55 protein-coding genes, 1 tRNA gene and 2 pseudogenes (1 of these 58 cut by a window edge) are annotated in these 55,888 nt (G+C 68.2%); 14 read left to right on the top strand and 44 right to left on the bottom strand.

The window, feature by feature from the left end:
• Positions 1-120, bottom strand: partial view of an ATP/GTP-binding protein gene (locus ABZT06_RS36740; protein ID WP_355751309.1) — the beginning only. It extends 222 nt beyond the left edge of the window; only the first 120 of its 342 coding nucleotides appear in the window; its start codon is at positions 118-120; its stop codon lies beyond the left edge, outside the window.
• 222 nt (positions 121-342) lie between these two features.
• Here ABZT06_RS36740 and ABZT06_RS36735 point away from each other — a divergent pair, with 222 nt between their 5' ends.
• Positions 343-1,371 carry an LLM class flavin-dependent oxidoreductase gene (locus ABZT06_RS36735; RefSeq protein WP_355751307.1) on the top strand — a complete coding sequence of 343 codons (1,029 nt, stop codon included), beginning with the start codon at positions 343-345 and terminating at the stop codon, positions 1,369-1,371.
• An 86-nt stretch (positions 1,372-1,457) separates the two neighbouring features.
• On the opposite strand, the gene ABZT06_RS36730 is transcribed toward ABZT06_RS36735, so the two are convergent.
• Entirely contained in the window at positions 1,458-1,850 is a 393-nt protein-coding gene (locus tag ABZT06_RS36730; protein ID WP_355751304.1) for an SCO5389 family protein, read from the bottom strand.
• Between the two features lie 255 nt (positions 1,851-2,105).
• Here ABZT06_RS36730 and nucS point away from each other — a divergent pair, with 255 nt between their 5' ends.
• Positions 2,106-2,777, top strand: coding sequence for an endonuclease NucS (gene nucS / locus ABZT06_RS36725; protein ID WP_355751302.1), 672 nt, complete (start codon positions 2,106-2,108; stop codon positions 2,775-2,777).
• A gap of 83 nt (positions 2,778-2,860) precedes the next feature.
• On the opposite strand, the gene ABZT06_RS36720 is transcribed toward nucS, so the two are convergent.
• The 4 genes from ABZT06_RS36720 to ABZT06_RS36705 all read right to left on the bottom strand — a co-directional run bounded on the left by ABZT06_RS36720 (position 2,861) and on the right by ABZT06_RS36705 (position 7,720).
• Positions 2,861-5,368: an ATP-binding protein gene (locus tag ABZT06_RS36720; protein WP_355751299.1), complete on the bottom strand. Its 2,508-nt coding sequence runs from the start codon at positions 5,366-5,368 to the stop codon at positions 2,861-2,863.
• Positions 5,369-5,599: 231 nt separating this feature from the next.
• Positions 5,600-5,923, bottom strand: a complete 324-nt coding sequence (locus ABZT06_RS36715) for an STAS domain-containing protein (RefSeq protein ID WP_020136551.1) — start codon at positions 5,921-5,923, stop codon at positions 5,600-5,602.
• Between the two features lie 169 nt (positions 5,924-6,092).
• Positions 6,093-6,941, bottom strand: a complete 849-nt coding sequence (locus ABZT06_RS36710) for a 3-hydroxyacyl-CoA dehydrogenase family protein (protein ID WP_355751296.1) — start codon at positions 6,939-6,941, stop codon at positions 6,093-6,095.
• Positions 6,942-7,081: 140 nt separating this feature from the next.
• The gene (locus ABZT06_RS36705) at positions 7,082-7,720 is read right to left on the bottom strand and encodes a TetR/AcrR family transcriptional regulator (RefSeq protein WP_355751294.1); all 639 of its coding nucleotides are present in this window, start codon (positions 7,718-7,720) and stop codon (positions 7,082-7,084) included.
• Positions 7,721-7,801: 81 nt separating this feature from the next.
• Between ABZT06_RS36705 and ABZT06_RS36700 the strand changes: the two genes are divergently transcribed.
• The 3 genes from ABZT06_RS36700 to ABZT06_RS36690 are packed head-to-tail and all read left to right on the top strand — an operon-like array spanning position 7,802 to position 9,930.
• A complete protein-coding gene (locus ABZT06_RS36700; protein ID WP_355751291.1) occupies positions 7,802-8,587 on the top strand; it encodes an ATP-binding cassette domain-containing protein in 786 nt (261 codons plus the stop codon).
• Positions 8,588-8,594: 7 nt separating this feature from the next.
• The gene (locus ABZT06_RS36695; protein WP_355751288.1) at positions 8,595-9,344 is read left to right on the top strand and encodes an ABC transporter permease; all 750 of its coding nucleotides are present in this window, start codon (positions 8,595-8,597) and stop codon (positions 9,342-9,344) included.
• A gap of 13 nt (positions 9,345-9,357) precedes the next feature.
• A complete protein-coding gene (locus tag ABZT06_RS36690; RefSeq protein WP_355751285.1) occupies positions 9,358-9,930 on the top strand; it encodes a cob(I)yrinic acid a,c-diamide adenosyltransferase in 573 nt (190 codons plus the stop codon).
• On the opposite strand, the pseudogene ABZT06_RS36685 reads toward ABZT06_RS36690, so the two are convergent.
• A pseudogene (locus ABZT06_RS36685) lies at positions 9,834-10,315 on the bottom strand (hypothetical protein). The gene ABZT06_RS36690 and the pseudogene ABZT06_RS36685 sit on opposite strands and share 97 nt — an antisense overlap.
• A 21-nt stretch (positions 10,316-10,336) precedes the next feature.
• On the opposite strand from ABZT06_RS36685, the pseudogene ABZT06_RS36680 reads away from it, so the two are divergent.
• A pseudogene (locus ABZT06_RS36680) lies at positions 10,337-10,429 on the top strand (LuxR C-terminal-related transcriptional regulator); the annotation flags it as partial.
• A gap of 121 nt (positions 10,430-10,550) precedes the next feature.
• Complete coding sequence (locus ABZT06_RS36675) at positions 10,551-12,377, top strand: glycoside hydrolase family 18 chitinase (protein WP_355751282.1); 1,827 nt, start codon at positions 10,551-10,553, stop codon at positions 12,375-12,377.
• A gap of 309 nt (positions 12,378-12,686) precedes the next feature.
• Here ABZT06_RS36675 and ABZT06_RS36670 read toward each other — a convergent pair whose 3' ends face one another.
• The 26 genes from ABZT06_RS36670 to ABZT06_RS36545 all read right to left on the bottom strand — a co-directional run bounded on the left by ABZT06_RS36670 (position 12,687) and on the right by ABZT06_RS36545 (position 40,709).
• The gene (locus ABZT06_RS36670) at positions 12,687-13,133 is read right to left on the bottom strand and encodes a DUF2550 domain-containing protein (protein ID WP_355751279.1); all 447 of its coding nucleotides are present in this window, start codon (positions 13,131-13,133) and stop codon (positions 12,687-12,689) included.
• Between the two features lie 142 nt (positions 13,134-13,275).
• Positions 13,276-13,650 carry a F0F1 ATP synthase subunit epsilon gene (locus tag ABZT06_RS36665; RefSeq protein ID WP_007384727.1) on the bottom strand — a complete coding sequence of 125 codons (375 nt, stop codon included), beginning with the start codon at positions 13,648-13,650 and terminating at the stop codon, positions 13,276-13,278.
• A 133-nt stretch (positions 13,651-13,783) separates the two neighbouring features.
• Entirely contained in the window at positions 13,784-15,220 is a 1,437-nt protein-coding gene (gene atpD / locus ABZT06_RS36660) for a F0F1 ATP synthase subunit beta (protein ID WP_355751276.1), read from the bottom strand.
• Positions 15,220-16,137 carry a F0F1 ATP synthase subunit gamma gene (locus ABZT06_RS36655; RefSeq protein WP_355751273.1) on the bottom strand — a complete coding sequence of 306 codons (918 nt, stop codon included), beginning with the start codon at positions 16,135-16,137 and terminating at the stop codon, positions 15,220-15,222. Before ABZT06_RS36655 ends, atpD begins: the two co-directional genes overlap by 1 nt.
• 20 nt (positions 16,138-16,157) lie before the next feature.
• Positions 16,158-17,750, bottom strand: a complete 1,593-nt coding sequence (gene atpA / locus ABZT06_RS36650; protein ID WP_355751270.1) for a F0F1 ATP synthase subunit alpha — start codon at positions 17,748-17,750, stop codon at positions 16,158-16,160.
• Positions 17,751-17,875: 125 nt separating this feature from the next.
• On the bottom strand, positions 17,876-18,691 hold the full coding sequence (locus ABZT06_RS36645) for a F0F1 ATP synthase subunit delta (protein ID WP_355751267.1): 816 nt from the start codon (positions 18,689-18,691) through the stop codon (positions 17,876-17,878).
• The gene (locus ABZT06_RS36640) at positions 18,688-19,230 is read right to left on the bottom strand and encodes a F0F1 ATP synthase subunit B (RefSeq protein ID WP_355751264.1); all 543 of its coding nucleotides are present in this window, start codon (positions 19,228-19,230) and stop codon (positions 18,688-18,690) included. The genes ABZT06_RS36645 and ABZT06_RS36640 overlap by 4 nt, the downstream gene beginning before the upstream one ends.
• 41 nt (positions 19,231-19,271) lie before the next feature.
• Positions 19,272-19,508 (bottom strand): ATP synthase subunit C, encoded by a 237-nt coding sequence (locus tag ABZT06_RS36635; protein WP_043683105.1) that lies wholly within the window; start codon positions 19,506-19,508, stop codon positions 19,272-19,274.
• A gap of 74 nt (positions 19,509-19,582) precedes the next feature.
• Positions 19,583-20,419: a F0F1 ATP synthase subunit A gene (gene atpB / locus ABZT06_RS36630; RefSeq protein ID WP_355751461.1), complete on the bottom strand. Its 837-nt coding sequence runs from the start codon at positions 20,417-20,419 to the stop codon at positions 19,583-19,585.
• Positions 20,420-20,629: 210 nt separating this feature from the next.
• Positions 20,630-21,043: a hypothetical protein gene (locus tag ABZT06_RS36625; protein WP_355751259.1), complete on the bottom strand. Its 414-nt coding sequence runs from the start codon at positions 21,041-21,043 to the stop codon at positions 20,630-20,632.
• A 312-nt stretch (positions 21,044-21,355) separates the two neighbouring features.
• Entirely contained in the window at positions 21,356-22,663 is a 1,308-nt protein-coding gene (locus ABZT06_RS36620; protein ID WP_355751256.1) for an MraY family glycosyltransferase, read from the bottom strand.
• Positions 22,664-22,792: 129 nt separating this feature from the next.
• A complete protein-coding gene (gene glyA, locus ABZT06_RS36615) occupies positions 22,793-24,034 on the bottom strand; it encodes a serine hydroxymethyltransferase (protein WP_355751253.1) in 1,242 nt (413 codons plus the stop codon).
• Between the two features lie 231 nt (positions 24,035-24,265).
• A complete protein-coding gene (locus ABZT06_RS36610) occupies positions 24,266-24,937 on the bottom strand; it encodes a protein-tyrosine-phosphatase (protein ID WP_355751250.1) in 672 nt (223 codons plus the stop codon).
• A complete protein-coding gene (locus tag ABZT06_RS36605; protein ID WP_037721443.1) occupies positions 24,934-25,581 on the bottom strand; it encodes an L-threonylcarbamoyladenylate synthase in 648 nt (215 codons plus the stop codon). The genes ABZT06_RS36610 and ABZT06_RS36605 overlap by 4 nt, the downstream gene beginning before the upstream one ends.
• A gap of 52 nt (positions 25,582-25,633) precedes the next feature.
• Complete coding sequence (gene prmC / locus ABZT06_RS36600; protein WP_057612086.1) at positions 25,634-26,473, bottom strand: peptide chain release factor N(5)-glutamine methyltransferase; 840 nt, start codon at positions 26,471-26,473, stop codon at positions 25,634-25,636.
• A gap of 95 nt (positions 26,474-26,568) precedes the next feature.
• Positions 26,569-27,645 (bottom strand): peptide chain release factor 1, encoded by a 1,077-nt coding sequence (prfA, locus tag ABZT06_RS36595; protein ID WP_355751247.1) that lies wholly within the window; start codon positions 27,643-27,645, stop codon positions 26,569-26,571.
• Between the two features lie 103 nt (positions 27,646-27,748).
• Positions 27,749-27,967: a 50S ribosomal protein L31 gene (rpmE, locus tag ABZT06_RS36590; RefSeq protein WP_037721438.1), complete on the bottom strand. Its 219-nt coding sequence runs from the start codon at positions 27,965-27,967 to the stop codon at positions 27,749-27,751.
• 129 nt (positions 27,968-28,096) lie between these two features.
• Complete coding sequence (locus ABZT06_RS36585; protein ID WP_355751244.1) at positions 28,097-29,203, bottom strand: LCP family protein; 1,107 nt, start codon at positions 29,201-29,203, stop codon at positions 28,097-28,099.
• 206 nt (positions 29,204-29,409) lie between these two features.
• The gene (locus ABZT06_RS36580; protein ID WP_355751458.1) at positions 29,410-31,218 is read right to left on the bottom strand and encodes a trypsin-like serine protease; all 1,809 of its coding nucleotides are present in this window, start codon (positions 31,216-31,218) and stop codon (positions 29,410-29,412) included.
• A 133-nt stretch (positions 31,219-31,351) separates the two neighbouring features.
• Positions 31,352-33,379, bottom strand: a complete 2,028-nt coding sequence (gene rho, locus ABZT06_RS36575) for a transcription termination factor Rho (protein WP_355751241.1) — start codon at positions 33,377-33,379, stop codon at positions 31,352-31,354.
• A gap of 414 nt (positions 33,380-33,793) precedes the next feature.
• On the bottom strand, positions 33,794-34,723 hold the full coding sequence (thrB, locus tag ABZT06_RS36570) for a homoserine kinase (RefSeq protein WP_355751238.1): 930 nt from the start codon (positions 34,721-34,723) through the stop codon (positions 33,794-33,796).
• A gap of 231 nt (positions 34,724-34,954) precedes the next feature.
• Positions 34,955-36,013, bottom strand: a complete 1,059-nt coding sequence (thrC, locus tag ABZT06_RS36565) for a threonine synthase (protein WP_355751235.1) — start codon at positions 36,011-36,013, stop codon at positions 34,955-34,957.
• 6 nt (positions 36,014-36,019) lie between these two features.
• Positions 36,020-37,312 carry a homoserine dehydrogenase gene (locus ABZT06_RS36560; RefSeq protein WP_355751231.1) on the bottom strand — a complete coding sequence of 431 codons (1,293 nt, stop codon included), beginning with the start codon at positions 37,310-37,312 and terminating at the stop codon, positions 36,020-36,022.
• A 142-nt stretch (positions 37,313-37,454) separates the two neighbouring features.
• Positions 37,455-38,846: a diaminopimelate decarboxylase gene (lysA, locus tag ABZT06_RS36555; protein WP_355751228.1), complete on the bottom strand. Its 1,392-nt coding sequence runs from the start codon at positions 38,844-38,846 to the stop codon at positions 37,455-37,457.
• Positions 38,847-38,874: 28 nt separating this feature from the next.
• Positions 38,875-39,969 carry an ArgS-related anticodon-binding protein NrtL gene (gene nrtL / locus ABZT06_RS36550; RefSeq protein ID WP_355751225.1) on the bottom strand — a complete coding sequence of 365 codons (1,095 nt, stop codon included), beginning with the start codon at positions 39,967-39,969 and terminating at the stop codon, positions 38,875-38,877.
• Between the two features lie 215 nt (positions 39,970-40,184).
• Positions 40,185-40,709 carry a response regulator gene (locus tag ABZT06_RS36545; RefSeq protein ID WP_355751222.1) on the bottom strand — a complete coding sequence of 175 codons (525 nt, stop codon included), beginning with the start codon at positions 40,707-40,709 and terminating at the stop codon, positions 40,185-40,187.
• Positions 40,710-40,831: 122 nt separating this feature from the next.
• On the opposite strand from ABZT06_RS36545, the gene ABZT06_RS36540 reads away from it, so the two are divergent.
• Positions 40,832-40,903: transfer RNA gene (locus ABZT06_RS36540), tRNA-Arg, on the top strand.
• A 185-nt stretch (positions 40,904-41,088) separates the two neighbouring features.
• Here ABZT06_RS36540 and ABZT06_RS36535 read toward each other — a convergent pair.
• From ABZT06_RS36535 to ABZT06_RS36485, 11 genes are all read right to left on the bottom strand, one after another.
• Positions 41,089-41,472: a DUF6083 domain-containing protein gene (locus tag ABZT06_RS36535; RefSeq protein WP_355751219.1), complete on the bottom strand. Its 384-nt coding sequence runs from the start codon at positions 41,470-41,472 to the stop codon at positions 41,089-41,091.
• Positions 41,473-41,665: 193 nt separating this feature from the next.
• Positions 41,666-43,039, bottom strand: a complete 1,374-nt coding sequence (locus ABZT06_RS36530) for a tyrosine-type recombinase/integrase (RefSeq protein WP_355751216.1) — start codon at positions 43,037-43,039, stop codon at positions 41,666-41,668.
• Complete coding sequence (locus ABZT06_RS36525; protein ID WP_355751213.1) at positions 43,036-43,230, bottom strand: excisionase; 195 nt, start codon at positions 43,228-43,230, stop codon at positions 43,036-43,038. Before ABZT06_RS36525 ends, ABZT06_RS36530 begins: the two co-directional genes overlap by 4 nt.
• Positions 43,227-44,507 (bottom strand): replication initiator, encoded by a 1,281-nt coding sequence (locus tag ABZT06_RS36520; protein ID WP_355751210.1) that lies wholly within the window; start codon positions 44,505-44,507, stop codon positions 43,227-43,229. The genes ABZT06_RS36525 and ABZT06_RS36520 overlap by 4 nt, the downstream gene beginning before the upstream one ends.
• Before the next feature lie 154 nt (positions 44,508-44,661).
• Positions 44,662-44,910: a SpdD protein gene (locus ABZT06_RS36515; RefSeq protein ID WP_355751207.1), complete on the bottom strand. Its 249-nt coding sequence runs from the start codon at positions 44,908-44,910 to the stop codon at positions 44,662-44,664.
• 25 nt (positions 44,911-44,935) lie between these two features.
• Entirely contained in the window at positions 44,936-45,130 is a 195-nt protein-coding gene (locus ABZT06_RS36510) for a hypothetical protein (protein ID WP_355751204.1), read from the bottom strand.
• Positions 45,131-45,146: 16 nt separating this feature from the next.
• Positions 45,147-45,338: a mobile element transfer protein gene (locus ABZT06_RS36505; protein ID WP_355751201.1), complete on the bottom strand. Its 192-nt coding sequence runs from the start codon at positions 45,336-45,338 to the stop codon at positions 45,147-45,149.
• A gap of 265 nt (positions 45,339-45,603) precedes the next feature.
• On the bottom strand, positions 45,604-46,230 hold the full coding sequence (locus ABZT06_RS36500) for a DUF2637 domain-containing protein (RefSeq protein ID WP_355751198.1): 627 nt from the start codon (positions 46,228-46,230) through the stop codon (positions 45,604-45,606).
• An 87-nt stretch (positions 46,231-46,317) separates the two neighbouring features.
• Entirely contained in the window at positions 46,318-47,697 is a 1,380-nt protein-coding gene (locus tag ABZT06_RS36495; protein WP_355751195.1) for an FtsK/SpoIIIE domain-containing protein, read from the bottom strand.
• The gene (locus ABZT06_RS36490; RefSeq protein WP_355751192.1) at positions 47,697-48,053 is read right to left on the bottom strand and encodes a hypothetical protein; all 357 of its coding nucleotides are present in this window, start codon (positions 48,051-48,053) and stop codon (positions 47,697-47,699) included. The genes ABZT06_RS36495 and ABZT06_RS36490 overlap by 1 nt, the downstream gene beginning before the upstream one ends.
• 154 nt (positions 48,054-48,207) lie before the next feature.
• The gene (locus tag ABZT06_RS36485) at positions 48,208-48,993 is read right to left on the bottom strand and encodes a GntR family transcriptional regulator (RefSeq protein WP_355751189.1); all 786 of its coding nucleotides are present in this window, start codon (positions 48,991-48,993) and stop codon (positions 48,208-48,210) included.
• A 107-nt stretch (positions 48,994-49,100) separates the two neighbouring features.
• On the opposite strand from ABZT06_RS36485, the gene ABZT06_RS36480 reads away from it, so the two are divergent.
• From ABZT06_RS36480 to ABZT06_RS36455, 6 genes are all read left to right on the top strand, one after another.
• Positions 49,101-49,508 carry an NUDIX domain-containing protein gene (locus ABZT06_RS36480; RefSeq protein WP_355751186.1) on the top strand — a complete coding sequence of 136 codons (408 nt, stop codon included), beginning with the start codon at positions 49,101-49,103 and terminating at the stop codon, positions 49,506-49,508.
• A gap of 46 nt (positions 49,509-49,554) precedes the next feature.
• Positions 49,555-49,980, top strand: a complete 426-nt coding sequence (locus ABZT06_RS36475) for an ATP-binding protein (RefSeq protein ID WP_355751183.1) — start codon at positions 49,555-49,557, stop codon at positions 49,978-49,980.
• A complete protein-coding gene (locus tag ABZT06_RS36470; protein ID WP_355751456.1) occupies positions 49,980-50,357 on the top strand; it encodes a hypothetical protein in 378 nt (125 codons plus the stop codon). The genes ABZT06_RS36475 and ABZT06_RS36470 overlap by 1 nt, the downstream gene beginning before the upstream one ends.
• 607 nt (positions 50,358-50,964) lie before the next feature.
• Positions 50,965-52,473 carry an HD domain-containing protein gene (locus ABZT06_RS36465; RefSeq protein ID WP_355751180.1) on the top strand — a complete coding sequence of 503 codons (1,509 nt, stop codon included), beginning with the start codon at positions 50,965-50,967 and terminating at the stop codon, positions 52,471-52,473.
• A 1-nt stretch (position 52,474) separates the two neighbouring features.
• Entirely contained in the window at positions 52,475-53,980 is a 1,506-nt protein-coding gene (locus ABZT06_RS36460) for a tetratricopeptide repeat protein (RefSeq protein ID WP_355751177.1), read from the top strand.
• Between the two features lie 555 nt (positions 53,981-54,535).
• On the top strand, positions 54,536-55,888 hold a 1,353-nt coding region (locus ABZT06_RS36455; protein WP_355751174.1), incomplete at its 3' end, for a restriction endonuclease.

The raw sequence follows: 55,888 nt of genomic DNA, 5'->3' as shown, positions 1-55,888 counted from the left end.
GCCCTGCCAGTGCGTCGAGGACTGGAAGCCGCCGTAGCGGCCGGAACGGTCGTCCTCGGCACTCCGGCCGGACGGGTCCGACGAACCGGAACCCTTGGGTCGGTTGCGACGCGGGGACACAGGACACCTCACGGGGCTATACAGGAAGCAGGTACCGCGTCCAGCCTACGCGGCACGCGGCGGGGTACGCGTAGGGCACCAACCCCCACAAGTCCCCCTCGGGGGCGCCCATTCTGCAGACAATCGGCAAATCTCTCCGCCAGACCGTGTCCTCGGCACGTGTCAGACGGTTATGCCGAGTGGGGGAGCTCCGTGTCGGAGCCAAGGAAGCAGGAAAAGCACATGCACGTAGGAACTTTCGTCCTGGCGGCACAGTTCCCGGGACAGGGCCAGGGGGAGGCGCTGCACCGCGCGGTCCGCTCGGCCGAGATCGCGGAGGAGGCCGGCCTCGACGCGGTCTGGCTGGCAGAACACCACTTCGTGCCGTACGGCACCTGCCCGTCGGCGATCACCCTGGCGGCCCTGCTGCTGGGCCGCACCCGCCGTATCCGCGTCGGCACCGCCGTGAGCGTGCTGCCGACGGTGCACCCCGTGGCCCTCGGCGAGCAGGCCGCGCTGCTGCACATGACGAGCGGCGGGCGCTTCTCGCTGGGCGTGGGGCGCGGCGGTCCGTGGGTCGACCTGGAGGTGTTCGGGTCGGGTCTCCAGGCGTACGAGAAGGGGTTCCCGGAATCACTCGATCTGCTGGTGCGCTGGCTGCGCGAACCCCGCGTCGGGGCGTCCGGGGAGCGGTTCCGGTTCCGTGAGGTGCCCGTCGTGCCCCGGCCGTCGGAGTCGTTCACGGAAGGGGAGGGTCCGGAGGTGATCGTCGCCTGCACCTCCCCGGCGAGCGTCCGGCTGGCCGCCCGGCGCGGGCTGCCGATGCTGCTCGGGATGCATGTCGGGGACGAGGAGAAGGCGGAGATGGTCGCCCTGTGGCGCAGGCAGGCGCGCGCCGCCGGACACGCGCCGGAGAAGGTCCTGGAAGCGCCCCATGTCTCGGCCGGTGTCTGCCAGATCGCGGACCGGCGCACGGACGCGGTGGAGGCTCTGGTGAAGGCGATGCCGGGCTGGCTCAGGCAGGGACTCGGTGCCCATGTCACCGTCGACGGCCGCTCGCGGCAGATGCGCGATCCGGTGGCCTACACCGAACTGCTCTGCGGACTGCACCCGGTGGGCACCCCCCGGCTGTGCGCCGACCGCCTCGCGGCGACCAGCGAACGGACGGGCATCTCCCGTTTCGCCCTGCTCGTCGAGGGCTCGGGAGACCTGGCGGCCACCGAGGAGAACGTACGGCAGCTGGGTGCGGAAGTGCTGCCGCACCTGACCTGAAACGGAACAACCCTGTCCGGCGGGAGCTTGCCGCCCCGGTACTGATGCACCTCCCGCGTACGGAGCGGCAAGCGAGCGGCGCCGCCTCAGCAGTCCCGGAACTCCGGAGACTGGTTCAGCAGCTGACTGCGCACCGAGGTGAAGCGGGCCAGCGTCTCGTCGACAGAGGAGTCCGACGGGAACACCGCCACCCGGTGGCAGTTCTGGAAGGCCAGCCGCACACCGAAGTGCCGCTGAAGCGCGCCGCGTATCGCGTCACTCGCAAGCGCACGCAGCAGCTGACCGCGTGCCTGCTCGTCCGGCGGGGGCGTCTGGTTGTCGGCGAAGTTGCCGCCGTCGACCTTCAGCTGGGCCACCAGGGAGCTGATCATCTCCCATGCGTAGGGCAGGGAGGTCCGGACGCAGTCGACGAATTCGGCTTCGTCGACCTCGCCTCGCTCGGCCTTCTCGAGTAGGGCCGGTGAGACGTCGAGCGACATGGGTTCTCCTCTCGCACCCCCGATCGCTCAGGGGTTGCCGGACAGATGAGGGAGTTCGCGGTGCCGGACACGCTGGGTACACGCTTCGCGACCTCCCGTTTACTACGGTAGGCAACGGGCGGTGGCGGCACCAGGAGAATGCGAACAAAGGGCGCTCCCAACAGGCCCACAATCGGCCACAAGTGAACAGGGTTTCTCCACAGCCATACGGGCCGAATCGCGTGGACATGCGCCCGTCGAGTAGCGTTGCCGACCATGCGTCTCGTCATTGCCCGGTGTTCCGTCGACTACGCGGGCCGGCTCACCGCCCACCTGCCCTCGGCCCCCCGTCTGATCCTGGTGAAGGCCGACGGAAGCGTCTCCATCCACGCCGACGACCGGGCCTACAAGCCCCTGAACTGGATGTCGCCGCCCTGCACGTTGAAGGAGGGGACCGGCGAAGAGGAAGGCGTGTGGACCGTCATCAACAAGGCGGGCGAGAAGCTCATCATCACGATGGAGGAAGTTCTCCACGACTCCTCGCACGAACTCGGCGTGGATCCCGGCCTGATCAAGGACGGCGTGGAAGCGCACCTTCAGGAACTGCTCGCCGACCGCATCGAAACGCTCGGAGACGGCTACACCCTGATCCGGCGTGAGTACATGACGGCCATCGGCCCGGTCGACATCCTGTGCCGGGACGCCGACGGCCAGACGGTGGCGGTGGAGATCAAGCGGCGCGGCGAGATCGACGGCGTCGAGCAACTCACGCGCTACCTCGACCTGTTGAACCGCGACCCCCATCTCGCCCCGGTCCGCGGCATCTTCGCCGCGCAGGAGATCAAGCCGCAGGCCCGCGTCCTCGCGACCGACCGCGGCATCAGCTGCCACGTCATGGACTACAACGCGCTGCGGGGCATCGAGGACGACAAGCTGCGGCTGTTCTGACAGCGCGTCTTCTTCCACGCCGGGTTCTTCTACGACGAGGGCCGGGTCCGCTTCCTGGACCCGGCCCTCTTGCGTGCGGTACGTCAGATGACCTGCTGGGAGTCGCTTGCCGAGGCACTGGCGGAGCTGCTGGTCTCCACCGGGGCGCTGGAGGCGGGGCCGCTGGCCGAGGTGGAGTTGCTGGGGGTCGTGTCGGTCGGGGTGGGCGTCGCCGACTCCGACGGCGAGCTGGACGGTGACGCCGAGCCGGACGGACTGCCCGACGGCTTGCCGGAAGGCGACGTCGAAGGGCTCGAAGGGCTCGAGGGCCTCGGCGTCGACGGCCTCGGAGAACTCGGGGTGCTCCCCGTCCCCTTCGTCCCGCTCGGATCGTCGGACGGCTCCGCCCCACCCGTCGGCGTCGGATCGTCCGAAGTGCCGTACGTCCCGTCGGGCCCGGGGTCGGTCGGACGGGACGTCGCCGTGCCCGTGTCGCCCTTGCCGTCGTCGTTCTTCGGGACGTCCGCGCCGAGGTTGCCGTCGTCGATGCCGACGCTGGCCGACGGGTTGGGACCGACCTGGTTGGAGGGGGCGTTGGGGTCGTTGTCGGAGGTGGCGCCCAGTGTCACGACCGTGCCGAGCACCGCGACCAGCAGCGCGCCCGCGCCTGCCGCGACGAGGTTGCGCTTGGCGAGGCCCCTGAGTCCGCCCCGGGCCTTACGGGAGGGCGCGGGGCCAGGGGTGCGGTGGACGACGATCGTCTGCGAGTCGGCCGGCGGCTGGAGCGTCGGGAAGGCCGCGGGGACTCCCCCGGGCGGTGAGGCGGACTCGTCGTACCGGGCGTCGGGCACCTCCTCGCCCGCCGTCGCGCCGAGACCCGCGGCCAGGCCGGACGCGCTGCCGTCCCGGTCGGAGACCAGAGCGAGGGCGCGGCGGCCCGCGACGGTGCCGCGCTTGTCGGCGAGGGCGCCGCGCAGGCCGATGGAGGCCTCCAGTTCGGCGCGGGCCCGGTCGAGCTGTCCGCCGCAGAGGGCGAGGATGCCGAGCTCGTGGTGGAAGTAGGCCTGTTCGGACACCTCACCGGCGAGCCGGGAGGCCTCGGAGCCGGCCCGCAGAGAACGCTCCCAGGCGCCCCAGTGGCCGCCGGCGGCGAACGCGGGCGCCGCCGTGCGGGCCAGCTGCACGGTGACGGCCTCCTCGCCCTCGTCGGGGGCGAGGGTCGCCGGGACCAGGACGGCGAGGGCGGCCAGCAGGGCATCGGCCTCCGCGCACACCCGCTCGGGGGTGACCGAGGGGTGTCCGGCCCACCAGCCGTAGTGCCGGGCGGCGGTGTGGGCGCGGGTCTCGATGTCGTCGCCGTATCCGGCGGCCTCCAGCTGGGTGAGGACACCGGCGGCGAGCCGGTAGCGGGAGCCGACCGGGGAGACCAGACCGCAGTCCGCGAGCTCACCGAGGGCGGCGTCCGCGTGGGTGTCGCCGATCAGCGCGGGCAGGTGCGCCTGGTGGGGCACCTCGCCGCCGAGCGCGACGGCGAACCGCAGGGTGGCGCGCGCGGACTCGCTCAGCCGGGCGGCGAGCAGCGGGGCGGGTGCCGCGGCCTCGCCGAGCGCGGGCAGGGGTATGTCCTCGCCCTCGTCGGAGCCGAACGGGGCGTCCACCGGGGCCGCGTCGGCGAAGACGCCGAACTCGTCGACGGCGTTCGCCCCGGCCCGCAGCCGGTCGCGCTGGCGGAGCAGGGCACCGGCCTGGACGAAGCGCAGGGGCAGGCCCTCGGACTCGAACCAGAGGTCGCCCGCCCAGTTCGACTCCTCCTCCGTCAGCACCCGGCCGACGGCGCGCTCCAGGAGCTCCACACCGTCGGCGCGCTCCAGGCCGCTGAGGAAGACCTCCTCGACGGCGGAGTCGGCCGAGGGCGCGGGTACGTCGGGGGTCGCGCCGATCACGAACGCGCACTCGGGGGTGGCGTCGAGGAGTTCGTCGAGGGCGGCGCCGCCGAACTCGATGTCGTCGAGGACGACGACCGCGCCGATCTCCCGGACACAGGAGAGCAGCTCGTCCCGGTCCGGGCGGTGCAGGGGCGAGTCGAAGACGGCGTAGAAGAGGTCGTACAGCAGCTCGCTCGCCGTGCGGTTGAAGCCGGTGAGGCGGACCACACCGTCGGGGGCGAGGTCCCCGCAGTCCTCGGCGACGACGTCGAGGAGGCTGGTGCGGCCGGAGCCGGCGGGGCCGGTCAGGCGTACCGAGCGGCCGCGGGCGAGCAGCCGTACGAGTCGCTCGCGCTCGTCCTGGCGGGCCAGGAGCGGCAGCGCGGTGCGGGTCGGTCCGGCGGGGACCGGCGGGCGGGCCGCGCGGTCCACCTCGGCGCGGTCGGCGGCGCCGAACTTCTCGGGCCGTCCGGGTCGCTCGCCGGGCGGGCAGACCTCTATCTCGCTGCCGTCGACGGGGTTGACGGTGAGCAGGAAGTCACCCGCCACGAGCTGCACCGTGCGGGCGAGCGCGGGCGAGTGCTGGGCGAAGTCGGATGTGAGGGAGTCCCTGGGAGGCCGCTGACGCGGCGAGCCGCCGTCGTCGTCATGGCCGTACTCCTCGGGTCCCCGGTTGTTCGGGTCCATAGGTTCAAGCCCCCCAAAAGCGTCTCGTGTGCCGTCAGTGGCCCCTCCCGGCCTTGCAGCACACCGCGCTGTCGCTTCTGGTCCGGGCCCGCTGGAAAGGATGCAGACAGCAGGCGACCGAACCCTAAACCTTCGCACAGTATCTACGACAGCCCGGGGTACCGCGCCGTCCGAGACGTCACAGTCTCGTGAGGATTGCGCGGGGCATGCGTTTCGCCACGGCGGCCCGGCTCAGACGCGGGGCAGGGACTCCACTCCGATGCCGCCTTCGATCGCGAGGATCCGGTGCAGCCGGGTGGCGACCAGGAGGCGCTGCATCTGCGGCGGTACGTCGCGCAGCACCAGCCGGCGGCCGCAGCGGCCGGCTCTGCGGTGGGCCCCCATGATCACCCCGAGACCGGTGGCGTCCCAGGAATCCAGCTCGGACAGGTCGAGCACCAGGTCGCCGGCTCCGTCGTCGACGGCCGAGTGCAGGACCGTTCGGGCGTCCGCCGCGCTGCGGACGTCGAGGCGGCCCCCGACGACCAGCTCGGCGTGGTCGCCCCTGATGTACATATGCGCTCCCCGAGAGTGCCTGTAGTACTCCACGAATCTGATGTCCAGTGATGACACCTCTGACTGCGTAGGGCGGTCGGAGGTTGCCGTCTGTAAGCGAACCGATACCGAATTCACCCCTGAGGGTGAAACCAGAGGTGCTTGTGCGGTTACGGGGACGGAAAAGCCGTCAGTGCTTGTAGAAGCCCTGCCCGCTCTTGCGTCCGATGTCACCGGCGTCCACCATCCGGCGCATCAGCTCCGGCGGGGCGAACTTCTCGTCCTGGGACTCGGTGTAGATGTTGCTGGTGGCGTGCAGCAGGATGTCGACGCCGGTCAGGTCCGCCGTGGCGAGCGGGCCCATGGCGTGGCCGAAGCCCAGCTTGCAGGCGAGGTCGATGTCCTCGGCGGTCGCCACGCCCGACTCGTAGAGCTTGGTCGCCTCGACGACGAGGGCGGAGATGAGACGGGTGGTCACGAACCCCGCCACGTCCCGGTTGACGACGATGCAGGTCTTGCCGACGGACTCGGCGAACTGCCGCGCGGTGGCGAGGGTTTCGTCGCTCGTCTTGTAACCGCGGACCAGCTCGACGAGCTGCATCATCGGTACCGGCGAGAAGAAGTGCACCCCGACGACCCGCTCCGGGCGCTCGGTGGCCGCCGCGATCTTGGTGATCGGGATCGCGGAGGTGTTGGAGGCAAGTACGGCGTCCTCGCGGACGATCTTGTCCAACGTGCGGAAGATCTCGTGCTTGACTTCGAGCTTCTCGAACACGGCCTCGACGACGATGTCGGCGTCGGCGGCCGCGTCCAGGTCGGTGGTCGCGGTGATCCGGGCGAGGGCCGCGTCGGCGTCGTGCGCCTCCAGCTTGCCCTTGCTCACGAACTTGTCGTACGAAGCCTTGATGCCGTCGGTGCCGCGCCTGAGCGCCTCGTCGGTGACGTCCCTCAGGACCACGTCCCAGCCCGCCTGGGCCGAGACCTGGGCGATGCCGGAACCCATCAAGCCGGCGCCGATGACGGCAAGCTTCCGTGCCACTGTTGCGACTCCCCTTTGAAACGCCTTACACCCTGTTTACGTTGCCTCTTCGGCGGACCCTAGCGCTCGTGAAGGGCTGTGTGACCGGTTAGTAATGCGCGTCACGTCTCATCTGACGGACATCACACCGGCGGGCGTCACTAGTGGTCTCGTACGGCGTAGTTGAGCACCTTATCGCTCAACAACTGCTCCATGTCGTCGAGAAGCGCAAGCACCTCTCGTGATACTTCGTCCGGCTTGCGCCCCTTGACCATCTCGCGGCCGATGACCGCCACGACGGTGCTGTGCACCCAGCCGATCTGACCGGCGATCAGGCCCGGCATCGGGTCGTCGTCGGCGGCACCGGTCTCCTCCCGCAGAGCCGCCTCCAGGCTCGCCTCGACCTCCTGGCCGATCGCCCACAGCCGGGAGCGCAGCGCGGGCGCGTTCTCGATGACCCGCATGAAGGCGGCGTAGCCGGACATCAGTCCGACCCGGGGCGAGACCGCCTCGACCTCCTCGCGCAGCTCGCGCAGCACCGCGGCGGCGGCCGACTCCCCCGCACCGCGGCCGCGCACCCACCGGGCAAGCCGGTCGACCACACCGGCGGAGCGGTCGAAGAAGAGGTCCTCCTTGGCCGGAAAGTAGTTGTAGACCGTGTTGACGGAGACGTCGGCCGCCTCGGCGATCTCGGCGACGGTCACGGCGTCGAAGCCCCGCTCGACGAACAGCCCGGTGGCGACGTCCGAGATGTACTGCCGGGTCTGCCGCTTCTTCCGCTCCCTGAGCCCCTCTGCCATGACCGCATCGTAACTCGTTCTGGGCACACTTTATTTTTGGGGTCATTGCAAAATTTAAGAGACTCTGTTTTTCTGGGTGCCATGACAGCGGTCATCAGCGCGGCCGGACTGGCCCGCACCTTCCAGACCAGGCACGGCCCCGTCGAGGCGGTCCGGGGCATCGACCTCACCGTCCAGGAGGGCGAGATCCTCGGCTTCCTGGGCCCGAACGGAGCCGGCAAGACCACCACCCTCCGGATGCTCACGACCCTCCTGGCCCCCACCGGCGGCACGGCCACCGTCGCCGGGCACGACCTCGCGACCGACGCCACGGGGGTGCGCCGGGCGTGCGGATACGTGGCCCAGTCGGGCGGGGTGGATCCGCAGATCTCCGTACGGGAGGAGCTCGTCACCCAGGGCCGCCTGTACCGCCTGACCAGGACCCAGGCCGTGGCGCGCGCCGAGGAGTTGGCCCGCGAACTCGGCCTCACCGGCCTGCTCGACCGCCGGTGCGGCACGCTCTCCGGCGGCCAGCGCCGCCGCCTCGACATCGCGATGGCGCTCACGCACCGCCCGAAGGTCCTGTTCCTCGACGAGCCGACGACCGGCCTCGACCCCGGCAGCCGCGCCGACCTGTGGGACCTGGTCCGCCGCCTGCGCGACAGGTACGGCACGACCGTCTTCCTGACCACCCACTACCTCGACGAGGCCGACGCGCTTTCCGACCGCCTCGTGATCGTCGACCAGGGCGTGGTCGCGGCCGAGGGCACTCCGAGCGCTCTGAAACTGGAGTACGGCGGCTCGATCGACGCCCCGCTCCAGGACACCTTCCTCGCGATCACCGGCCGCGGTCCCTCCCCGGCCGACGCCGCCCCCGTAGCCGTATAGGACAGCCATGCTTCTTCACGACACCGCGATCATCTACGGCCGTTACCTGCGCCAGTCCCTGCGCTCCCGCTTCGCGCTGCTGTTCGGCGTCCTGATGCCGTTGCTGTATCTGGTGTTCTTCGGGCCGCTGCTCACCGGACTCCCGCTCGGTGGGCGGGGCAGTTCCTGGCAGGTCCTCGTACCGGGGCTGCTGCTCCAGCTGGGCCTGTTCGGAGCGCTGTTCGCGGGCTTCATGATCATCCTGGAGAACGGTCAGGGCGTGCTGGAGCGCATGCGGGTCACCCCGGTCAGCCGGCTCGCCCTGCTGCTGGGCCGGGTGCTGCGCGAGGCGACGGTCTTCGTCTTCCAGGCGGTGCTGCTGGTCCTCGCCGCAGTGGCGATGGGGCTGCGGGCACCGCTGGGCGGGGTCCTGATCGGTTTCGCGTTCGTCGGTGTGCTGACCGTCTCGCTCTCCTCGCTGTCGTACGCGCTGGCGATGAAGGTGCGCACCCCGCAGGAGTTCGGCCCGCTGATCAACGCGGTCAGCATGCCGTCCATGCTGCTGTCCGGCCTGATGCTCCCGATGACCCTGGGCCCGGCCTGGCTGGACGTCCTCTCCCACTTCATGCCGTTCCGCTATCTGGTGGACGCGATGCGGGACGCGTACGTCGGCTCGTACCTGACCGCTCACATGCTGTACGGCGTCCTGGTCGCCGTCGCGCTCACGGTGGTGGCCGTGACGGTGGGCACACGGGTCTTCCGGACGGCCGGGGCGTAATTACGCTGGCCTCATGGTCAATCTGACGCGCATCTACACCAGGACCGGCGACCAGGGCACCACCGCCCTCGGCGACATGAGCCGGGTCGCCAAGACCGATCTGCGGATCTCCGCGTACGCGGACGCCAACGAGGCCAACGCGGTGATCGGCACGGCGATCGCCCTGGGCGGGCTGGAGGAGGAGGTCGTCGCGGTCCTCACCCGGGTGCAGAACGACCTGTTCGACGTCGGAGCCGACCTCTCCACGCCCGTGGTCGAGAACCCCGAGTTCCCGCCCCTGCGCGTCGAGCAGTTCTACGTCGACAAGCTGGAGGCGGACTGCGACCGCTTCAACGAGCGGCTGGAGAAGCTGCGGTCCTTCATCCTCCCGGGCGGCACCCCGGGCGCGGCCCTGCTCCACCAGGCCTGCACGGTCGTACGCCGGGCCGAGCGCTCGACGTGGGCGGCGCTGGAGGTCCACGGCGACCACATGAACCCGCTCACGGCGACCTACCTGAACCGGCTGTCGGACCTGCTGTTCATCTTGGCGCGCACGGCGAACAAGGAGGTCGGGGACGTGCTGTGGGTGCCGGGCGGGGAGCGTTGACGCTCGCGCTCGGGGAAGAGCGTGCAGCTGCCGGCGATCACCAGGTTGATGCCGATCAGCCACAGCATGCGCTGCTGCCAGGCGCGCGGTGAGCATCCAGCGGCCCGCGACCCTCCACTCGTGGACGTCGCGGGCCGTGCCGTACCTCGGCGGCTTCACCGGCGGCGGGCCGCCCGCCCAGCTGATCGTCGAGTGACCGAGGCGCACGGTGAACCCGATGTGGACGGCGGCCAGGCCGTGCTTCCAGTCAGGCCCGGCGCCGTTCTTCAGGTCGCGCACCGCCACCGTGAACAGCACGAGCTCCAGCAGCGGCTCCCACAGCAGCAGGGCCAGTCCGGTGCCGGCATGCGCAGCCCGTAGCGGAAGGCCGGCCCGGCTGCCACAGCTCCCAGAAGGCCACCTCACGGCGACCGTGAAGACGCACGTCAGCCGTCTGCTGGGGAAGCTGGGGCTGTGGAGCCGAGTGCAAGCGGCCGTGCTCGCACAGGAGTTGGGCGTCTTGTTGCGCCTTGGACGAGAGTGGTCCAGACCTATTGACCCGTGGTCCAGACCTTTCTATTCTCGCGGCACCGTGGGTGTGAGGCTCAGTCACGCCCCAACTCCTCCCTAGGAGGCGCACGATGCGCTTCAGACACAGAGCCGCGGCCGGGTTCGCGACGCTGTTGCTCCCCTTCGCCGGCCTGGTCGGCCTCGCGAGCCCCGCCCAGGCCGCGACCTCCGCCACGGCGACCTACGCCAAGACCCAGGACTGGGGCACCGGCTTCGAGGGCAAGTGGACGGTGAAGAACACCGGTACCGCCAGCCTCAGCTCCTGGACCGTCGAGTGGGACTTCCCCTCCGGCACCTCCGTCACCTCCGCCTGGGACGCCGACGTCACCTCCTCCGGCACCCACTGGACCGCCAAGAACAAGTCGTGGAACGGCACCCTCGCCCCCGGCGCCTCCGTCTCCTTCGGCTTCAACGGCACCGGCGCCGGCTCCCCAGCCAACTGCAAGCTGAACGGCGGCAGTTGTGACGGCGGCTCCACCCCGGGAGACGCGGCCCCCTCCGCCCCCGGCACGCCCACCGCGTCCGGAATCACCGACACCTCGGTGAAGCTGGCCTGGAGCGCCGCCACCGACGACAAGGGCGTCAAGAACTACGACGTGCTGCGCGACGGCGCCAAGGTGGCGACCGTGACGACGACCTCGTACACGGACAGCGGTCTCAGCGCCGGCACCGACTACTCGTACACCGTGCAGGCCCGTGACACCGCCGACCAGACCGGACCGGCCAGCGGCGCGGTCGCCGTGCACACCACGGGCGGCACCACCGACCCGCCGCCCACCACCGGTGACAAGGTCAAGCTCGGCTACTTCACCGAGTGGGGCGTCTACGGCCGCAACTACCACGTCAAGAACCTGGTGACCTCGGGCTCCGCCTCGAAGATCACCCACATCAACTACGCGTTCGGCAACGTCAAGGACGGCAAGTGCGTCGTCGACGACACCTACGCCGCCTACGACAAGGCGTACACCGCCGACCAGTCGGTCTCCGGCACCGCCGACACCTGGGACCAGCCGCTGCGCGGCAACTTCAACCAACTGCGTGAGCTGAAGGCCAAGTACCCGAACATCAAGGTGCTGTACTCCTTCGGCGGCTGGACCTACTCCGGCGGCTTCGCGCAGGCCGCGGCCAATCCCGCCGCCTTCGCCGCCTCCTGCAAGTCGGTCATCGAGGACCCGCGCTGGGCGGATGTCTTCGACGGCATCGACATCGACTGGGAGTACCCGAACGCCTGCGGTCTGACCTGCGACACCAGCGGGGCCGCCGCCTTCAAGAACCTGATGGGGGCGCTGCGTTCGCAGTTCGGCTCGAACTACCTGGTCACCGCGGCCATCACCGCCGACGGCACCTCCGGCGGCAAGATCGACGCGGCCGACTACGGCGGCGCCTCCCAGTACGTCGACTGGTACAACGTGATGACGTACGACTACTTCGGCGCCTTCGACGCGGACGGCCCGACCGCCCCGCACTCCCCGCTCACCTCGTACGCCGGCATCCCGGTCGCCGGTTTCGACTCGGCCGACGCGATCGCCAAGCTGAAGTCGAAGGGTGTCGCCTCGAAGAAGCTGCTGCTCGGCATCGGCTTCTACGGCCGCGGCTGGACCGGCGTCACCCAGGCCGCCCCCGGCGGCTCGGCGACCGGAGCGGCACCCGGCACCTACGAGGCGGGCATCGAGGACTACAAGGTCCTCAAGACGTCCTGCCCGGCCACCGGCACCATCGCGGGCACGGCGTACGCCTACTGCGGCACCAACTGGTGGTCCTACGACACCCCCGCGACGATCGCCGGGAAGATGACCTGGGCCAAGAACCAGGGCCTGGGGGGCGCGTTCTTCTGGGAGTTCAGCGGCGACACGACCAACGGTGAGCTGGTGAGCGCCATCAACAGCGGACTGAGCTGACCCGACCCGATCCACTGAGGGCGCGTGGCCTGTGCCGCGCGCCCTCGGCGTACTCCCCCCAGGGCCGTTCGGCCCTCACCGAGGGACCATCAGCGGCCGAAAGACGGCGGCCGACCGGGAACAATCGGTATCTCGACCACAAGCGGAATGAATCATTCGGGGGGATGAATGAAGCGCAGGCCCAGCAACAGGCGAAACTCCGGCACTCCGTCGGCCATGCCAGGGAGGCGGTACGTGGGGATGTTCACGGGGACGACGGTCGCGGCACTTCTGGCCGTCCTGCCCGTGACGGTCACCGTCAGCCTCGACTCAGGCCACGTTGACACGCTGACCGGGGGGAGCTGCCTCCAGCCACGCGAGGAAGCCGGTCAGCGCATCCTCGCTCATGGCCAGTTCGAGGCGGGTGCCACGGTGGAGGCAGGTGAGGATCACGGCGTCGGAGAGAAGGGCCATCTCCTCCTCCCCGTCGGGGAGACGACGGCCGGCGACCTCGATCGCGGCACGCTCCAGGACCCGGCGCGGGCGATAGGCGTAGGAGAAGACGCGGTACCACTCGACGCGGTCGCCGTTGTAGCGGGCGACGCCGTAGCTCCAGCCTTTGCCGCTGGTGTCGGTCTTCTCCGGCACGTCCCAGCGCAGGGAACAGTCGAAGGTGCCGCCTGAGCGCTGGATGAGTCTGCGCCGCAGACCGAAGACGAACAGCCCGAGCACCACCAGGGCCACGACGATTCCGCACACAGTCAGAGCGAGGACCATCGACACCGACCTCCTCGTCTCCTAGGTACCTTCAATAGGTAACGGAACGGAAAAAACATCCAGATCTGCCTCAGCCGCGACCGGCTCCGGATCGCTCCGGTGCCGGCCGCGGCTGAGTGACGTCATACAGCTCCGCGCTGGTTCAGCGCGCCGTCGCCGCGCGCAGTCGTACGTCCGCGCGGCGCTCGGCGGCGGCGTCGCCCTCCGCCTTCGCGCGCTCCAGCTCCCGCTCCGCGCGCTGGACGTCGATCTCGTCCGACAGCTCGGCGATCTCGGCCAGCAGCGACAGCTTGTTGTCGGCGAACGAGATGAAACCGCCGTGCACAGCGGCCACGACCGTCCCGCCATCGCTCGTACGGATGGTCACCGGGCCCGACTCCAGCACACCGAGCAGCGGCTGGTGACCGGGCATGACGCCGATGTCGCCGGACGTGGTGCGCGCGACGACCAGGGTGGCCTCGCCGGACCAGACCTCTCGGTCGGCCGCGACCAGCGCGACGTGCAGCTCAGCAGCCAAGGTGGCTCCTCGGGTCACCACCCGGCGGTTCGGCCGGGTGTTGGTTACAAGTCTAGTGGGCGTGGAAGAGGGGGCGGGACGTGCCCCGCCCCCTCAGGTGTGAACCACAGGGTTCACTTCGAACTCAGGGAGTTCAGGAGACGCCGAGCTCCTTGGCGTTGGCCTTCAGGTCCTCGATGCCACCGCACAGGAAGAACGCCTGCTCCGGGAAGTGGTCGTAGTCGCCGTCGATGATCGCGTTGAAGGCCGTGATCGACTCGTCCAGCGGTACGTCCGACCCGTCGACGCCGGTGAACTGCTTGGCGACGTGGGTGTTCTGCGACAGGAAGCGCTCCACGCGACGGGCACGCTGGACGACCAGCTTGTCCTCCTCGCCGAGCTCGTCGATGCCGAGGATGGCGATGATGTCCTGGAGGTCCTTGTACTTCTGCAGGACCCCCTTGACCCGCATGGCGGTGTTGTAGTGGTCCGCCGAGATGTAGCGCGGGTCCAGGATCCGGGACGTGGAGTCCAGCGGGTCCACGGCCGGGTAGATGCCCTTCTCGGAGATCGGACGGGACAGAACCGTCGTCGCGTCGAGGTGGGCGAAGGTGGTGGCCGGGGCCGGGTCGGTCAGGTCGTCCGCGGGGACGTAGATCGCCTGCATCGAGGTGATCGAGTGACCACGGGTCGAGGTGATGCGCTCCTGGAGGAGACCCATCTCGTCGGCCAGGTTCGGCTGGTAACCCACCGCGGAGGGCATCCGGCCGAGCAGCGTGGAGACCTCGGAACCGGCCTGCGTGAAGCGGAAGATGTTGTCGATGAAGAACAGCACGTCCTGCTTCTGCACATCGCGGAAGTACTCCGCCATGGTCAGACCGGCCAGGGCCACGCGCAGACGGGTGCCCGGGGGCTCGTCCATCTGGCCGAAGACCAGCGCGGTCTTGTCGATGACGCCGGACTCCGCCATCTCCTCGATGAGGTCGTTGCCCTCACGGGTGCGCTCACCGACACCGGCGAACACGGAGACACCGTCGTGGTTGTTGGCGACGCGGTAGATCATCTCCTGGATGAGCACCGTCTTGCCGACGCCGGCACCGCCGAACAGGCCGATCTTTCCACCCTTGACGTACGGGGTGAGAAGGTCGATGACCTTGACGCCGGTCTCGAACATCTCGGTCTTCGACTCGAGCTCGTCGAAGTTCGGGGCCTTGCGGTGGATGGACCAGCGCTCGCCGTCGTACTTCTCGTCGGAGTTCAGTACCTCACCGAGGGTGTTGAACACCTTGCCCTTGGTGAATTCGCCGACCGGGACGGAGATACCCGTGCCGGTGTCGGTGACCGCGGCCTGACGGACCAGACCGTCAGTGGGCTGCATGGAGATGGTGCGGACCAGGCCGTCACCCAGGTGCTGGGCGACCTCCAGGGTCAGCGTCTTCTTCGCGCCGTCCAGGGCCGGGTCGGCCACCTCGACGTGCAGGGCGTTGTAAATCTCCGGCATGGCGTCGACGGGGAATTCCACGTCGACGACCGGGCCGATGACCCGGGCGACGCGGCCCGTGGCAACGGCCGTCTCAACTGTCGTCGTCATTACCTGTCACTCCCCGCGGTCGCGTCGGCCAGGGCTGCGGAGCCACCGACGATCTCGCTGATTTCCTGGGTGATTTCGGCCTGGCGGGCCGCGTTGGCAAGTCGGGAGAGGCTGGTGATCAGGTCTCCCGCGTTGTCGGTGGCCGACTTCATCGCGCGGCGCGTGGCGGCGTGCTTGGAAGCGGCCGACTGGAGCAGCGCGTTGTAGATACGGCTTTCGACGTACCGCGGCAGCAGGGCGTCGAGGACGTCCTCCGCCGAGGGCTCGAAGTCGTACAGCGGAAGGATCTCGCCCTGGGGGGCAGCGTCCTTGGCCACCTCTTCGAGGCTGAGCGGAAGCAGTCGGTCGTCGAGCGCCGTCTGCGTCATCATCGAGACGAACTCGGTGAAGACGATGTGGAGTTCGTCCACGCCGCCCTCGGCCGTGTCCTTCTCGATGGCCTCGATCAGCGGGGCCGCGACCTTCTTGGCGTCCGCGTAGGTGGGCTCGTCGGTGAAGCCCGACCACGACTCCACGACCTTGCGCTCGCGGAAGTTGTAGTGGGCCAGACCGCGGCGGCCGACGATGTACGTGTCGACCTCCTTGCCCTCGGCCTCGAGACGCTCGGTCAGCCGCTCCGCCACCTTGATGGCGTTGGAGTTGAAGGCGCCCGCGAGACCACGGTCGCTCGACAGGAGCAGCACCGCGGACCGCACGACCGTCTCGGCCTGCGTGGTCAGCGGGTGCTTCGTGTTCGAGCCGGTACCGACCGCCGTGACCGCACGCGTCAGTTCCTGCGCGTACGGCGTGGAGGCCGCCACCTTGCGCTGCGCCTTGACGACGCGCGAGGCGGCGATCATCTCCATCGCCTTGGTGATCTTCTTGGTCGCGGTGACGGATCGGATGCGACGCTTGTAGACCCGGAGCTGGGCTCCCATGAGTCAGGTCCCTTCCGTCGTCACTTGGCCGTGGCGGCCGGCGCGTCTTCGCCGAGAAGCTTGCCGTCCGAGGTCTCGAACTGCTTCTTGAAGTCCGCGATGCCGTCGGCGATGGCGGTGAGCGTGTCGTCCGACATCTTGCCGCCCTCCTTGATGGAGGTCATGAGGCCCTGCTCCTTGCGATGCAGGTACTCCAGCAGCTCCTTCTCGAAGCGGCGGATGTCGCCCACCGGGACCTCGTCCATCTTGCCCGTGGTGGCTGCCCACACGGAGACGACCTGGTCCTCGGTGGCCATCGGCTGGTACTGGGGCTGCTTGAGCAGCTCGACCAGACGCTGACCGCGCTCCAGCTGCGCCTTCGACGCGGCGTCCAGGTCGGAACCGAAGGCGGCGAACGCCTCCAGCTCACGGTACTGGGCGAGGTCCAGGCGCAGACGGCCGGAGACCTGCTTCATCGCCTTGTGCTGCGCGGAACCACCGACTCGGGAGACGGAGATACCGACGTTCAGCGCGGGGCGCTGACCGGCGTTGAACAGGTCCGACTCCAGGAAGCACTGGCCGTCGGTGATGGAGATGACGTTGGTCGGGATGAACGCCGACACGTCGTTGGCCTTCGTCTCGACGATCGGCAGACCGGTCATCGAGCCGGCGCCCAGCTCGTCGGAGAGCTTCGCGCAGCGCTCCAGCAGACGGGAGTGCAGGTAGAAGACGTCGCCCGGGTAGGCCTCACGCCCCGGCGGGCGGCGCAGCAGCAGGGACACGGCGCGGTAGGCGTCGGCCTGCTTCGAGAGGTCGTCGAAGATGATGAGGACGTGCTTGCCCTCGTACATCCACTGCTGGCCGATGGCCGAACCGGTGTACGGCGCCAGGTACTTGAAGCCGGCCGGGTCGGACGCCGGGGCGGCGACGATGGTCGTGTACTCCAGCGCGCCGGCCTCTTCGAGGGCACCACGCACGGAGGCGATGGTCGAGCCCTTCTGACCGATGGCGACGTAGACGCAGCGGACCTGCTTCTTCGGGTCGCCCGAGCGCCAGTTGTCGCGCTGGTTGATGATCGTGTCGACGGCCAGGGCGGTCTTGCCGGTCTGACGGTCACCGATGACCAGCTGACGCTGGCCACGGCCGATCGGGGTCATCGCGTCGACGGCCTTGTAGCCGGTCTCCATCGGCTCGTGCACCGACTTACGGGCCATGACGCCCGGAGCCTGCAGCTCGAGGGCACGGCGACCGCTGGTCTCGATCTCGCCGAGGCCGTCGATCGGGTTGCCGAGCGGGTCGACGACGCGGCCGAGGTAGCCCTCGCCGACGGCCACGGACAGGACCTCACCGGTACGGGTGACCGGCTGACCCTCCTCGACGCCGCTGAACTCACCGAGGACGACGGCGCCGATCTCGCGCTCTTCCAGGTTGAGCGCGAGGCCGAGGGTGCCGTCCTCGAACTTCAGCAGTTCGTTGGCCATGGCCGAGGGCAGACCCTCGATCTTCGCGATGCCGTCGCCGGCAAGGGTGACCGTACCGACCTCCTCGCGCGAGGCCGCGTCCGGCTTGTACGACTGGACGAAGTTCTCCAGCGCGTCCCGGATCTCCTCCGGCCGGATCGTGAGCTCCGCCATCTGGGTTCCCTGCTCTCCTTGTTGGGCCCGAAGTTTCACTTTGGGGGTCTGGGGGCGACCCCCAGGATTCTTCATGTACGGCCCAACCAGGGCCGTCGTCCGTACGTAAAGCTATGAAGTTGCTGCTAGCCCGCCAGGCGGCGGCCGGCGTCCTCGATGCGGTCCGCGATCGAGCCGTTGATGACCTCGTCGCCGACCTGCACCCGGATCCCGCCGACGACCTCGGGGTCCACGTCGAGATTGAGGTGCATCGGACGGCCGTAGAGCTTCGCCAGGGCACCGCCCAGACGCTGCTTCTGCTGGTCGCTCAGCGGAACCGCCGAGGTGACGACGGCCACCATGCGATCCCGGCGCTCGGCGGCGAGCTTGGACAGGGACTCCAGTCCCGCCTCCAGGCTACGTCCCCGGGGCGCGGTCACAAGGCGCGTCACCAGACGTCCGGTCGTCGCATCGGCGCGGCCGCCGAGCAGGTCGGTGAGCAGCTCGCGCTTGGCCGAGGCCGTTGCGGCGCGGTCGGTCAGCGCGGCGCGCAGCCCGGTGTTCGAGGCGATGATCCGGCCGAACCGGAACAGCTCGTCCTCGACGTTGTCGAGCTTGCCCCGCTGCTGCGCGGCGGTGAGGTCGGCGATGTCGGCCAGTACCTCCAGCGCGTCCACCAGGTCGCGCGACCGCGACCAGCGGGAACGCACCATGCCGGACACCAGGTCGGTGGCGGGGCCGCCGACCTGCGTGCCGATCAGGCGCTGGGCCAGTCCGGCCTTGGCCTCGCCGTCCTGCGCCGGGTCGGTCAGGACCCGACGCAGCGACACCTCGCGGTCGAGCAGCGCGGTGACGGCGGCCAGCTCGTCGGCGAGCGAGCCGGCGTCCACGGACGTGTTGTCCGTCAGCGCGTCGAGACGCTCGCGTGCGGCTGCCAGGGCCTCGCGGCTCGCTCCGTTCATCGCGCGGCCTCGGCCTTCTCCTCGAGGTCGTCGAGGAAGCGGTCGATCACGCGGCTCTGCCGGGCGTGGTCCTCGAGGGACTCGCCCACGAGCCTGCCGGCCAGGTCGGTGGCGAGCTTGCCGACGTCCTGGCGCAGCGCGGACGCGGCGGCCTTGCGGTCGGCCTCGATCTGCGCGTGACCGGCGGCGACGATCTCCTCGCGCTGCCGCTGGCCTTCCGCGCGCATCTCGGCGATGAGCGTGGCGCCCTGCTCCTGAGCCTCCTGGCGCAGGCGCGCGGCCTCGTGGCGGGCTTCGGCGAGCTGTGCCTTGTACTGCTCGAGGACGCTCTGGGCCTCGGTCTGCGCGGCCTCGGCCTTCTCGATACCGCCCTCGATGGCCTCGCGACGCTCTTCCAGAACCTTGTTGATGTTCGGGAGGAGCTTCTTGGCGAGGAAGCCGAAGACGATGACGAAGGCGATCAGGCCGATGACAAGCTCGGGAATCGGCGGGACGAGAGGGTTTTCCTTCTCGGCCGCCAGAATGAGCAGCTGGCTCATGTCAGTGCCTTTCGTCTAGTGGGCAGTAGCTGATCGACAGATCAGGTGCCGTAGACGAACGGCATGACCAGGCCGATGAGGGCAAGGGCCTCACAGAAGGCGAAGCCGAGGATCTGGTTGGCACGGATCAGGCCGGCAGCTTCGGGCTGACGGGCAAGAGCCTGGGTGCCGTTACCGAAGATGATGCCGACGCCGACGCCGGGACCGATGGCGGCGAGGCCGTAGCCGATCGAGCCGAGGGAGCCGGAGACGGCGGCGAGGGTCTCAGTGGCAGCCATGCTGATTCTTCCTTATCTGTACGGACCGGCGGGGGTTGGCCACCGGACGCTAAGGGGGGTTCGGGAGGGGGTGCTCAGTGGTGCTCGGCGAGCGCACCCTGGATGAAGGTGCAGGTCAGCAGCACGAAGACGTACGCCTGCAGGGCCTGGATGAACAGCTCGAAGGCCGTCATGACGATCACCATGATGAACGAGACACCCGCGTAGGCGATCCCGATGCCGTTGAGCAGGTACCAGCTGGCGATCGTGAAGAGCAGCAGCAGGGTGTGACCGGCGAACATGTTCGCGAAGAGTCGCACCGCGTGCGTGAACGGCCGGACGAGGAGGTTCGAGAGGAACTCGATGAACATCGCCAGCGGGAGAACCGGGCCGAGCGACTTGTCGTAGCCGGTGAAGTTCTTGAAGGCGCCGACGAATCCGTGCCGCTTAAATGTCAGCGAGACCCAGACGATGTAGACGATCGCCGCGAGGACGATCGGGTACGCGATGATCGAGGTCACCGGGAACTGGGCGACCGGGACGATCGACCAGAGGTTCATCATCCAGATGAAGAAGAAGAGCGAGACGACCAGCGGTACGTACTTCTCGCCTTCCTTCTTTCCGATGGTCTCGTAGACGACACCGCGGCGGATGAAGTCGTAGCCGGACTCGGCGACCATCTGCAGCTTGCCGGGGACGACCTTCGGCTTGCGGAAGGCGGCCCAGAAGAAGCCGACAACGATGACCGAGCCGAGCAGCGCCAGCAACATCGGCTTGTTGAAGTACACGTTGCTGTCGCCGTCCCCCAGAAGGGGCTTGAACAGGAACGAGTGCAGGCCGGGAGCCGGGAAGCCACAGCCGTCGAAGATGTGGCAGTCGGTCTCGAAGGCGAGCACCTGCGTCGGGTCAGCACTCACCGCGGGCTCCTTCAGCGTGGCGCATAGGTACGGCAACCTCGTTGTGTCGGCGCGGCGCACAGCCGCGGTTCGGCACTGGACTGGTGTTACGGATGTGGGGGCGGCTGTGGGGCATCAAGCCTCGCGTTCGAGCAGGCGTCAGCTCGGATGCCCGCGCCCGCGATGCCGCAGTTGGCACCGGACGATAGCAGGAGATCTCACGTCCCTTTATCCCGGCCCTACCCCTCACGACGAGTGCCCCGATTTATCGGGCTCGACGTAGAGGATCTTGGACTTCATGTGCGCACGGGTCTGCGCGGCGATCCACGCGAGGGTGCCGGCGACCAGCGTGAACGCGAAGGCCTTGGGGTGGAAGAGCGTGGTGTTCTTGAACGCGGCCAGGAAGACGAACAGCAGGAGAATCTGCGTCGCGTAGAGCATCAGACCCATCGCCTGGAACAGGTGCGGAAGCGATGTGGCAGTGCGCTGGAGAATGTAGAGACCGAGACCCATGAACAGGATCACGATCAGCGTCGCCACCCCCGCCCCGATCGCGCCCTTGCCACCGGCGACCACACCGCTGACGACGGCGGCGATCGCGCCGACGGCAGCCGTGGGCACGGCGGCCTGAGCCAGGATCCGGACGTCGTTGGACGGCATGGCGGCAACTCCGCTTTCAAGAAAGGGGGGCAAGGTGTCGTCATGGACGAGCGTAGTCCCGGGCTGAGGGTGACCCTCACGCCAAGGGACCGTCGCACTGCGGTCCTTCGGCTCTGCCCTGGGTTCTCGTGAACCGTATCACAAACTATTTGATGCGGTCTTTACCTAGAAGGTGTGCGCGCTGTCACACATGAGAGTGAAGCTGCGCGTCTGTGCGGAAAGACGGCCGAGTTGTCTGGTATAGGGGCGATTTGTCGCCCTGTTGAACTCCCACGCGTTGGCAATGCTTTAGTCAGATTCTTACCTTGGGCGTCAGCGCGAGGTCTCGGCCTGACGCCTCTCCGCGACGTGCGAACGGCCGCTCAGCGCGGTCGCGCCGTTGACACCCGCCACCCCCACGGCGACGGGGGCGCGCTCTTCCAACCCGACGGGCTCCGCTGCCACGGGCCGCCGACGTCGGCGGTAGCGCGGCGGCACGATGTGCTGGGCCCACATCGGGACGCGCGGGGTGAAGCGCGGCAGCAGGAGCAGCACGAGGCCGATCGCGCTGAGGAACACGACGCCGAGCACGATCCACATGGACGCGGAGTTCACCGAGTAGGCGAGCGAGCCGAACGCGATCAGCGCCGACCAGAAGTACATGAGCCACACCGCGCGGCTGTGCGAGTGCCCGATCTCCAGGAGCCGGTGGTGCAGATGCCCGCGGTCGGCGGCGAACGGCGACTGGCCGCGCCAGGTGCGGCGCACGATGGCCGAGATCAGGTCGGCGGCCGGCACCGCGATGATGGTCAGCGGCAGCAGCAGCGGGATGTAGACGGGAACCGTCTGGTGCACGGCCGCCTTCTCGGACCCGGCGAACAGCTTCAGCGCGTCCGGGTCGATCTGCCCGGTGATGGAGATCGCGCCCGCGGCGAGTACCAGGCCGATGAGCATCGAGCCGGAGTCGCCCATGAAGATCCGCGCGGGGTGCATGTTGTGCGGCAGGAAGCCCAGGCACATGCCCATCAGGATCGCCGAGAACAGCGTGGCCGGGGCCGCCGCCTCGATGCCGTACGAGTACCAGATCCGGTAGGCGTACAGGAAGAACGCCGCCGCCGCGATGCAGACCATGCCGGCTGCGAGACCGTCGAGGCCGTCGACGAAGTTCACCGCGTTGATGGTGATGACGACGAGCGCGACCGTCAGCAGGGTGCCCTGCCACTGGGTCAGCGCGACCGAGCCGACGCTGGGGATGGGCAGCCACAGGATCGTCAGACCCTGCATGACCATCACGCCCGCGGCGATCATCTGGCCGCCCAGCTTGATCAGGGCGTCGATCTCGAACTTGTCGTCCAGGACGCCGATCAGCCAGATCAGGGCCGCACCGGAGAGCAGTGCGCGCGGTTCGTTCGACTTCTCGAAGACCTCGCTGAGGTTGGTCAGGTGGTCGGCGACCAGCAGGCCCGCGCACAGTCCGAAGAACATGGCGATACCGCCGAGCCGCGGAGTCGGTTCCCGGTGCACGTCACGGGCCCTGATCTCCGGCATCGCTCCGGCCACGATCGCGAACTTCCGTACCGGCCCTGTCAGCAGATACGTCACCGCGGCCGTGATGCAGAGCGTCAGCAGGTATTCACGCACAGGCTTCCCCACAGGTCTCGCTGGCCATCTCAGCCCCACACCCTAGCGACGGACGCATATGGTTGTGGACTTCCGGGTAGAGCCGATGGTTGCACGTGCAGCTGTGCACCAAGGTGCGGATACCCTCGCTCAGGCCGGATACGGCGGAAATCCGCCGACCAGATCCCGCACTTCTTCACGTGCCCTGGCGCTCTCGGCCTTGCCGCGCACCACCTCCGCGAGCAGGCCGGCGATCCTCGCCATCTCCTTCTCGGCCATGCCCTGGGTGGTGACGGCTGCGGTGCCCAGGCGCAGTCCGCGGGCGTCCGCGTGAGGCAGCGCACAGCAGTCGAGCACCAGCCCCGCGGCCGCGAGCCGTCCCCTCGCGGTGCGTCCTTCGACGCCGAGCGGTGCCGGATCGGCCGTCACGAGATGGGTGTCGGTCCCGCCGGTGGTGACGACGAGTCCCTCGTCGGCCAGGGCGGCGGCGAGGACCCTCGCGTTGGCGACCACCTGATGGGTGTACGCGCCGAACGCCGGCGATGCCGCCTCGCCGAACGCGACCGCCTTCGCGGCGATGGTGTGCATCTGCGCGCCGCCCTGCGTGAACGGGAAGACGGCCCGGTCGACCCGCTCGGCCAGTTCGCCGCCGCACAGGATCATTCCGCCGCGGGGGCCGCGCAGCACCTTGTGCGTGGTGGCGCAGACGACGTCGGCGTACGGCACCGGACTGGGCGCCGCTCCCCCGGCGACGAGCCCGATGGGGTGGGCGGCGTCGGCGATGAGATACGCGCCCACCTCGTCGGCGACCTCGCGGAAGAAGGCGTAGTCGATGTGCCGGGGGTAGGCGATGGAGCCGCACACGATCGCCTTGGGCCGGTGGCTGCGGGCCAGCGTGCGCACCTGGTCGTGGTCGATGAGCCCCGTCTCGGCGTCGACGCCGTAGGGGACGAAGTCGAACCAGCGGCCGGAGAAGTTGGCGGGCGAGCCGTGGGTGAGGTGACCGCCGTAGGGCAGACCGAGGGCGAGGACGGTGTCGCCGGGGCGCAGCAGCGCGGCGTAGGCGGCGAGGACCGCCGAAGAGCCGGAGTGGGACTGCACGTTGGCGTGTTCGGCGCCGAACAGCGTCTTCGCCCGGTCCACGGCGAGCCGCTCGGCGACGTCGACGATCTCGCAGCCGCCGTGGTGCCGGGCGCCGGGATAGCCCTCGGCGTACTTGTTGGCCAGCGGCGAGCCGAGCGCGGCGAGCACCGCGGGCGAGCAGAAGTTCTCGGCGGCGATGAGCTGAAGCGTCGACGACTGCCGGTCGAGTTCCCCGAGCAGGATCTCGGCCAGCTCGGGGTCCTGCCCCGTGAGGGCGTCGGCGGTGGTGGGCGCATGGGTGACCGACATGGTGGACTCCGGGGCGTCGACGATGACGTACACCCAATGTAGGCCCGGGGCCCGTGGGGTGCCCGGTCGTTACGTCCTTGCGGGTACACCCGTGAGCGCGGTCACCACCGGATCCAGCGCCTCGTTCAGCCCCATCCCCGACGCGCCCCTCGCACCGCTCGGCCCTGGCGGGCCTCCCGGGCTTCGGGCCGCTGCGTCGGACTCCGTCCGCCGGCTCGCGTTCTGCCTGCGTCAGGCGCGCGCAGGAACCCCCGTCAGCGCGGTCACCACCGGATCCAGCGCCTCGTTTATCTCGTCCCCGATGGAGCGGAAGAAGGGCAGCGGTGCTCCGTACGGGTCGAAGACCTCGTCGGCCTCGGCGGTCGGGGCCAGGAGCCACCCGCGTAGAGCCGCTGCGGCGCGGACCAGGGCGCGTGCGCGCATGACCAGGCCCTCCTCCAGGGGAGGCAGGGTGGCGGGGTCTATCGCCTTCACCAGACGGGTGAACTCCTTGAGGGTGAAGGTGCGCAGCCCCGCCGAGTGGCCCATCGAGATGACCTGCTGGCGGTGGTCGCGGGTGGCGGTCAGGACCAGGTCCGCCATGATCACGTGTTCGTCCAGCAGTTCCCGCCCGGTGAAGCCGGAGGCGTCCGCGCCGAACTCGGCCAGCACGGTCTCCGCGTTGGCCTCCATGGGCGCGCCCTCGTGGCCCCAGGTCCCCGCGCTCTCCACGACCACGCCGCCCCACAGCGGATCGCCGAGCCGGTCCGCCAGGGCGTGCCGGGTCAGCCGCTCGGTGATCGGCGAGCGGCAGACGTTGCCGGTGCTGACGTGGAGGATGCGGAAGCTGTCACGCGGGAGCCCTGTGAAGGTCCGCGTCTCTTCCCCGTCCCATATGCCACGCCCCGCGTCAGGGGCCGTCAATTCGCCACCTCGAGGTCGGGTACGACCTTCCTGAGCTCGTCCGCGGAGATCGCGCCCGCGCGCAGCAGCAGGGGCACCTCGCGGGTGACGTCGACGATGGAGGAGGGGACGTTGCCGGGGGTCGGGCCGCCGTCGAGGTAGACGGAGACCGAGTCGCCGAGCATCTCCTGCGCGGCGTCGCAGTTCTCCGGCGACGGGTGGCCGGTCAGGTTGGCGGAGGAGACCGCCATGGGGCCGACCTCGGTCAGCAGCTCGATGGCGACGGGGTGCAGCGGCATCCGGACGGCCACCGTGCCCCGGGTGTCGCCCAGGTCCCACTGGAGGGACGGCTGGTGCTTGGCGACGAGCGTGAGGGCGCCCGGCCAGAAGGCGTCGACGAGCTCCCAGGCCAGCTCGGAGAAGTCGGTGACGAGACCATGGAGGGTGTTCGGGGAGCCGATCAGGACCGGGGTGGGCATGTTGCGGCCCCGGCCCTTGGCCTCCAGCAGGTCATGGACGGCCTCCGAGGAGAACGCGTCGGCGCCGATGCCGTACACCGTGTCGGTCGGGAGGACCACGAGCTCGCCACGGCGGACGGCGGACGCGGCTTCGCGCAGACCGGTCGTGCGGTCGGTCGCGTCGTTGGTGTCGTATCGCCGAGCCATGTCTAGCGGGCCTCCTCGTACACGGACTTACGGGAAAGAGTCTTCGGGGTGATCACGGCATCGCCCTGCGGGCCGTGGCGAACCGGGGTCGGTTGTTGAGGTCGGGGTGGTCGGCCGCGTCGGCCCAGCCCCGCTCCTCGGTGAAGATCCACGGCACCTGGCCGCCCTGGGTGTCGGCGTGCTCGATGACGACGACACCCCCGGGGCGCAGGAGCCGGTGTGCGGTCCGTTCCAGACCGCGGATGAGGTCGAGGCCGTCCTCCCCCGAGAACAGGGCGAGTTCGGGGTCGTAGTCCCGTGCCTCGGGAGCGACGTACTCCCACTCGGTGAGCGGGATGTAGGGCGGGTTGGAGATCACCAGGTCGACGTGGCCGTCGAGGTCGGGGAAGGCGTCCAGGGCGTTGCCCTGGCGCAGGTCGACCCTGGAGCCCTCGACGTTCTTACGGGTCCAGCGCAGGGCTTCCTCGGACAGCTCCACGGCGTGCACGCGGGAGCGCGGGACCTCCTGGGCGAGGGCGAGCGCGATGGCGCCGGAGCCGGTGCACAGGTCGACGATGCACGGCTCGACGACGTCCATCGCGCGGACGGCGTCTATGGCCCAGCCGACCACGGACTCGGTCTCGGGGCGCGGCACGAACACACCGGGGCCCACCTGGAGTTCGAGGTACCGGAAGTAGGCGAGGCCGGTGATGTGCTGGAGCGGCTCGCGCTGCTCACGGCGCGCGATGGTCTCCCAGTAGCGGGCGTCGAAGTCCGCGTCCTTCACGGAGTGCAGCTCGCCCCGCTTCACGCCGTGCACGAACGCGGCGAGCTCCTCCGCGTCGTTGCGCGGCGAGGGCACGCCGGCGTCGGCCAGCCGCTGGGTGGCCTGGGCCACCTCTGCGAGCAGCAGGCCGCGAGGGTTTGGGGGGCGTCCCCCAAATGATGGCTGCACGCAAGTCCTCCGTGTCGTACTCGGTCGTGCGTAGGTACCTCTTCGGCGGCCTTTTAAGCGGCCGCCAGCTTCGCTGCCGAGTCCGCGTCGACGCATGCCTGGATCACCGCGTCGAGGTCGCCGTCCAGGACCTGGTCCAGGTTGTACGACTTGAAGCCGACACGGTGGTCCGAGATGCGGTTCTCCGGGAAGTTGTACGTGCGGATCTTCTCGGAGCGGTCGACGGTGCGGACCTGGCTGCGCCGGGCGTCGGCGGCATTGCGCTCCGCCTCCTCCTGCGCCGCCGCGAGCAGCCTGGAGCGCAGGATACGCAAGGCCTGCTCCTTGTTCTGCAGCTGGCTCTTCTCGTTCTGGCAGGAGGCGACGACTCCGGTGGGAATGTGCGTGATGCGCACGGCGGAGTCGGTGGTGTTGACGGACTGCCCGCCGGGCCCGGAGGAGCGGTAGACGTCGATGCGGAGGTCGTTGGGGTTGATCTCGACGTCGACCTCCTCGGCCTCGGGCGTGACCAGCACACCGGCCGCGGAGGTGTGGATGCGGCCCTGGGACTCGGTCGCCGGGACGCGCTGCACGCGGTGCACGCCGCCCTCGTACTTCAGTCGGGCCCAGACACCCTGGCCGGGCTCGGTGGCGCCGTTGCCGCCCTTGGTCTTCACCGCGACCTGGACGTCCTTGTAGCCGCCCAGTTCGGACTCGGTGGCGTCGATGATCTCGGTCTTCCAGCCGACGCGCTCGGCGTAGCGCAGGTACATGCGCAGCAGGTCGCCGGCGAACAGCGCGGACTCGTCGCCGCCCGCGCCCGCCTTGATCTCGAGGATGACGTCCTTGTCGTCGCTGGGGTCGCGCGGAACGAGGAGAAGGCGCAGCTTCTCCGTCAGCTCCTCGCGCTGCTTCTCCAGCTCCTTGACCTCGGCGGCGAAGTCGGGGTCGGCGGCGGCGTACTCGCGCCCGGTCTCGATGTCGTCGCCGGTCTGCTTCCAGGAGCGGTACGTGGCGACGATCGGGGTGAGCTCGGCGTAGCGCTTGTTCAGCTTGCGCGCGTTGGCCTGGTCGGAGTGGACCGACGGGTCGGCGAGCTTCTTCTCCAGGTCGGCGTGCTCACCGACGAGTTCCTCGACGGCCTCGAACATCTTGGGCTCCTGAACTGCGTAAGAAAGAGGGAAAGCGTGCGACCAAAAACGCCGGCCCCGGCGCACTCCGAGGAGTGCGGCGTGGACCGGCGCTGGTGGCTCGCTACTTCTTGGCAGCAGCCTTGCCGAAGCGGGCCTCGAAGCGGGCCACACGGCCACCGGTGTCGAGGATCTTCTGCTTGCCCGTGTAGAACGGGTGGCACTCGGAGCAGACCTCGGCGCGGATGGTGCCGCTCTGGATCGTGCTACGGGTGGTGAACGACGCGCCACAGGTGCAGCTGACCTGCGTCTCGACGTACTCGGGGTGGATGTCGCGCTTCAAGGTGTCTCCTAGTTTCGGGAGGGCGCCGGGTCGCCGCCGCGGGCTGCGGGGGCGTGAACCGGGGCCGACGTACCAGTCTGCCAGCACTGGCCGCATCCCCCAAAACGAGGGGTGGGCGCGATCTATTCCTCAGGAGGTCACTACGCCCTTGGCCTGACCCGTCGCGGTGCCTTGCGTGGCCGACCCCGGGATCGGCCGGTCGTTCTCCAGGGCCGTCCAGATCTGCTTGGCCTTGGTCTCCTGCACGATCACCCGGTTCGGGTTCGCCGGGTCGTACCGGACCGGCATCGTGACCATGGTCATGTCCGACGGGCTGATGCCCTTGAGGCCGCTCGCGAAGGAGACCAGCGAGTTGACCGAGCCGAGGTCGGAGTCGGTGGTGACGGACTTGGTGGCGGTGTCGGCGAGGTCGTACAGCTTCTTGGGGCTGGTCAGCACGCCGACGCTCTTGACCTGCTTGACCAGCGCCTTGATGAAGGCCTGCTGGAGCTGGATACGGCCGAGGTCGCTGCCGTCGCCGACGCCGTGCCGGGTACGGACGAGACCGAGGGCCTGGGCGCCGGTGAGTTCGTGCGGGCCGGCCTTGAGGTCCAGGTGGCTGTCGGTGTCCTTGATGTCCTTGGTCGTGGTGACCGTGACCCCGCCGAGTTCGTCGACCAGCTTCTCGAAGCCGCTGAAGTCGACCTCCAGGTAGTGGTCCATGCGGATGCCGGTCATGGACTCGACGGTCTTGACGGCACAGGCCGCGCCGCCGGTCGTGTACGCGGAGTTGAACATCACGTCCGACGCGGCGTCGTGGTCCTTGCCGTCGGTGTCGGTGCACTGCGGGCGGTCGATCAGGGTGTCGCGGGGGATGGAGACCACGGTGGCCTTCTTGTGCCCCTTGTACACGTGGATGATCATCGCGGTGTCGGAGCGGGCGCTGCCGTCGTCGGTGCCGCCGCCGAGCTTCTTGTTGGAGCCGGAGCGGGTGTCCGAGCCGAGGACGAGGATGTTCTCCGAGCCGTTGTCGACCTTCGCGGGCCGGGCGCTGCCGAGGACCTGGTCGATGTCGATGCTCTTGAGGTTGCCGTTGAGCTTGAAGTACACGTAGCCGGCCCCGGTGCCGCCCAACACTACGATCCCCGCGGCGACCCAGGCCGTGATCAGCAGGCCCTTGCGTCCCTTGCTGCGGGGCTTTCGGCGGCGTCCCTTGCCCCCCGGTCCACCGGGTATGGGCGTGCTCTCGGCTGACATGTGCTCCTCGAATCTCGTCCGGTCGGTTACCCCCTGCTTTCAGGGTCAGACGTGGTCGTGAAAGACCCGTACCGCACCATCGTCGCTCCGCCTGGTCACATGGCGAAACTCGAGAAAGGGTTGCACGCCGTGCCGTGACCACCACGTGAAGCAGTGGTCACAGCACGTCACGGAAGAAGCAGAGCAAGCCCTGCTCACCAGCGGTTTCAGCCAAAGATGTCGTACTGCTGGAAACCGGTCCCGACACTGGTCCTTGTGGCAAAGATCTCGCTGGTCGCCTTGCCGGTGCCCTTGTACAGGTAGAGCGTGCCGCCCGCGGTGCGGGCCACGAGGTCGGCCCTGCCGTCGCCGGTGATGTCGCCGACGGCGTCGAAGGCGTTGTAGCCGCTCCAGTTCGTGCGCACCTTGACCCGGGCCGCGAAGACGCCCGTGCCGGACTTGCCGGTGCCCTTGTACAGGTAGAGGTCGCCGGTGCTCTTGTTGCGGGCGAGCACGTCCGCCTTGCCGTCGCCGGTGAAGTCGCCGTGGCCGAGGAGCTGGTTGTACTGGCTCCAGCCGCCGCCGACCCTGACCCGGGCCGAGAAGCTGCCGTCGCCCTTGCCGGGGTAGATCCACAGGACGCCCGCGGAGTCCACGGAGAGCAGGTCGGGCTTGTAGTCGCCCGTCACGTCGCCGGGGGTGACGATCCGGGTGCGGGTCCTCCAGTCGGTGAAGACCTTCTTCGGGTCGGCCCAGGCGCCGCCGGTGGACGACGGGACGAACCGCAGCCAGTAGACGTCACCGGTGGCGGAGACGCGGTACAGCAGGTCCTGGTAGCCGTCCCGGTTGAGGTCGGTCTGCCGGACGAGGTTCACGCCGTTCCAGTCGCCCCAGGACTGCCGGGCGCCGAGGGTCGTGCCCTTGGAGTCCTGCTCGTAGCCGACCTTGGTGGAGGACTTGCGCATCCACAGGTCGGCCTTGTGGTCGAAGCTGAGGTTGGTGTCGTCGACGCGCGGATAGGCGGCGCCGACGTACTTGCTGACCTTGGTGAAGACGCTGTAGGCGCCCTTGGTCACACAGTCCGACACGTTCCAGGAGACTACGCCGACGATCCGGCCGTTCACGACGAGCGGACCGCCGGAGTCACCGCTGCAGATGGCGGTCGTACCGGAGTCGCTGCCGCTTGCGGGCGGGCCGGCGCAGGTCATGTGCCCCTTGATGAACCAGGAGCCGTAGGCCGCGGCGCAGGTCGTGTCCGACTTGATGGGCAGCGTGGCCGTCTTCAGCGTGGGGGAGATGTCGTCGCTGGTGGAGCTGGTGCGGCCCCAGCCGTAGACCTTGGCGGTCTTGGCGCCGGTCGTCGAAGCGTCGTACGAGGCGGTGTCGGTGGACGTCGTCATGCGGATCGGGGTGGCCTTGACGGGGGCCGCCAGGGTCAGGACCGCGATGTCGTTGTCGATGGTGTCCGCGTTGTACGACGGGTTGTACCACTGCCGCAGTACCCCGGTCGCGGTGCCGCCGTGCAGGTCACCGTCGTCCGAGGGGAGCTGGGTGGCCCCGGTCACCACGGCGCCGCCCTTGGCCCAGTCGGCGCCCTTGACACAGTGCGCGGCGGTGAGGATCTTCGTCGGCGCGACGACCGCGCCGCCGCAGAAGAAGCCGGTGTCGTCGCTGGTGTCGGTGGTGCCCTGGTCGTCGGTGTACCAGAGCTGGGCCATCCACGGGGCCGAGGTGATGGTGGTCGTCGTACCACCGATGATCATCGGCGAGATGCTGCTGTCGACGGTTCCGCTGCTCGCCGTCTTCCTCGACGGCCGGGTCACCGTCCCGGAGCCGTCGTCGGCCGCCACGGCGGCGGCGATCCGCTGCTTCAGCTCGGTCTGCGACGGCGTGGACGCGGCGGCGGGTGCGGCCGGTGCCTGCGGCTCGGGCACGACGGTGGCGGCGTTCGCCGACGTCGCCAGCAGCGCGGCGGCCACGGCGACGGGCAGCGCGATCCAGGCACGCCGTCTGTGGCGCCCGGCGCCTCCGGACATGGGTATGCCCATGCAAGTCCCCCCTAGGGATCAGAAGTTCAGAGATCGGAAATTCGACCGAAGAGCGTGATCCTAAACCAAAGAGGACCGCCCCCCGGCAACAGGGGGCGGTCCTCTTTCCGAACGCTTGACGTCAGTCGCCGTTGCCCGGCATCGGCGTCGTCTTCTGGATCTGCAGCAGGAACTCGCCGTTCGACTTCGTCTGCTTCATCTTGTCGAGCAGCAGCTCGATCGCCTGCTGGGAGTCGAGCGCGTGCAGCACCCGGCGCAGCTTCCAGGTGATGGCGAGCTCGTCGCTGCCGAGCAGGATCTCTTCCTTGCGGGTACCGGACGCGTCCACGTCCACCGCCGGGAAGATCCGCTTGTCGGCGAGCTTGCGGTCGAGCTTGAGCTCGGCGTTGCCCGTGCCCTTGAACTCCTCGAAGATGACCTCGTCCATGCGGGACCCGGTGTCCACCAGCGCGGTGGCGAGGATGGTCAGCGAGCCGCCGTCCTCGATGTTGCGGGCCGCACCGAAGAAGCGCTTCGGCGGGTACAGGGCGGTCGAGTCGACACCACCGGACAGGATGCGGCCGGAGGCGGGCGCGGCGAGGTTGTACGCACGGCCCAGACGCGTGATGGAGTCGAGGAGCACGACGACGTCGTGGCCCAGCTCCACCAGCCGCTTGGCGCGCTCGATGGCGAGTTCGGCGACCGTGGTGTGGTCCTCGGCCGGGCGGTCGAAGGTCGAGGAGATGACCTCGCCCTTGACCGACCGCTGCATGTCGGTGACCTCTTCCGGACGCTCGTCGACCAGGACGACCATCAGGTGGCACTCGGGGTTGTTGTGCGTGATGGCGTTGGCGATCGCCTGCATGATCATGGTCTTGCCGGTCTTCGGCGGGGCCACGATCAGACCGCGCTGGCCCTTACCGATCGGCGCGACGAGGTCGATGATGCGGGTCGTGAGGACGCCCGGGTCCGTCTCCAGGCGGAGGCGGTCCTGCGGGTACAACGGCGTCAGCTTGTTGAACTCCGGGCGGCCACGGCCGTGTTCGGGCGCCATGCCGTTGACGGAGTCGAGGCGCACCAGCGCGTTGAACTTCTCGCGCCGCTCGCCTTCCTTGGGCTGACGGACCGCGCCGGTGATGTGGTCGCCCTTGCGCAGGCCGTTCTTGCGGACCTGGGCGAGGGAGACGTACACGTCGTTCGGCCCGGGCAGGTAGCCCGACGTACGGATGAAGGCGTAGTTGTCGAGGATGTCCAGGATGCCCGCGACCGGGATCAGGACGTCGTCCTCGTTGATCTGCGGCTCGGGGCCGCTCATCTCGTCACGCCCGCGACGGCCCCGGCGGTCCCGGTAACGGCCCCGGCGGCCGCGGCGGCCACCCTCGAAGTCGTCGTCGTCCTGCGGGCCGTTGTCCCGCTGCTGGCGGTCCTGGCGGTCCTGGCGGTCCTGACGGCCGCCGCCCTGCTGCTGGCTCTGCTGCTGACGCTGACCGCCCGGGCCCTGCTGGTCCTCGCTCTTGCGACGGTCACCGCGCTCGCCGCGGTCACGGCCGCGGTCCCGGCGGTCGCGGCGGCCACGGCCCTCGCCGTCACCGGCGTCGCCCTGCGGCTGCTGCGCGGGCGTCTCGGCCTTGGGCTCGCTCTTCGCCTCGGCCACGACCGTCTCGGGGCTGCCCGTGGGGGCGCCCGCCTCGGCGGTGGCGCGGCGACGACGGCGCTCGGCGGGAGCGTCGTCTCCCCCGCGCTCGGCGGCCGGCTGGCCGGGGATGTCGATCTGCTGCTGGGCCACGGCCTTCTCGGCGGGGGCCTCGGCCTTCGCCTCCGCCTTCTTCTCGGCGGTGTCGCCCGTACGGGCCTTGGAGGTGGCGCGGCGCTTCGGCTTGGTCTCGGTGGCGTCCCCGGCGGGGGCGGACGCGGCCTTGGGAGCCGCGGCACCTCCCCCGGCCTGCGCCTCCTTGATGACCTCGATCAGCTGGCTCTTGCGCATACGCGCGGTGCCCCTGATGCCGAGGCCGGATGCGACCTGCTGCAGCTCGGCCAGCACCATGCCGTCGAGGCCGGTACCGCGGCGCCGCCGGGAGCCGGCACCGGTGGCAGGCGCGGAGGCGTCCGTGGAGGGCGCGGCAGCGGTCTCCTCGACACGTGCGCCCATCAGATCGGTGGTGTCGCTCACGAAGGGTCCTTCCCTGGAGCGGACGTCGGCCTGTCTGGCTCGGCGACCGTTTGTGCTGTCCGACGTCGGTCCCATCCTTGTGGACCGTGCCGGGGCGGTGGTCCGCCTGAACGGCGGAGGAATGTGGTGACGGCGCTTCCGAGAGCCGTGGCCGTGGCACTGAGTGTCCGTGTCACGTGGCTTGGTCACACCGGTTCCGGAGCGTGCCCGGCAAGTCGCTCAGTGCTCGCGTACGAGGTACTGCCCATGTACGTCGTACGGAACGCAGTGCGGCTTGGGAGGCTCCCGGAAGAATGTCTGTCCCGGACGGGGACGTGAAGCACCTCGCCATGGTGGGGTCGGGTGCAGACTTGAGATTAACACTACCGGATCCAACAAACATTCCCCCTCTCGAAATCCGGCACACGCCGGATCTCAGATGTCACTGGCGGCCGCGAGCGGGAGCACACAGGCCCCCTGGGCGTCGAGTTCCAGCCGGTTGGCGGCCCAGCCCCCGCCCGCCAGATGGGCCACCTTGTCGGCGCTGTCCGCGTCGGCCAGCGCGAGCACGGTGGGCCCCGCCCCTGAGATGACTGCCGGGACTCCGTCGGCCCGCAGCCGCTCCACCAGTGCGGCGCTCTCCGGCATGGCGGGAGCGCGGTACTCCTGGTGGAGACGGTCCTCGGTGGCCGGCAGCAGCAGCTCGGGGCGCCTGGTGAGGGCCTCGACGAGCAGCGCGGCACGGCCCGCGTTGGCGGCGGCGTCGACGTGCGGCACGGTGCGCGGGAGCAGTCCGCGCGCGGTCTCGGTCAGGACGGGCTTCCCGGGCACGAAAACCACTGGAACGATGGAATCGGCGGGCTCCATCCTGATCGCCCGGGCGGCGCCGGCCTCCATCCAGGAGAGCGTGAAACCGCCGAGCAGACAGGCCGCCACGTTGTCGGGGTGGCCCTCGATCTCGGTGGCGAGCTCCAGGAGCGCGGTGTCGTCGAGCCGGGCCTCGCCGCCTATGGTCACGGCGCGCGCGGCGACGATTCCGGCGCAGATGGCGGCCGAGGAGGAGCCGAGGCCCCGGCCGTGCGGGATGCGGTTGGCGCAGACGATCTCCAGGCCGCGCGGCTGGCCGCCCAGCAGGTCGAAGGCGGTGCGCAGGGAGCGTACGAGAAGGTGGCTCTCGTCACGCGGGAGCGTCTCGTTCCCCTCCCCCGCGATGTCGATGTGCAGCCCTGAGTCGGCCACCCGGACCACGACGTCGTCGTAGAGCCCCAGCGACAGGCCCAGGGCGTCGAAGCCCGGACCGAGGTTGGCGCTGGTGGCGGGGACGCGCACCCGGACGGCGGCGGCACGGAAGGCGGGACCGGCCATCTCTCGATGACTCTCCTTGAGCTGCGTGATTGTCGAATGACATTCGATGACGTACGAAGACCCTGCGGGTCGCGGAGACGACGCGGCACCCCGCTGTACGCGAGGGCATATGCAGCGGGCGGGTTCGGTACAGCGTATCGAAGGAAGGTTCTGTGGCGACATAGGGCGCACAGGAGGCGCACGATGCGTGTCGTAAGCCCCCTGTGCACCCCTCTCGGGGAATTCCCTGTCTCAGGCGAGCCCGAGGCGCTCGGCCGCCGTCGCCGCATCGACCGGGACCGTGACGGGCTGCGGGGCGCCCGCGACGGCCCAGTCGGGGTCCTTGAGGCCGTTGCCGGTGACCGTGCACACGATCTTCTGGCCCGGGTCCACCTTGCCCTGCTCGGCGGCCTTCAGCAGACCGGCGACGGACGCGGCGGAGGCGGGCTCCACGAAGACACCCTCCTGAGCGGCCAACAGCCGGTAGGCGCGCAGGATCTCACGGTCCGTCACCTCGTCGATGAACCCACCGGACTCCTCCTTCGCCGCGAGGGCGTACTGCCAGGAGGCGGGGTTGCCGATACGGATGGCGGTGGCGATGGTCGAGGGGTCCTTGACGACCTCGCCGCGCACGATCGGGGCGCTGCCGGAGGCCTGGAAGCCCCACATCCGGGGTGTCCGGGCGGCCACACCGTCGGCGGCGTACTCCTTGTAGCCCTTCCAGTACGCCGTGATGTTGCCGGCGTTGCCGACCGGCAGGACGTGGATGTCGGGCGCGTCGCCGAGCATGTCGACGATCTCGAAGGCGGCGGTCTTCTGGCCCTCGATGCGCACCGGGTTGACCGAATTGACCAGCGACACCGGGTAGTTGTCGCTCAGCGCGCGGGCCAGGGTCAGGCAGTCGTCGAAGTTTCCGTCGACCTGGAGGATCTTCGCGCCGTGGATGAGCGCCTGGCCCATCTTGCCGAGCGCGATCTTGCCCCGCGGGACGAGTACGGCGGAGACCATGCCCGCGCGTACGGCGTAGGCGGCCGCGCTCGCCGACGTGTTGCCGGTGGAGGCGCAGATGACCGCCTTGGCGCCCTCCTCCTTGGCCCGCGTGATGGCCATGGTCATACCGCGGTCCTTGAAGGACCCGGTGGGGTTGGCGCCCTCCACCTTGAGGTGGACCTCACACCCGGTGCGCTCGGAGAGCACCTGCGCGGGCACGAGGGGCGTGCCGCCCTCGCGGAGCGTCACGACCGGCGTGGTGTCGGAGACGGGCAGCCGGTCCCGGTACTCCTCGATGATTCCGCGCCACTGGTGGGTCATTGCTCGTTACTCTCCTTCAACCCGCATGATGCTGGCGACACCCCGCACGGTGTCGAGCTTGCGCAACGCCTCGACGGTCCCGCCCAGGGCGGCGTCCGACGCGCGGTGCGTGACGACGACGAGAGATGCCTCGCCGTCCTTCCCCTGCTGCCGAACGGTATCGATGGACACCCCGTGCTCGGCGAACACAGTCGCGACCTGGGCGAGAACACCCGGTTTGTCGGCCACGTCCAGGCTGATGTGGTAGCGCGTGACGACCTCGCCCATGCCCGAGACGCGGAGGGCGGCGTACGCGGACTCACCGGGCCCGGTCGTGCCGCTCAGCCGGTTGCGGCAGACGGCGACCAGGTCGCCGAGGACGGCGGAGGCGGTGGGGGCACCGCCCGCGCCCGGGCCGTAGAACATCAGCTGGCCGGAGGCGTCGGACTCGACGAACACGGCGTTGTAGGCGCCGCGCACGGAGGCGAGCGGATGCGTGAGCGGGATCATCGCGGGGTGCACGCGCGCGGTGACGGACTGCCCGTCCTCGGCCCGCTCACAGATGGCGAGCAGCTTGATGGTGCAGCCCATGTTCTTCGCAGAGGCGAAGTCGGCGGCGGTGACCTCGGTCATGCCCTCGCGGTAGACGTCGTCGAGACGTACGCGCGTGTGGAAGGCGATCCCGGCGAGGATGGCGGCCTTGGCGGCGGCGTCGAACCCCTCGACGTCGGCGGTCGGGTCGGCTTCCGCGTACCCGAGGGCGGTGGCCTCGTCGAGGGCCTCCTGATAGCCGGCCCCCGTGGAGTCCATGGCGTCGAGGATGAAGTTCGTCGTCCCGTTGACGATGCCGAGCACGCGGTTGACCTTGTCACCGGCGAGGGACTCGCGCAGCGGGCGGATCAGCGGGATGGCTCCGGCGACGGCGGCCTCGTAGTAGAGATCCTTGTCGGCCTTCTGGGCGGCCGCGTGCAGGGCGGCACCGTCCTGGGCGAGGAGCGCCTTGTTGGCGGAGACGACGGAGGCGCCGTGCTCGAAGGCGGTGGTGATGAGGGAACGCGCGGGCTCGATCCCCCCGATGACCTCCACGACCACGTCGATGTCCCCGCGTTTGACGAGGGCGGTGGCGTCGGTGGTGACGAGTTCCTGCGGGATGCCCTCGCGGACCTTGGAGGGTCGCCGTACCGCGACCCCCGCGAGCTCGACGGGAGCGCCGATCCGCGCGGCGAGGTCGTCGGCGTGCGTCGTCATGATGCGCGCCACCTCTGAGCCGACCACTCCACAGCCCAGCAGCGCCACCTTCAGCGGACGCGTACGCATCATCCGACCTCGTTTCCTCATACCGTCTACGGTGGAACCAGTCTCACTCACCGGACGGGAGTTTCTGCCCCTCGTCCGGATTATGAGACATCTATTTCATTTGTCCGGGGGTGGAAGACCGTAGATCTTCCACCCCTGATGCTTTTCAGCCGACGTCGAGCCGCAGCAGGTCCTCCTCCGTCTCGCGGCGGACGATGACCCGGGACTCGCCGTCGCTGACGGCGACGACGGGCGGGCGCAGCACGTGGTTGTAGTTGCTCGCCATGGAACGGCAGTAGGCGCCCGTCGCCGGTACGGCGATGAGGTCACCCGGTGCCAGGTCGGCCGGCAGGAACGCGTCCTTGACCACGATGTCCCCGCTCTCGCAGTGCTTGCCGACGACCCGGGCGAGCATGGGCTCGGCGTCGCTGGTCCTGGACACGAGGGCGACGGTGTACTCGGCGTCGTACAGCGCGGTGCGGATGTTGTCCGACATCCCGCCGTCGACGGAGACATAGGTGCGCAGCCCGTCGAGGGGCTTGATGGTGCCGACCTCGTAGAGCGTGAACGCGGTGGGACCGACGATGGCCCGCCCGGGCTCGACGGAGATGCGGGGCGTGCGCAGCTTGGCGGCCTCGCACTCACGGGTGACGATCTCGGTGAGCGCCTTGGCGATCTCGTGCGGTTCGCGGGGGTCGTCGTCGCTGGTGTACGCGATCCCGAGCCCGCCCCCGAGGTCGATCTCGGGAAGCTCGACCCCGTGCTCGTCACGGACGTCCTTGAGCAGCCCGACCACGCGGTGTGCCGCGACCTCGAAGCCGGACATGTCGAAGATCTGCGAGCCGATGTGGGAGTGGATGCCGATGAGCTCGATCCCGTCGAGCTTCAGCGCCCGCCGCACGGCCTCGGCGGCCTGCCCGCCGGCGAGCGGGATGCCGAACTTCTGGTCCTCGTGGGCGGTGGCGATGAACTCGTGGGTGTGCGCCTCCACACCGACGGTGATACGGATCTGGACCCGCTGGCGCTTGCCCAGTCCCTGAGCGATGTGCGCGACGCGGACGATCTCCTGGAAGGAGTCGAGGACGATACGGCCGACGCCGCTCTCGATCGCCCTGGTGATCTCTTCGGTGGACTTGTTGTTGCCGTGGAAGGCGATGCGGTCGGCGGGCATGCCGGCGGAGAGCGCGGTGGCGAGCTCGCCGCCGGAGCAGACGTCGAGGTTGAGCCCCTCTTCGTGCAGCCAGCGCACGACGGCCCGGGAGAGGAACGCCTTGCCGGCGTAGAAGACGTCGGCGTCGGCCCCGAAGGCGCTGCGCCACGCCCGCGCCCGGGCCCGGAAGTCGGCCTCGTCGACGATGTAGGCGGGGGTGCCGTGCTGTTCGGCGAGTTGCGTCGCGGTGAGGCCGCCCACCGTGAGGACGCCGTCCCCGTCGCGGGTGACCGTCTGGGCCCAGACCTTGGGGTCGAGGGTGTTGAGGTCGGCGGGCGGGGCGGAGTAGTGGCCCTCGGGAAGGACGTCGGCGTGACGGGGCCCGGCGGGATGTGCGGAACGGCTCATCTTCTTGACTGGCTCTCTGTTCGCTGTCTCAGAGGTGTTCGGGTGCGTCGATGCCGAGCAGGGACAGGCCACCGGCAAGCACCGCCCCGGCGGCTTCGGCGAGCGCGAGCCGGGCACGGTGGGCGGCCGAGGGTTTCTCCGCGCCCCGCGGAAGCACGGCTGAGAGAAAGGGGAGAACGGCATCGGCGACGGTGACGAGATGCCGGGCCAGGCGGTCGGGGGCGTGGTGCGCTGCGGCTGCCTGGAGGACACGGGGGTGATCGGCGAGGGCGTTCCGCAGGGCCGTCGTGTCCGGTACGGCGGTTTCTGGTACGGCTGGCTGTGCGCCGCGTGGGTTCATGTCCCCGGGCTCGGCGTGGAAGCCCAGGTCGGCGGCGTTGCGGGTGAGGGCCCGGGTGCGGGCGTGGGCGTAACGGACCCGGAAGAGAGGGTTGCTCTCACGCTGGACCAGGTGGTCGGCGGTCATGCGGGGCCGGTCGTGGGGCGCGGGATGGAGGAGCGCCCAGCGGGCGGCGTCCCGGCCGAGGGAGGCCGGGTCGGCGGGGGGTGCCGGTGCGGGTCGTACGTTGACGTCGAGAGATGCGGGTGCGGGCGCCTCGGGGGTGCCGTACGCGTCGACCTCGACGCCGAGGATGTCCGTCCAGGCAGGCTCCGGGCGGGCGGCGCAGCTGGTGCGGACGAGGGCGCCCTGGGAACGGAGGATGCGGGCGACTGCGTCCATCACGACGACGGCGCGGACCTCGTGGGGCGCGTGCAGCTGCACTCGCCGGCCGGTGGGCCGGTCGGCATGGCCGTACCTCTGCCCACTCCGCAGGATCTCCCGCACGAGGGCGTCTCCGCTCCCCCGCAGGCTGATGTTGAGGAACCCGGGTCCGGTGACGACGACGTCGCTGATGCCGTCGCTCTGCGCGAGGCGCTGCCGGAGGATCTCGGCGACCCGCAACGGCGGCTGCCCGGCCGGCCGGGCGAGCTGGAGGGCGACGTTGGTGGCGTAGTCCCCACAGCCGCCGGGCCCCGGGGGCGCGACGTCGGTCCGCCCCGGCACGACCACGTCCAGCTCCCCGTCATCGACAGCACGACGCACCGCGCGCAGCACGGTACGGGAGAGCTCGACGGGGGTCACGGGACAAGCGTAGGGGAGGAGGGGGGTGGGTGGGCGAGCGGGTTTGGGCGGGGGTCCGGCATGTGGGACGGGTGCTGGACGGGGTGCGGGGGCTCGGGATGGTGAGCCCACCCCGTGTATATGGGGGACGTGGGGACGCCGAAGGAGGTCACCCTCCACCCAGGTCACCGTCCGCCCAGGTCACCGTCCACCCTGTGAGCCGGTGGTCGCGGAGATCAGCCGCCGGCGTGACCGGCCCGCTCGGTCTCCCCGCTCCCGAGGACGCCGCCGACCAGCGGGGTGTCCCCCTCCCCCGGCTCCCGCCCCTCCCGACTGCAGCCACTCTCCATCAACTGCCGTACCAGACGTACGAGTTCGGCGGGTTCGAAGGGCTTGGCGAGAAAGGCGTCGACGCCGGCGTCAAGGCCGCTGTCGACCTCGTGCTGCGTACAGGCGCTGACGATGGCGAGGGGAAGATGAGCTGTCCTGGGGTCGGAACGCAGCTGTGCGGCGGTCCGCAGCCCGTCCAGCCGGGGCATGACCACATCGAGGGTCACGACATCGGGCCGCACCTGATGAACAACATCCAGACACTCGACACCATCGGCCGCGGTCACGACCTCGAGACCCTCCAGCTCGAGATTGACCCTGATCAACTGCCGGATGACCTTGTTGTCGTCCACAACAAGCACCCGACCCGACGCGCCTGGCACAACTCGAGAGTAGGTGCGGACCGGCCACCGCGTCCGCGTTTTCCCCACTTCCACCCCCACGCAGGGGACCCCCGCCCGCGAACCGACCCCGCGAAACCCGTTCCTGATCACCCCGAGGGAGCTGGTAGTGTTCTACCCGTCGCCAGGAGCCACCAGCTCCACACCGACACGCCCCCGTAGCTCAGGGGATAGAGCAACGGCCTCCGGAGCCGTGTGCGCAGGTTCGAATCCTGCCGGGGGCACCTTGCATGAGGTGCCCAAAGACCCCGTCACCAGCGGAAACGCTGAGGCCGGGGTCTTCGCGTATCTACAACCTTGCGCAGCCGTATGCCGCCCTGAGCGGCTCTGTGCCGGCGCCTGTGGACTATTCGTGGACAGGATCTTGCAGCGTCGCCCCAGGTCAGACCAGCCGTTTCACTGACCTTCGTCATCCGGCGTCAGGCCACTCCTCGGGAGGGCTCGGCGGCTCAGGTTCGTTCAGCCGCTCGGCCTGCCGCGCGTTCTCCCCTCGCAGGCTCGTCAACCACGGCCACAGGTCGGGCAGAGCTTGTTCGGGGCAGGCCAGACGATGCTCGATACGGCACCGCTGGAACGGGTCGGGAGGACAGACGCCGTACACCGTCACCCGCCCGTCGGACGTCTCGATCCACCGGTACTCCGCCGGCACCACGTGGGCGAGCGGAGCCATGTCCGGCTCCAACAGCACCCAGTCGTGTTCGATCGTCGCCACCCGTTCCTGTGGCAGACCGCAGTACGGGCACAGCATCCATGCCCCGCCCAGCCTGCGCGTCGACTTCCTTGAAGCCCCCATACAGCGAGGGTCAGCACTCCGCCCGTCCGTGCGTAGAGGCGAACCGGACGGGACTCCTGGGGCGCCCGTCCATCAGCGAGAGAGAAATCGACGCGACAGGTGCATCCAACAACCAGCGGCTTAGGAAGGGCGGCCAGTACACGACGAAGCCCCCAACCCATAAAGGCTGAGGGCTGTTCGCCGAGCGGCCCTCTTACTCGTACTCGCTCAGGAGATCTTCAATCTTGCGGTTGGCAATCTCCTGGCGCCCGTCGATGCATTTCGCATAGCGGCCGAGCAAGACCTCAACACTGTTGCCCGCCCGTTCGGCCACCTCGGTGGGGTCCACGCCGGAGTTGAGCCACGTCGATAAGGCTGAATGCCGGAGGTCGTACGGCCGGGCGGCGAGCGGCGAGGCAACCGCGGCCGGCGAGAGGGCCAGCGTCCGAGCCTCTTGCCACACGCGGTAGTACGTCGACGAGCCGACCACTCCCCCGCGCTCGTTCGTGAACAGCCGTCCGTCCTCGGCAGTGCCGAAGGTGTCGAGATGCTGCTTCAAGATGACGACGAGTTGAGGCGGTATTGGAACAAGCCGAACCTCTTCTGCAGGGCGATTCTTGAGACCGCGGTCGTCGTGAGTCTCGCCCGAGTCCGTCCACTGCTTTCCGACGCTGGGCCGCGTTCGGTTCAAAAGCGCGGTACCCCAGCCGTGTTGTGGCAGCTTCAGGTCCGCCTCGGTGAGCGCCACTGCCTCAGCCGGCCGGAAGGCTCCGTAGTACATGCAGGCGAACAGGCCTACGAGCCGACGACCGCGCGCCCGACCGTACCCGCCGACGTACGACACGGCCGTCAGCAGTGCACGTGCCTGCTCGGGGTTGGCGACCACGCGCGGGTCGACCTCACCGGCAACTTTTGGCTTCTTCCACCGAATCCGGGCCACCGGATTCTCTTTGAACTCCCCGAGGTCCACCGCGTAGTGCAGGGCATTGACCAGCGTTCGACGCTTACGCCGGACGGTTTCCGCGGCTGCAGCGGTCCCGTCGAGCTTCAGCCTCAGCGAGTCCAGGACCGCCCTTGCGAGGGCGGCATCATCGAAGTCCGCCAAGGGCCGCGAAGCTTTCGAGACCCAGCTCAGTGTGTTCGCTACGTCATCGGGCAACTCACGCTCATCAGGCCCGGGCAGGACAAACGCCCAGTTGCGGAGCGTCTTCCTGATCAGTTCTTCGGACGGCTGTCCCGGCCGGTCGTCCAAGAGAGCCATGGTCACCGTCGTCAGCGACTCATTGATCCCACTGCGCGTATTGGGAGCAGCATGGGGCCACTTCATAGCGAGGTACCGCAGAGCGAAGGCGTACCAGCTCATCGAGGCCGCTCTTTCGACCATCGAGTCAGGCAACCCGCTGACCGTGTCGAACCCCTCACCACAGTGCGCGGCCTGAAGCAGTTTGGATCGGTAGTGATCCGCCAGCCCTTTGGTTCGAAACTGCTCCGAGAACACGCTTCCTGCGACGATCCACCGAACGTCGTAGGACGGCTTCTTCGTGTTCCGCTTACGAACGCCCCACACCTTCACATCGAGAGACTTCACGCCGCTGCCTCCAGCTGCCGCAGCCAGGTGGTGAAGTCGCTCCGCCATACCCTGAGCTCTCCATTGGGCAGCTTGAACGCGGTCGGTCCATATCCCAATTCGCGCCACCGGTAGAACGTTCGGCGAGACACCCCACCCAGCTCGTCCAAGACCTGGCGGACGGTCATCAGTTCGTCTCGCTGCGAGTTCATGTCGGTTCTCCTTCCGTACCAAGGGCGGGTTCGAGGGACGCGGACAGCCACGCTTCGACCGCCGAGAGGCCGGTCCCGGCGAAGGCCCAGTGCGCGAGGACGTACGTCGTCTCGGGCTCGCTCTCGGGCTGTCCGGCCGCGGCTTGAGCACGGCGCCATTCGGCGCGGGCGGTGCGGAGGGCGCCGAGGGTGGTCGAGTAGCGGCGGGACTTGGTGGAGAAGTGGCCGCGGAAGCCGAGCATGTGAGCCCAGGCCCGGAGCCGGAGATCTTCTAACTCCTTGCGTGCGCCGAGCGTCCAGGCCGTTCGGATCAGCCGGCGGGCGTGCTCGCTGATGTCGAGCTGAGCGAGTTCGGCGAGGAACTTCAGCGGGCGGTCGAGAGCTCCCGTCGCGGTCTCGGCACCCTTGGTGGCGTACTTGGCGATGTACGAGGCCACGGCCCGCTCGGTCAGCTCCTGGCCGCCGTCGAAGTCGGCGCTGCGGATGGTGCGTACGTCGAGCTGACGGCCGAAGGTGAAGGCGTGCGGGCGGCCGTCGATGACCGGCCCGTCCACGCGGACGTTGGCAACGGCGGCTCGTATGGCGTCGGTGAGCAGCTCGGCGGTGGCCCAGGCCGGAGGCGGGGTGTCGCCGCCCTCGGGGCCGTCGATGCGGATGACTGCGTGGAAGTGGACGGCGCCGCGCTTCTGGTACTCGGCGACTTTGGCGAAGGACACCCGGCCGTACTGGCGGAACGCGCGCTGTGAGACTCCCCCGCGCTTGGCGACTTCCCGGCGCAGGTAGGTGGAGAAGCGGCGCCAGAGTGGACCGGCGTGCGCGTTCCAGAGGACAGCGGCTTCGTAGTCGTAGGTGTCAGGGTTGAGCGGGGTTCCGAGGATGTCGTCGTCCTGGTCGTGGCGGGCACCGCAGCGGCAGGCGCGTCCGCTGGAAGGGCGGTTGTGGACCGGGCCGAAGCTCGGAGCGGTGAAGGTGGCGAAGACGCGGGGGTGGGTGGCGACGCGTTCCGGGGTGCCTTTGCCGCCGCGCAGTCCGGAGGTGATCAGGTGGAAGGTGTCGCGGCGGTAGACCTCGGCGCAGGCCTGGCAGCGGGTCGCACGGCGGTTGTTGCACCGCACCAGGAGGTGGCCGGCGGGGAGGTCGGAGGAGTCGAGGCGGTGGAGGGCGTTGCCAATCTCGCCGGTCCGGGTGTTCACGTCGTACTCGGTGCGGTGGCCGTCGAGGCGGATGGGGTGGGTGCAGCCGCCGAGGCTGGAGAGTTGCCGCAGCAGGCCCGGCATGGTGCCGAGCGCGGCCAGGTCTCCGAGTTCGGTCAGTGGAGGCGGCGTGGCGCGGGTGATGATGGCTTTCTCCTTCTGGCTTCGGTCAGGAGGGGTAGGGCCCCCGGGGCGGCGGATGCTTGGCGGTATCGAGGCCGTCCCGGGGGTCTGTTGTTCAGCGGCGGGTGTGGTGGTCGCGGAGCATGGAGCGCAGGACGACGGCGGCGATGGCCACGGAGATGGCCGTTATGGCGACGGCCGCCAGGAGCGCGGTAAGGACCACGCCGCCCACGAGCAGGGCGGCGACCGCCTCGTTGTCGATGGAGATCGGCGGAAGCGAACGCCGCACGGGCGTCGGGTCGGCCGGGGTGTGCGTGTGCGAGGACGGCGGAGTGGGGCTGTCCGGGTACTTGGGCAGGAACACGGCAGGGCTCTCCTTATCTACTCGTCTAGTTGTGTGAGCCGTTTATGACGTCCACTCCGGAGCGCGTGCCGGAGTCGATGGCGGGTGCCAGGAAGGTGCGCGAGAGCAGGAAGCCAAAGAGGGCGATCACGACGACGATCCAGGTGCGGACGCCGAGGAACTTGACCGCTCCCCAGGCGATGAGGCCGAGGACGAGGACGAGCGGCAGGCTGACGGTCACGGTGGGCGGAGTCCTTTCAGCGGACGGGGCAGCGGTGGGTGCGGGCGGCGAGTTCGGCGGCGGCGCGGCTGTCGTAGTCGGCGGAGAAGTTGCAGCGCGGGGCCGTGCAGGCGGCGGTGTGCTTCTCGCGGCCGCGACCGTTGTAGGCGCTGGCCACCTGGACGGGGCCGATGCGGGTGACGTTGCGGAAGCGGCGGTTGGCGGTCATGGACGGTCTCCCTTTCGTTGATCGCTCACCCGACGAGGGCGAGGGCGTGTAGACAGGCGGCATGTCACGAGGAACACGAGGGCTGATCGCCTTCGGCGGGATCGCATCGATACTTGGGCTCGCATCCGCAGCAGGCCGGTGGTGGGCGGGCGCATCCTGGGCCAACGTGACCGCCATGTGCTGCTTCTCCGTGCTGCTCCTTTTGGCCACCGCAGGAATTCAGCGAGTGCGGCGGAAGAAGTAACACGTCCCGCCGAACTCCACCTCAGAGCTCCGCGGCGACGGCTTCTGCCATGGGTGCCGGGACACCGAGGCGGGCGCGCAGGGTCTGGATGTCGATGGGGGCGCCGGTGCGGGTGTGGTGTTCGGCAGCGACTTTGCGGGCGTGGTCGATGAGGGCGGCCGGGACCGGGACAGCAGGGCGCTTTGGTGCTGGCTCGACGGCCGGTCGAGGTGGCGTCTCGGGTGAGGCTTCGGGCGCGCCCTCCTGGTCCTCGATGACCTCGACATCGGTTTCTGCTGTCGTCGTCGGCGCAGAGTGCGCGAGCAGCGTTCCACCGAGGAACGCGACCGCAGGCCAGCCCGCAACGAGGATGCGGAGCCAGGCCGGCACCTGGTCCAGGTCGAGCAGTCCGGCGGTGGCGACGTTCGCGCCGAGGGAGGCAGCGAGCGCGATGACGAACCAGCACCAGCCGGCGGCTTTCGCGTCGCCGGAGCGCAGTCGGCGCCAGGCGGCGACGAGCAGCAAATCGACGGAGACCGGGTAGGCCCAGGCTTTCCATCCGTCCTGTCCGGCCGCCGAGGCAACGTCGTGGAGGTGTGCGAAGGACAGCGCTGCCGCGATGGCCGCTTGGACGAGCACCGCGTCGACACGGGCCAGTTGGGCGCGCATGCGGCGACTCCTTCCGGTTTCAGGCATGGGAGGGGCAGGGACATGGCGCGACGCAGTCACGCCGGCTGAGGAAGAGAAGGGCGCGGCTCAGTCGGTGAGCGGACGGGGCCGGACGACAGGGGCAGCCGGTGACTCGGCCGGCCGTACGGGTACGTCTGGCCGGAAGGGCTTGAGCGCGGGCAGGTCGGGGACCAGGTCCGCCGAGGCGTGGCAGATGTCCGCTGCGTCGGCGAGGGACAGGTACGGCGTGCGGATGCGGGACCAGCCGCCGGAGGTGTCGCCGGCCACGGCGAGGCCGGGGCGCTCGGGAGCGATAGCGCATGCGGCGGAGACCGCTTCCGGCGCGATGTCGCCGAGCGCCATCTTGGCGGAGGCTTCGTCGTTGACGCGGTGGCAGACGCGGCCGGTCAACTGGGCTCGCAGCATGGTCGCGCCCTTGCCCAGTTCGGCGCCGAAGCGCTGTCCGCAGACTTCCAGGTAGATGCCGGCGGCGCGGCCGAGCTGGGCGAGGCGGATGAGCTGGGTGACCATCTCGTCGCGCCGTTCCTCGTCCTTGCGTGAGGCGACCAGGAAGAGTTCGGCCACCTCATCGACGAACAGCACGACCGGCACGGGGCGTTCCTTGTCGGGCAGGCCCCAGATGTCGGAGGTGATCTCTTCGTCGGGTGTGCCCGGGGCGATGCCCTGCCGGGCCTTGATCAGGTCGTAGCGGTCCTCCATTTCCTTGACGAGCACGGGCAGGAGTTCGGCCGCCTGCTCCGAGTCGGTCGCCAGAGCGGAGAGGCGTGACGCGAACGGCGCCAGCTCCACGCCGCGTTTGCAGTCGATGCCGACGAGGGCGACGGGGTGCCGGGCGAGGCCGGCGACCAGGTGGCGTAAGTACATGGATTTGCCGGACAGCGTTGCTCCGAGGGTGAGTTGGTGCGGGATGGTCCGGTAGTCGCGTATGAAGGGTGTGGCGTCCTCCCGTAGGGCAACGGGCACCTTGAGGAAGCCGCCCCCGGCCTTCCGGGGCATCCGCACCCGCCGCAGGATGTCGAAGCCGACGAGCCGCAGTTCGACGACTCCCGGCTTGACCGTCGTGACGTACACGGCGTGAACGCCCCAGGCGTGCCGCAGGCGTTCGGCCGAGGCGGCGACGTCGGCGGGTTCCTGTCCCGGGGCGAGTCGCAGCCGAAGCCGCAGCCCGGTCGAGGTGGGCCGGATGATTCCCCGGCGGGGCGGTACGGGACGGACCTCGCGGCGGGTGGTGGCCTTGACCGCGAGGACCCGCAGTCGGGATGGTGCCACGGTCAGGCCGCAGGCTTCCATGACCGAGCCGTAGGAGCTGAGCAGCCGGGTGGTGGATATCGGCAGGCCGACCGTGGACCAGTACACGCCCGGGTGCTTGGCCCGGGTGTAGGCGGCCCCACCGCCGAGCGCGGCGACGGGACCACCCACCTCCAGAAGCGTCGTCAGGTCGGTCATCAGGCCGAGGCCCCGATGGCGGCCGGGAACGACGCGGGCGTCACGGCTGCGGAGCGGTAGGCGATGCCGTGCCGCTGCTGGCCGTTGAACACGCTCTCCCAGGGCCGGGCCACGAGCCCCGGCAGCGAGACGGGAGCTCCAAGGGCCAGGCCGTCGGAGACGCCGCTCTCGGGAACGGTGACCTTGATCAGGGACGACTCCCCTTCCTCGATGTAGACGACGCCGAGCGTCATGAGTGCCTCGCCGCTGACGGCGTCCTTTGCGATCTCGCCGGTCTGGCGGTCGCGGACTTTGGGCTCGGGTGCCTCGGTCAGCAGGATCGTCGCGGCCGAGGTCTCCACACGGATGGTGCGCAAGGTTTCTTCCTATCTACTCGTCTATACAAGGTACGGTCTTCGAACCCGATCTCCGGGAACGACAACCACCCTGCCACACAACTTGCCCACTCGTCTATACGAGTATGCCTGTTGGCGTGTACGAGTCCGAAGAAGTGGCCTCGCGCACCGCCGATCAGGTCGCCGGGAGCTGGTAGGAGAGGACGTAGGCGTCCGCAGCCATGACCGTGTCGCAGACCTCGACGGCCCGGCCCTCCGTGTCGTACGCCGTGCGGATCAGGTGGATCACAGGCACTCCGGAGGCCAGCAGGAGCGTCTTGACCTCGGAGGGCGAGGGCATCCGGGCGCGGATCTCCTCCTCAAAGTGGTCGAGGTGGTGGCCCAGCTCTTCGAGGCGGGCGTAGATGCCGCCGGGACCCGGGTTGGGTTCCGCGATCTGGGTGCCGCGCGCGATGTCGAGGGGGAGGTACGACGTGGCGAACTCAACCGGGCGCCCGTCGAGCAGGTACCGGCGCCGGCGGGCGAGTACGCGCCGTACGGACCCGAGCCGGGTGGAGATGTCCTGGCTGGCCTTCTCCTCCTTGACCTCAAGGCTGTCGACCTGCGGGTGACTGCCTGCGGCGTCGGCCTCGACGATGAACGCGGACTTGCCTTGTTCGCGGTGGCGCCGGGCGAACCGGTCGGAGGCGAGCCGCCGCACAGGTGGCCGTGGGCGCACGAACACGCCCTTGCCGTGCTCGGCGTGCACCAGGCCCTCGCCTTGGAGGACGGAGAAGGAGTTTCGAACCGTCATGCGGGATACGCCGTAATGCTCGACAAGTTCAGCTTCGGAAGGGAGCTTTTCCCCCTCCTTGAATCGCCCACGGTCGATGGCCTCGCGCAGCTGGTCGGCGATCTGGCGAAACACCGCACGATCGCTCGTGGGGTCCAGGGCACCGAGCAGGGACGGGAGTGAGGTCACGAGTACTCCTTTAGGTATCTAGACGAGTGGGCGAGTGTTGTTGCTACGGTGGAGAGCCTAGCCAGCCGAGAGGGCCGAGGAACGTGAGCACTGACCGTCCGCACTCTGTGAGCGTTGCCGGAGTCATCGTCGACGACCAGGGCCGTGCCCTTTTGATCAAGCGGCGGGACAACGGCAAGTGGGAGCCGCCAGGCGGAGTCCTCGAACGCGAGGAAACCATCCCCGAGGCCCTGCAACGCGAAGTCCTCGAAGAAACCGGCATCAAGATCGTGCTTCCCGCGACCCTCACCGGCGTCTACAAGAACATGACGGGACTGATCGTCTCTCTGGTCTTCCACTGCGAGGCCGCGGACGGCTCGCCCACCACCGGGGACGAGACCCGCGCACTGCGTTGGGCCACCCGTGAAGAAGTCACCGAACTCGCCGACGAGGCGTACGCAATCCGCGTCCTGGACGCACTCGACGCGGCATCCCCGCCGGCCATCCGCGCGCACGACGGCGTGAAACTCGTCTAGCCCGAACCCGCTGCACATGGCGGCCTACCAGCGTAAAGGAACTTGTATGCACGAGTATACGAGTGCAGCCCGGGTTTGGGGCCTCACTTGCCCAGGTTTCCCCGAAGAGGTCAGCAGAGCCCGCCGCTGGACACGCGACATCCTGCGCGGTTCCCCTTTAGCCGAAGACGCCGAACTGATCGTGAGCGAACTGAGCGCGAACGCGATCCTCCACACCGCCAGCGGACTGGAGTCAGGCAGCTTCCATCTGGCGCTTGCCGTGTCCTCGCAGGTGGTTGCCCTGTCGGTCACCGACAACGGAGGCGCCGGCGCCCCGAAGGTTGAGCACCAGGGCCAGGAGGCGGAGCACGGCCGAGGGCTGGGCATGGTCAGCGCGATCGCACACCGGGTCTTGGTCCACGACAGCGACGCCGGCCACACGGTCACCGCGGAACTCTTCACCGGGGCCCGCCCGGGAGGCCACCCGTGCTGATGGGCATGCCGCAGCGCGGCTACTGGTGCGAGTGCTGGACCGAAGACGTCACCGACGAGGAACCGCCAGAGCTCCGGGCGTGCTTCGACGCGTACTCGGCACCCCAGGCTGACAGATGGGTGGCGGTCGCACTCCGCACGATCTCACCGGCACTGGACGCCGATGCCTCCGACGAAGCCTGGGGATGGCTCTACGAGGGACGCATCCAGACCCGCCGCGCCCTCTTACGCATGCAGCCCTGCACAGTCTCAGTGACCCACGCCGACACACGCATCACCTGGACGATCCGCCCAGTCCTCTTCCTGCCGCTTGCACACCGCCAGGCCATCGAACTCCCAGCCTGTGCATACGACTTCAAGCCACAGCAGACCTACTGAGTTACAACTTTCTCTACTGGTTCAAGGCGGCTCGCTCCGCTCCCCGCGCGCGGCCCGGCCCCCGGCCGGGCCTGCGCTCCTGTCTCCGCCCCGCTCCAGCCCGGCCGGCGTCCGTGCCGCGCGCTACAGCAACCAGTCGCTTGCCGTCGAAGAAGGCCGCCTTCTAAACCCCTGCCACCTACTGTAGGCAGGTGCTCTGACGAACGTGCAGCGTTGCCTCAAGCCTTTCCTCCCAGTCGACTCGAATGTGTCGGCCGGTTAAAGCCTGACGCCCCCTCTCGCGCCTGGCCGCAACCATCCGTGCTCCTACGGCCAATTGACGTGCGAATCTTCCGTAGTCCAGCGTCCGTGTGCGCCGCAAGAGGGTCGGTGCGACGATGGTGGAGAGGGCCCCGAGCCGCGAAGCGGGCAGGCAGGCAGGCAGGGGTCTTGTTAGTCGCACGACATCCTCAATGCGGTCACTCATTTTCATCTAGCGAGGCTGGTCATGAATGACTTGAGTGGAAAGTGCCGCGAACTTTACGATTCCCTGGCAGCGATAGACCGAACCAGGGAACTCGGACGAAGTCTGCTAGATATTCATCGCGCACTTAGAGAACACTGGTCCGTGGTCTACATGCCGTGGTTCACGAAGCATAATGTCGAGCACGCCGAGAACGTAGCCAATATGGCTTTGAAATTGGCATCTAAGTTGGAAGTCGACAGTCAGGCACTCGACCTAGTCGATAAGTACCTTCTCTGCTCTGCAGCGCTTCTACACGATATCGGGATGAACGATCTCGCCAAATCGAAGAATTTGAGTGGCGAAATGACCGAGGAAGATTATGCAACCATTCGCAAGCAGCACGCAAAACGCTCGGGAGAAATGATAATATCCGATCGTTCAAAGTGGGGCCTGCCTGCGCTTGATTCGATCTTGGCTCAAACCGTCGGCCTGATCGCTCAAGCGCATGGAACCTCGGAATATGCTGAGACCATCCCTGCGCTTAAGGATTGCAAGACGGTAAAGGGAACCAACGTTAAAGCGCCAACCTTGGCAGCCATTCTACTTATGGCCGATGAGCTGGATTTGGATTACGAGCGCGCGGGTGACAAACCGGAGGCTCTCAACTCAGTTTCTGCGGCACATGACTTTAAGCATCGGTGCATCGGGTCTGCCGACATCGACCTCAGCAGCAGAGGTGAAGTAGAGATCATTTTGGAGCTCTCGATACCTGAGGAGCTCACCTCGGAAGACCGAGAAGCCATTGAGTCGTGGATAGTATCGAAGCTGCGGCGACAGATAAGCCTTGTCGAACCGCAGATCGGACAAGGGTTCCCAGGTCGCCCAGGAATAAGTCGCGCCATTAAGGTGGATTACCGCAACGTTCCCAATCAGGCCATGCCGTCTCGGGAGGCCCTCTCTATAATCCGCTCAGAAGCCGCCACTGACAGACTCATCGACCTGTCAGAATCCCTTGACTCGGCAAAAAAGGCCCTGCGTCAAGGCAGAAAACTCATTCTCCTAATTGGAGAGTGGGACCGGCTTGGGGGAGTTGATATTGATGGCAGAGAAGACCTTCTAGATGTTCTCGCCAAACAGCTTAGCGCTGACGGCACCCTTGTTCTCTCCAGTCGGAGGTTGGCCCTCAACAGTGCCGGCGAAGCATCAGATGTGCTTGAGGAGTGGGTAGAAGGCATTCCTGGCGGTAGGTACCGTTCACCAGCTCAAGCGCAACCCGAGGATACAAGACGCCGTAAGATCCTTGATCGACTTCTCCGAGGCGTCAGCGCTCTGCCCCGTGAAGCACACATTTTGCTCACCTTGTCATTCATTGAAGGAATGGATGACGACGTGAGGCGGTGGCTTTTGCAGGAGGCTCTCCCTGCCGTACAAGGCGCCGCACCTAGCAGCGCTCCCTTTGTGATTACAGCTTCTGGTCAGTTCATCGATGAAGCCGAATCACTGGAGCCCGTCATAATAGAGGTGGGAAACATCGATTTGAAAGAGGTGGAAGATTACCTAAAACAGTACGCACCAGGCCGGTGGACGAACGCGGTCTCTGGCGGAGGGCTCCGTTACAACAACTTCAAAAATATCGCTATCAACCTTGAAAAGGATCTACGAGGAGGGTGACGTGGAACGCAATATTCTGGACGCTTATGCATCCATCTTGAGCATTCCTCCAGTGTTCGACGAAGCGCTGGCCTTGGACTTTGGAACAAGTGCGCAATTCGACATCGCGCACGACACTACAGAGGCCGTGCGCCTTTTCGGGCAATTGAGACTCTGCGGCATTGTAGTTCGCGAGAACAATTTTTGCTGGAAGGTGGAAGAATCTTTCCGAAATGAGCTATTGCGACGCATCCAGAAAGAGTCACACCTGGACTACCAGAATGCCGTGAGGATATTCCTCGAACACGCGAATAATGGCTTCTCGGTCAAGATGAAAAGAGTGCTCGGTGAAAATGCTGCAGAAATAACAAGCAGAGTTTTGCGATTGGAGCTAAGCGACGCTGGCGAGGACTTCAATACTCTTGTGGAAATTGTCCAGGAGGGCGCCAGAAGGGGACGAGGGGCGGATGCCCGTTGCACTGTTAATCTTTTGAGCCAGCTTCCCTATCACCCGGATCGCGAGCGCCAAGAGAATTTCTTCGAGGCGCTTTGGTTGTGGCGCCACCACGACCGAATAGGAGCCAGGGACCACCTAGAGTGTGTTCTTGCCTATCCCCATCAGGACCTCGCTAGCGCCATATCAGCGCACTTGCTGGCTGTAATGGACATAGAACAGGGCAAAGAGCATTTGGCGATATCTCTATTGGAGAGATCCCTCTCGGATCTTGAATCCATCGACCACGAGCGGGGAAGGGCTCTTGTTCTCACGACAATGGGTCGCGCTCAGCGAGAGATAGCTACGCGGTGTCAAGCGCAAGCTGGAACTGACCCTAATAATAAGCGGGGCCACCTCAATGAGGCGGCGGAATATTTTTCTGCGGCCCACTCTAGTTTTGATGAAGCCACGCTCCTTGCAGGGAAGCTGAACGAATGGTCTAGCTTCAGTAAGGCTCGCCTTGAGCTTGCGGTCTCCTATGAAAGGGAAGGGAATTTGGACAAGGCTATTCAGATCGTAGAAGAAGCGCGGCAACGCACTCCATCAACGGATAGAGATCTGATCATAAGGGGATTGACCCAGCTAGGCAGCCTATATCGGAAACGTAACAAGTATGCCGCGGCTGCAAGTATCCTTGATGAAGCGCTCAGATTCACAGAAGGGGATCAGCCCAACTTTGAGATCGCAAAATTGCTGAATGTAATAGCAAGCGCTGAAAGAAAACAGGGAAATCTCGCCGCAGCGCGCCAGCATGCTGAAAGCAGCGTTTCATTGGGGCGTCGCCTTGGAAATGCCCGTCACACTGCTCATGCCCTGAGTAACCTGGCTGCCATAGTCGTCGATGATGCTGCTAGTGAGACGGACCTTTCCTTCGCTATTAAGTGTCTGGACGAATCGCAAGGATTCTTGCGGAGGTTGAACGACGTCCGAGGTTTGGGGATGGTAGCCGAAACGCGCGGTCGCATACAGCGCAAGGCGGGTGACCTAGAAAAGTCAAGACCGGACAACGGCCAAGGACGGGGACCGGCATAGGTCCGATTGTGTGCGGATCATCAGAACCTCGCCGACGTCACAACGCTGAGCGCCACGTGCCATAGCCGTGTCAGATGAAGAAGGGCAACCGCAGTCATCAAGGTGGCTAACGGGTGCATCCACCTACAACTCGGTTTCAAACGTAACAACCGGCGCGAGTGCACCACGGCCGCACCACAAGCGCAGTAGATCGAGCCGGGAACAGCGGGGCATCACGGTGAAAGCCACCGAGCCCAGAGGCCGTATCTCGACCATTCGTCCAGGTCAGCACCCATGCCGCCTTCAAACGATCGCAGCTCCTCACGCTGATGGCTCAGGCAGTGTGCTCACGGACTGGCCGTCCTAGCTTCCCGTGGTCGACGGCACCTCAACAGCGTGGCTGAGGCCAGCGGGAGTGCAGCGAGGCACACGCGCGCCTGCTCGGTCGGCAAGCCCGCCATCGTGGCTGACTGTCGTCGGTTGAGGTGCAGACGACCTGAGTCAACGATGCACCGTGGTCGGGCTGAGGTGACGTCCCTTACGTGATTCTGGGATGTGGAAGGGGAATGCAGCCCTGTGGCGGAGGAAGGCCAGGGGAGGGGCAAACAGGTGGCGCAACGGGGCAGCGGCCGAGGCAACGACTACCAGCGGCAGCAGCAAGCTTCAAGACGTGCCCAGGAGCAACGGGCACGACAAGCGGAGCGGGAACGCAAGACCGCTGAGACGGCCAGCAAGCGGCAGGAGCGCGAGCGGAAGGCCGCGTATCAGGAGCAGCAGGCCGAGCAGGCGCAGGTGCGAACAATCGGAGTCGAGCACGAGGTCGAGCAGCTCGGGCAGTTGCTCCGCGACGCGTTGGTGGGCGATCCGCCGACGACCTTTGAGCGCCGGCGGAGGACTCACACGCCGAAGAAGTTAGACGAGCGTCCGTGGTCTCGTCCGGAGCCTTCACCGCGCTGGGAGGAGTTCGCACCACCGGAGCCTGGTGGTCTGGCCGCTGTCCTGGGTCTTGGCAGGAAGCGCCACGAAGCTGAGGTTGCCGAAGCACGTGCGCGGTTCGGCGAGGCACAAGAGCGCCACAGGCGAGCCGAGGAGAAGCGGCTGGCAACGCTGGAGCGGAAGCGCGCCGAGCACCTCCAGGCCGAAACGCAAGCCCTCGACGAGGTGGCGACCTTCAACGGGAAGTTGGACGAGGAGCGCGAGGCGTACAGGGCCGGGGAGCCCGCGGCGGTCGAGGCCCACCTGGGGGCTGTCCTGGATGCGTCGGAGTATCCATTGGGCTTCCCCAACGAGCATCGGATCGCCTTCCGTCCTGCTACTGGTGACGTACTCGTTGAGATCCACTTGCCGCCTGAGGCGATCGTTCCCACCGCGCGGGGCTACCGGTACGTGAAGAACCGAGACGAGACCACCGTGCTGCCCCGTCGGGAGAAGGAGCGCAAGGAGATCTACGCCTCCGTCCTGGCCCAAGTCGCCCTGAGGACAGTCCACGAGGTCCTGACGAGCGATCCAGACCGGATCGTCAACGGCGTGATCCTGAACGGCCATGTGAGAACCGTCGACCGGGCCACCGGTCAGGAGGTCTCACCCTGCCTGGTGACGCTCAGCGCCAGCAGGGAGCAGTTCGGGAAGCTCCGTCTCAGTCAGGTCGATCCAGCGCAGTGCCTCAGGGGACTCAACGCTCTGGTGTCTCCCAACCCCTACGATCTCGAACCGATCCGCCCCATCGTCGAATTCGACCTGTCGAAGTACCGGCTCATGGACAGCATGGATGTAGTCGCCGGCCTGGACAGCAGGCCCGTACTGGTGAAGCTGACGCCCACCGAGTTCGAGCACCTACTGACCTTTTCGGATTGGCTTCGGATGGTCTGCGGTGAGGGTCAGTCCGGTCTCGGTGAGGCAACTGTCGATGAGTTCGGGATGGCGCTGGAG

This window comes from Streptomyces sp. NPDC005483, from assembly GCF_040606035.1.
Taxonomy (GTDB): Bacteria; Actinomycetota; Actinomycetes; order Streptomycetales; family Streptomycetaceae; genus Streptomyces.
Note: the sequence above shows the minus strand (reverse complement) of the source record. Positions and strands in the feature narration are given on the sequence as shown.

What these genes read in the sequence shown, in the direction of transcription:
- ABZT06_RS36735 (WP_355751307.1), top strand. Translation starts at nt 343, where the DNA reads ATGCACGTAGGAACTTTCGTCCTGGCGGCACAGTTCCCGGGACAGGGC.
- ABZT06_RS36730 (WP_355751304.1), bottom strand. Translation starts at nt 1,850, where the DNA reads ATGTCGCTCGACGTCTCACCGGCCCTACTCGAGAAGGCCGAGCGAGGC.
- nucS (WP_355751302.1), top strand. Translation starts at nt 2,106, where the DNA reads ATGCGTCTCGTCATTGCCCGGTGTTCCGTCGACTACGCGGGCCGGCTC.
- ABZT06_RS36720 (WP_355751299.1), bottom strand. Translation starts at nt 5,368, where the DNA reads ATGGACCCGAACAACCGGGGACCCGAGGAGTACGGCCATGACGACGAC.
- ABZT06_RS36715 (WP_020136551.1), bottom strand. Translation starts at nt 5,923, where the DNA reads ATGTACATCAGGGGCGACCACGCCGAGCTGGTCGTCGGGGGCCGCCTC.
- ABZT06_RS36705 (WP_355751294.1), bottom strand. Translation starts at nt 7,720, where the DNA reads ATGGCAGAGGGGCTCAGGGAGCGGAAGAAGCGGCAGACCCGGCAGTAC.
- ABZT06_RS36700 (WP_355751291.1), top strand. Translation starts at nt 7,802, where the DNA reads ATGACAGCGGTCATCAGCGCGGCCGGACTGGCCCGCACCTTCCAGACC.
- ABZT06_RS36695 (WP_355751288.1), top strand. Translation starts at nt 8,595, where the DNA reads ATGCTTCTTCACGACACCGCGATCATCTACGGCCGTTACCTGCGCCAG.
- ABZT06_RS36690 (WP_355751285.1), top strand. Translation starts at nt 9,358, where the DNA reads ATGGTCAATCTGACGCGCATCTACACCAGGACCGGCGACCAGGGCACC.
- ABZT06_RS36675 (WP_355751282.1), top strand. Translation starts at nt 10,551, where the DNA reads ATGCGCTTCAGACACAGAGCCGCGGCCGGGTTCGCGACGCTGTTGCTC.
- ABZT06_RS36670 (WP_355751279.1), bottom strand. Translation starts at nt 13,133, where the DNA reads ATGGTCCTCGCTCTGACTGTGTGCGGAATCGTCGTGGCCCTGGTGGTG.
- atpD (WP_355751276.1), bottom strand. Translation starts at nt 15,220, where the DNA reads ATGACGACGACAGTTGAGACGGCCGTTGCCACGGGCCGCGTCGCCCGG.
- ABZT06_RS36655 (WP_355751273.1), bottom strand. Translation starts at nt 16,137, where the DNA reads ATGGGAGCCCAGCTCCGGGTCTACAAGCGTCGCATCCGATCCGTCACC.
- atpA (WP_355751270.1), bottom strand. Translation starts at nt 17,750, where the DNA reads ATGGCGGAGCTCACGATCCGGCCGGAGGAGATCCGGGACGCGCTGGAG.
- ABZT06_RS36645 (WP_355751267.1), bottom strand. Translation starts at nt 18,691, where the DNA reads ATGAACGGAGCGAGCCGCGAGGCCCTGGCAGCCGCACGCGAGCGTCTC.
- ABZT06_RS36640 (WP_355751264.1), bottom strand. Translation starts at nt 19,230, where the DNA reads ATGAGCCAGCTGCTCATTCTGGCGGCCGAGAAGGAAAACCCTCTCGTC.
- ABZT06_RS36635 (WP_043683105.1), bottom strand. Translation starts at nt 19,508, where the DNA reads ATGGCTGCCACTGAGACCCTCGCCGCCGTCTCCGGCTCCCTCGGCTCG.
- ABZT06_RS36625 (WP_355751259.1), bottom strand. Translation starts at nt 21,043, where the DNA reads ATGCCGTCCAACGACGTCCGGATCCTGGCTCAGGCCGCCGTGCCCACG.
- glyA (WP_355751253.1), bottom strand. Translation starts at nt 24,034, where the DNA reads ATGTCGGTCACCCATGCGCCCACCACCGCCGACGCCCTCACGGGGCAG.
- ABZT06_RS36605 (WP_037721443.1), bottom strand. Translation starts at nt 25,581, where the DNA reads ATGGCTCGGCGATACGACACCAACGACGCGACCGACCGCACGACCGGT.
- prfA (WP_355751247.1), bottom strand. Translation starts at nt 27,645, where the DNA reads ATGTTCGAGGCCGTCGAGGAACTCGTCGGTGAGCACGCCGACCTGGAG.
- ABZT06_RS36585 (WP_355751244.1), bottom strand. Translation starts at nt 29,203, where the DNA reads ATGTCAGCCGAGAGCACGCCCATACCCGGTGGACCGGGGGGCAAGGGA.
- ABZT06_RS36580 (WP_355751458.1), bottom strand. Translation starts at nt 31,218, where the DNA reads ATGTCCGGAGGCGCCGGGCGCCACAGACGGCGTGCCTGGATCGCGCTG.
- thrB (WP_355751238.1), bottom strand. Translation starts at nt 34,723, where the DNA reads ATGGCCGGTCCCGCCTTCCGTGCCGCCGCCGTCCGGGTGCGCGTCCCC.
- thrC (WP_355751235.1), bottom strand. Translation starts at nt 36,013, where the DNA reads ATGACCCACCAGTGGCGCGGAATCATCGAGGAGTACCGGGACCGGCTG.
- ABZT06_RS36560 (WP_355751231.1), bottom strand. Translation starts at nt 37,312, where the DNA reads ATGATGCGTACGCGTCCGCTGAAGGTGGCGCTGCTGGGCTGTGGAGTG.
- lysA (WP_355751228.1), bottom strand. Translation starts at nt 38,846, where the DNA reads ATGAGCCGTTCCGCACATCCCGCCGGGCCCCGTCACGCCGACGTCCTT.
- ABZT06_RS36535 (WP_355751219.1), bottom strand. Translation starts at nt 41,472, where the DNA reads ATGGGGGCTTCAAGGAAGTCGACGCGCAGGCTGGGCGGGGCATGGATG.
- ABZT06_RS36525 (WP_355751213.1), bottom strand. Translation starts at nt 43,230, where the DNA reads ATGAACTCGCAGCGAGACGAACTGATGACCGTCCGCCAGGTCTTGGAC.
- ABZT06_RS36520 (WP_355751210.1), bottom strand. Translation starts at nt 44,507, where the DNA reads ATGCCGGGCCTGCTGCGGCAACTCTCCAGCCTCGGCGGCTGCACCCAC.
- ABZT06_RS36505 (WP_355751201.1), bottom strand. Translation starts at nt 45,338, where the DNA reads ATGACCGCCAACCGCCGCTTCCGCAACGTCACCCGCATCGGCCCCGTC.
- ABZT06_RS36500 (WP_355751198.1), bottom strand. Translation starts at nt 46,230, where the DNA reads ATGCGCGCCCAACTGGCCCGTGTCGACGCGGTGCTCGTCCAAGCGGCC.
- ABZT06_RS36495 (WP_355751195.1), bottom strand. Translation starts at nt 47,697, where the DNA reads ATGACCGACCTGACGACGCTTCTGGAGGTGGGTGGTCCCGTCGCCGCG.
- ABZT06_RS36475 (WP_355751183.1), top strand. Translation starts at nt 49,555, where the DNA reads ATGCACGAGTATACGAGTGCAGCCCGGGTTTGGGGCCTCACTTGCCCA.
- ABZT06_RS36470 (WP_355751456.1), top strand. Translation starts at nt 49,980, where the DNA reads ATGGGCATGCCGCAGCGCGGCTACTGGTGCGAGTGCTGGACCGAAGAC.